Origin of the sequence: Legionella fairfieldensis ATCC 49588 (assembly GCF_000621525.1) — a bacterium.
In the GTDB taxonomy this organism is placed as follows: domain Bacteria; phylum Pseudomonadota; class Gammaproteobacteria; order Legionellales; family Legionellaceae; genus Tatlockia; species Tatlockia fairfieldensis.
Genome location: NZ_JHYC01000013.1, coordinates 1 through 57,671, shown reverse-complemented (window position 1 = coordinate 57,671; position 57,671 = coordinate 1). Strand labels below are relative to the sequence as shown.

Genomic DNA, 57,671 nt, shown 5'->3' with positions numbered 1-57,671 from the left:
TACACTGGTCCAGGCAAGTCCTGTCACCTGTCCCACCTGATCAAATTCTTCGGCAAGGCCGTACCTGAATTTTTTTACCCCCAAATATTTTTCAATATTGGCGCGTGAAATAGTAACTTTTTTGACGCGTTTACCGGTCAAAATCTCTTTTACTACCTTACGACATATATTTGCTATATCCCGTTCCAGATTACGTACGCCCGCTTCACGTGTATAATGACGTATAATTTCACGAATCGCACTTTCACTGATATTAATCTCAGTGGGTTTTAGACCGTTCAACACAAGCTGTTTTTTTACCAGATAACTCTCGGCAATATTAATTTTTTCATCTTCAGTATAGCCAGCCAGCCTAATCACTTCCATACGATCAAGAAGAGGAGCGGGTATTTCAAGTGAATTAGCGGTTGCAATAAACATCACATCGCTTAAATCATAATCTACTTCCAGATAGTGATCGCTAAAGGTATGGTTTTGCTCCGGATCAAGCACCTCCAGCAAAGCGGATGCCGGGTCGCCACGAAAATCCATAGCCATTTTGTCCACTTCATCCAGCATAATAAGCGGATTTTTAACACCAGCTTTACATAATTTTTGAATGATTTTGCCTGGCATGGAACCAATGTAAGTGCGTCTGTGACCTCTGATTTCTGCTTCATCACGCACACCGCCCAATGCAATACGAATAAAGGTCCTTCCTGTGGCATTAGCAATCGATTGACCTAATGAGGTCTTTCCTACACCAGGAGGGCCTACCAGACATAAAATGGGTCCTTTCAAACGTTTGACACGTTGCTGAACAGCCAGGTATTCGATAATACGTTCTTTGACTTTTTCTAAACCGTAATGTTCTTTATCAAGAAGACTTTCAGCTTTGCGCAGATCAAATTGAATTTTATTTTTTCTTTTCCAGGGTACACTCAGCATCCAATCAAGATAATTTCGTATAACAGTCGCTTCAGCAGACATTGGCGACATCATTTTTAATTTATGTAACTCAGCCAAGGATTTTTCTTTTGCTTCTTTAGGCATACCTGCTTTATTGATTGAGGCTTCCAACTGCTCAATTTCGCTGCCTTCTTCACCTAATTCACCAAGCTCTTTCTGAATAGCTTTCATCTGCTCATTAAGATAGTATTCTCTCTGGCTTTTTTCCATTTGGCGCTTGACACGACCTCGAACCCGTTTTTCAACGTGAAGCAAATCAATTTCATTTTCAATGGCACCCATCAGCCGTTCAAGGCGTGTACCAATATCGGTAATTTCCAGCAACTCTTGTTTGTCATCAACTTTTAAACTTAAATGAGCTGCTATAGTATCGGCTAAACGGCCAGGCTCCTCTATGCTTGCCAATGAACTTAAGACTTCCGGAGGAATTTTCTTGTTGAGTTTTATGTATTGTTCAAATTGAGACATCAACGAACGCATTAAAATTTCAATTTCCTGATCTTTTAGCAGCGCATTCACTTCCTCAATCGCTTCAAGGTCAGCCTCCAAAAAGCCCTTATCCTGGGAATAGTCTTTAACTTTTGCGCGATGCTCTCCCTCAACCAGCACTTTGACGGTGCCATCGGGAAGTTTTAATAACTGTAAAACACTTGAAACAGTACCTACGGTATAGAGATCCTGGGGACCAGGATCATCCTGAGAGGATTTTTGCTGAGCAACCAGAAATATTTGCTTGTTGTCAACCATGGATGCCTCTAATGCTTTAATGGATTTATCCCTTCCTACAAACAATGGGATCACCATATGCGGATAAACAACAACATCCCGAAGAGGTAATACAGGTAAAGAAGAGGCATCACCTTCATTTGATATTACTTCATTTTCGCTTTCGCCAGACATAATAAGCCCTTATTCAAACGACAATCCTATGAGAAATAGCACAGCTTTTCAGTTGAATTGTTTGCTCTTTTTCAAGAGCAAACAGACACCTTGGATGACCCTACTGAATTCTATTCTGTTTGCCTCAGTATAGTACTGTTACACCACCTTATTCCATCCCGCCTGCGGCAGCTTGCTTGTTTTCCTCACCTTGATAGATAAGGATAGGTGTACCCGTGTTGTTAATAACACTTTCATCAATAACTACTTTATTAATGCCTTCCATAGAAGGTAACTCATACATGGTGTCTAAAAGAATATTTTCAAGGATAGCACGCAACCCTCTTGCTCCTATTTTCCTTTCCATTGCTTTTTTAGCAATCAGCCGCAATGCTTCTTCCTTAAACTCCAACTCTACGTTTTCCATCTTAAACAGCGCATGGAATTGTTTAGTCAGTGCATTTTTAGGTTGTGTAAGAATATCAATCAAAGCCGCTTCATCAAGTTCCTGTAGAGTAGTTACGACGGGAAGACGGCCCACAAACTCAGGAATCAAGCCATATTTGACCAAATCTTCAGACTCAAGCGCATCCAGGACTTTCTGTGTATCGACATTATTCTTGCTATTTTTCAGCTGCGCGGAAAAACCTATACCTGATTTATCACTACGCTCCCGAATCACTTTATCAAGTCCCGCAAAAGCGCCGCCACAAATAAATAAAATATTGGAGGTATCTACCTGGAGAAACTCTTGTTGAGGGTGTTTACGGCCGCCTTGAGGGGGTACAGAAGCAATTGTCCCTTCAATTAATTTTAATAAGGCTTGCTGCACACCTTCTCCTGACACATCGCGTGTAATAGAAGGATTATCCGATTTGCGCGAGATTTTATCGATTTCATCAATATAAACGATTCCCTGCTGGGCTTTTTCTACATCATAATCACATTTTTGCAGCAATTTCTGGATAATATTTTCCACATCTTCACCTACGTATCCTGCTTCAGTCAACGTAGTCGCATCTGCCATGGTAAAAGGAACATTTAACAAACGGGCTAACGTTTGAGCAAGTAACGTTTTACCACTGCCTGTAGGTCCTATAAGGAGAATATTACTTTTACCCAGTTCAATGTCTTCTTCTGTTTTATTATATAAACGCTTATAATGATTATAAACTGCCACTGAAAGAACTTTTTTCGCGTGGGGTTGACCAATTACGTATTCATCAAGAAAATTAGAAATTTCTTTAGGTGTGGGTAAAGAAGGTTCTGTTTTTTCTGGCGTTTCGTGAGTTTCTTCGCGGATAATATCATTACAAAGCTCAACGCATTCATCACAAACAAAAACCGAAGGACCGGCAATCAATTTTTTTACTTCATGCTGGCTTTTTCCACAAAATGAACAGTACAAAATTTTATCACCATCACTGTTACCGCTTTTACTCATCTACAAACCCCCTTCTTAGTGCTACCAGATAAGATGATATATAGGTAGCCAAACATACCCGAATTGAAAACACGTTGATGTCTTAAATAAAGCACGAAAATTACCTTATTAATAGCAGGTGCGTAAGGCACTTTAAACGCACCCTGTTTTCAATTACGTGAGTATAGTAAATTTTAGACAATCAGAAAAATAACGGCAAATATCTGTCAGTTTGCTTTAAACAAACTGACAGTTTTTATTACTTAATTGTAGCCATAGTCTCGCGGTTGTGAAGAACCTTATCAATTAAGCCATATTCAGCTGCCTGTGTAGCGCTCATAAAATTATCACGTTCAGTATCACGCATAATTTGATCAGGCGTTTTTTTTGTATGCCTTGCCATAATACTATTCAAGCGCTCTCGCACCGCCAGGGTTTCACGGGCATGAATTTCAATATCCGTAGCCTGGCCTCGGTAACCCCCTAAAGGCTGATGAATCATTACTCTTGAATTAGGCAAACAAAAACGCTTGCCATCAGCCCCGGCGCAAAGCAGCAGCGCGGCGGCACTGGCCGCCTGTCCTATACACAGGGTACTGACATCGGGTTTAATAAATTGCATGGTATCGTAAATTGCAAGACCTGCTGTAACGACCCCGCCAGGAGAGTTGATGTACAAGGAAATATCCTTGTCTGGATTCTCAGACTCCAAAAACAGTAACTGTGCGACTACCAGATTAGCCATATGGTCTTCGACTTCTCCTAATAAAAAGATAATCCGTTCTTTCAAAAGCCGTGAGTAAATGTCATAAGAGCGCTCCCCTCGTGAAGTTTGCTCAATAACCATAGGCACCAAACCACTGGCATTTTTAATCAAGTTTTCTGGATAACCCGACATACTTATTCTCCTTTACTCTCACTATCCTTTTTAGGATTCATCACCGCCTCGTAACTCATTGTTTTTTCAATGACGGTAGCATCTTCGCTAATTTTTTCAGCGACCATTTCTTCCATGACAAGTGCTTCAACCTCAGCCAAACGCTCTTTGCTTCCATTATACCAGGAACGTAATTCCTCCGGGCTTTCATAAGCACTGGCAAATTTGTCAATCATCGCATCGACACGTGTTTTATCCGCTATAATTTCATGTTTTTTCACGTATTCAGAAAAAAGTAACCCAAGATGAACACGCCGCTTTGCCTGCTCTTCAAACAGGGCACGAGGAAAATCAGGTATTTTTTCATTATCAGAATGCTCATGGCCAAAGAGACGATGATACATATCATGTTTTAAGTGACCAATTTCCTCATCAATTAAAGCCATCGGTAACTCAAAAGGATTGGCTTCCCGTAACTTATCGAAAACTCGCTCCTTGTTCATTGAGTTAACATGGCGCTCAAGCTCACGTATCATATTTTCCTTAATATCTTTTTTCAACGCGTCAATTCCACCTTCCTTGATATTAAATTTTTCAGCGAAAGCCTCATCTAAAGCAGGCAGTTTCCCTTCCATGACTTTATGAACCGTAATTTTAAACGTAGCCTCTTTCCCTGCTAATTCCTTATGATTATAATTTTCGGGAAAAGTCACTTTAATATCAAAAGGCTTCTCGACTTCAGCACCGATTAAACCGTCTTCAAAACCGGGGATCATTGTTCCCGAACCAATGACAATTTCATAATTACTGGCACTACCGCCTTCGAAAGGTTTGTCCTCAAGAAAACCTTCAAAATCGATAATAACCTTGTCCTCTTTCGCAACAGCACGGGAAACGTCATGCCACTCTTTATTTTGTTCACGCAATTTTTCAAGCATTTCGTTAACATCACTGTCCTTGACTTCAGCACGAACTACTTCAATTTCGCCTTTATTTAACTCATTAATAGTAATTTCGGGAAGTACTTCAAAAATAGCGGTATATTTGAAATCTTTGCCTGATTCAAGCTGCTCAGGTTCAACATGGGGAGATCCTGCGGGAATAAGTTCATTCTTTTGTAACGCCTCATAGAGCGTTGACTGTACCATTTCTCTGGCAACTTCTTCACGAACACTGTTAGAGAAACGGCTCTTCACCAGGTGCATAGGCACTTTCCCGGGACGAAAGCCATCTAACTTTACTTTACGCGCAAGATTACGAAGACGAAGACTTACTTCTTCCTCTACCTTCTCGGTTGGCACCGAAACTGTTACTTTGCGTTCCAAACCTTTCAAGGTTTCAACAGAAACTTGCATCTAGTCACCTCTTGGATATTATCATGAAATGGTGCGAAAGGAGAGACTCGAACTCTCACGGGTTACCCCACTGGAACCTAAATCCAGCGCGTCTACCAGTTCCGCCACTTTCGCAAACAGGGTGGAATTATCGAACAGTAAGCTTATCTTGTAAAGACTCAGAATGAATCTCAAGCATATTATCTAATTTCAAGGGTCTGGGGTGAACGATGGGACTCGAACCCACGACAACCGGGATCACAACCCGGGGCTCTACCAACTGAGCTACGCTCACCATTTCTATACACAGGAATCTGCAAAAGGGCTGGCACGCCCGGCAGGATTCGAACCTGCTACCCTCGGCTTAGAAGGCCGATGCTCTATCCAGATGAGCTACGGACGCCTAAAAACTGGTCGGGGTGGAGAGATTCGAACTCCCGACATCCTGCTCCCAAAGCAGGCGCGCTACCAGACTGCGCTACACCCCGTTTTACCCGTCCCAAGGACAGAGCGCAAATGATACTCGGTGCGATTCTGCAGGTCAATAACCTGAGTATAATAATTTACAGGAAATTTTCCAATTCTATAAAATAAACCACCAATCGATTCAATGATAGAAGATCATTAAGTTATTGCCGTTCTTAATCTCATGAGCTAGCATCAAAATTTAGACGCCATCGGTATCCTCATGAAAACAAGAATATTACCTTTATTTGACAGTCTGGATAATCTCTCCAAAAATGCGGAAAATGTCACTCTCGATTCACGTTTTCAAAGTGACTTTTTTCATTGCCTGAACTTTCTTAAAAGTTATACGGGTAGTCTCGGAACTTTCAATAGTTATCGCCGGGAAACGGAACGCCTCCTGCATTGGTGCTGGCAAATAAAAAAAATGACCTTGCCTGAATTAAAACGTCAGGACATCGAACACTATATTCGTTTTTGTCAAAATCCGCCCCACGATTGGATAGGATTAAAAAAAGTGCCTCGTTTTCTGGAAAAAGAAGGAAAACGTCGACCTAATGAGGAATGGCGTCCTTTTATTGCCACAGTAAGCAAATTTGCCAGAAAACAAGGCGCAACAGCGTCCATTGAGCAATTTAGTTTATCACAAGGCGCAATACAGGAAATTTTTGCCATTTTAAGCACTTTATTTAATTTTCTTATCGCGGAAGAATACGTATTATCCAATCCCGTTGCGTTAATTCGTCAAAAAAGCAAGTTCGTTCGTAAACGCCAGCAAAACGCTCCCATTAGACGTTTAAGCCTGCAACAATGGAATGAAGTTCTCCAGGCCGCCGAGAAGCTTGCCGCAGAGAATCCAGCCAAGCATGAACGCACGCGCTTTATCTTATCGTTGCTTTATGGCATGTATTTGCGTATTTCAGAGCTTGCAGCCAGCGAACGATGGATTCCTGCCATGAACGACTTCGCAAAGGATAGTAATGGTGCGTGGTGGTTTACAACGGTAGGCAAAGGGAATAAGGAACGCCAGATCGCAGTCAGCGAAGCCATGTTGGCAAGTCTGGTTCGGTGGCGTCAATTTTTAGGTTTGACGCCATTACCCTCTCCTGCTGACAATTCTCCTTTAATTCCAAAAATCCGGGGTAACGGACCCATGAGCGATACCGCACCGATTCGACGTCTGGTACAACAATGCTTTGATTTAGCCGCTGAGCAGTTGCGCCTTAACAATCAAAAAGAAGAAGCCGATAATCTGATTACAGCAACCGTACATTGGTTAAGGCATACCGGTATTTCCGAAGATGTCAAAATTCGCCCTCGTGAACATGTAAGAGACGATGCCGGCCATAGTTCCAGTATAACAACTGATCGATATATCGATGTGGAAAGGCATGCGCGACACAAATCGGCTCGCTATAAAAAAATTGAACCTGTAGAATGATTTTATTTGAGAGAATTAACAGCTAAATTTCTCTATCTTGGCAAAGGCATTCAGAGTTGTAACGGTTCGCAATCAGCACATGAAATTAGACCCACATTATTTGCAACTGAAAATTCCAAAACCACCAGAAAAACGTCCGTTTCCTGGTAATTCAATTTTTCATAAAAATCTGCTTAAAGCAGACCATAACCCCCTAGATAAAATCAACATAAACTAATAGGCTAATTTTAAAGTGATATTGTCAGGATATAGAGTCATTGGGTATGCGTGTACCGAGACCCCTTTCGACAATCTTCATTTCAAGACATAATATAATCAAGTCCATGATCATGAGCTAACCGCAGCAATTTTAAATTTGCCCCCTTGGGATGCACCTCTCCCCTCTCCCACTTTTGGTAGGTAGAGGGAGTAACATTCAGAATTTTAGCCATTACCGCTTGACTAATTTTTTCTTTGACCCTCATTTTTTTTATTTCATCTGCTTCAAGCGCTTTAACTTCACTTAAATTAAGTACTTCAATTTCTTTGATTGTAATGGGATCTAAACGAAGATCTTTTGCTGTTTCTACCATAGCATCAATAATTTTTCTCATTTTTAATCTCCACTAATGAGCCATCTTTGATTAATTCATTAAGCTCCAAATCAGAATAAGTCAATAACGATTGAGCAACAATTTTAAAGGCTTTCTCTTCATTTATAGTTATATTACTTTTAGTATTTTTTTCGAATCCAAAAACGAAAAAGCAATTCTTTCCTTTTTTGAAGGCAACAATTGTTCTGGTACTTCCACTCTTTCCTCTTCCTTTATTTCCAATCCGTTTTTTAATTACTCCTCCACCATAGTTGGCTTCATAAACTTCAATTGAAATTTCTTCTGCCGCAGTGATAAGCAATTCATCCCTTACTTTATTTTTTATAGCCCATTTGTTAAACAACTTTGTTTTTATTATTCGCATGTTAATTGTCTTCTATAGTAAAAATTACTATATCAAAATTTACTATAAATCTCAAGCTGAGATACTAAGAAAACGAACGTTTTTCCGGTGGTTTTGGAAATTTTCAGTTGCACTTAATCTGGGCCAATTTCATGCACTGATTGCGGCCGTTACAGTTAGCCTGACAGCATTGCCGTAACTCAAGAGCTAATCGCATCCACTAATTCGATATCATGAGTTGCTAATGATTCACCCAAGAAAATTTCCCCCACAGTTTGAAACCGTTCAACAGAATCCGTGACCAAATAAGAGATTTTGCTAATGGGCTTTTCAGCAAATAAATTGGCTTGATCGAGGAGTTGATATAGTGCAGTTGCTGTAGCCTCTGCGGAATCCACTATGGTTACACTCGAAGATAATATTGTCTTCAAAAGTGATTTAAATACCGGAAAGTGTGTACAGCCTAGAAGAAGAGTATCTTCTGAATTTAAATCAGATAAATAATGCGTTAAAGCTTCTCGCGCCACGTTGTTTTCTATCATCCCTTCTTCAGCAAGGGCCACTAACACACTACACGCACGAACACTAATTGTAGCCTTCGGTAATTGCTCCCAAATCAAACGCTGGTAAGCTTGAGAAGCAATCGTTGTTTCAGTGGCTAATACAATAATACGTTGATTTTTAGTCGCTGCCACCACAGCTGAAGCTCCAGGAATAACCACCCCCAAAACGGGTATATCGGGAAGCATGGCCTGTAATTGAGGCAAAGCTGCTGTCGTTGCCGTATTACAAGCTATTATTAGGGCTTTAACCTGCCTTTCTATTAAAATACGTACCATCTGCTTTGCGTATTGCAACACGGTGTCAGGGCTTTTGGTTCCATAAGGCAATCGGGCAGTATCTCCCAGGTAAATAAATGATTCATCAGGCAGCGTGGCTTTTAAAGCTCTTAATACAGTTAGACCGCCCATTCCTGAATCAAACACACCGATTGGTAAATTATTTTTATTCATAAAGGCGAAAGTGCTTGAATTGAGAAAAAGTTAGTATAATTTAAATAGTATAGAAAGCTAGTGGACAGCCTCATGATCAAGCAATTTTGTTTAATTTTTCTTTTACCTGGCTTATTATTTGCCCAAGGCTGTATCATTGGTAATAAAACCGAACGACCCCGCTATGTCTGCTTTGATGGACGTACCTTGAAACCTAGTGCCAATGGGTATGTCTGGCATGCCAAACGAGGTTGTTTTATGAGCCGCGTACCCTGCTGTGCTTATGAAGCAACTCATTATAGTTATTCTGAAAATCCTCAGTATGTTTATCACTGGTTTAAACGTTGTCGTTATCAGTACCCTTTCCATCTGGGTGAGATGCAAACTCATTAACCTAATGATAAGTAAACGTTATTATTGTAAATTGACGATTAACACCGCCGCAGCTACTAACCAGATTACTGTGCTTATCAAGTAAGAATAGGAAAAAGCATGATAGGTTTTTCGCTTATACCATACGTCAATAATCCACACTGGCAAAACTGATAAACTCCACAACACTAAAACACTGGCAACATACTTAACGCCTCGATGGAAAGACAGAACATTGGCTATAGCAACGACCAACTTATCGAAAATAGTCTGGATTATTGACAAGATCCATGAAAACCATGGCTCATAATAAACAAGCAAGGCAGTAATCAAAAGTAGAGGTAAAAAAAGCGTCATGCCAGGAATGGCAAAGAGTTTTTTGAAAAAATTGACAAACTCCTGCGAAAAGAAAACTATAATAGAACATGTTAATACCACCAGAGCGACTGTTAACATATTGTCCATGCTATTAGCCCTTGTCCTCTAAAATTTCCCAACGTTCATAAAGTTGTGATAATTTTTTTTCATCATTCATTAGCTGTTGATTATGTGAGCTAATGACCTGCGCTTCCTGCTGATAAAAATCCGGTTCAGTCATTTTTATCTGTAACGCTGTAATTTTCTGTTCCAGAGTTTCGATTTCCTGCGGCAGTCGAGCTAATTCGCGCTGTTCATTAAAACTTAATTTATTCGCTTTGCTATTGGGTTTAATGGATTTACCCACGGGCAAAATGCCCTCTTGCTTTTTTTGCACGCGGTAATCATCATAACCCCCCACATACTCATTGAACCGTCCATCTCCTTCATAAACCAGTACAGAAGTCACTATATGATTAATAAAAGATCTATCATGACTGATTAAAAGGATAGTCCCTGGATAATCCACTAACAGGGTTTCCAGTAATTCGAGCGTTTCAATATCCAGATCATTGGTCGGCTCATCCATAACCAATAAATTAACTGGCTTGGCTAATAATTTTGCCAGTAATAAACGATTGCGCTCCCCCCCTGATAAGGTTGAGACAGGCTGATTAAAACGTTCCGGCGAAAATAAAAATTCCCGTAAATAAGTGGCAACATGTTTTTGTTTGCCATTTAAAGTAACATAATCAGCCCCGTCACCCACATTGGCCATTACGGTTTGTTTTTCATCTAACTGGCGTCTTAATTGATCAAAATACGCAATTTCAAGAGAGGTTCCCTGACGCACGGTACCAGTAGTCGGGGTTAACTCACCTAGTAACAAACGGATTAACGTGGTCTTGCCACAACCATTGGGGCCGATAATTCCTATTTTATCGCCCCGCGTTAGTAACAGTGAAAAATCCTTGATTAAAAGTTTATCCTGAAGTTGATAATTGACTTTGTTTGCCTCAATGACCAAATTACCTGAACGGGAAACATCAAGCGTTAAAGCCTGAACTTTCCCCAATTGTTCACGACGCGCTTTATATTGTTCACGCATGGCTTTCAATGCACGAACTCGCCCCTCATTGCGTGTACGTCGTGCTTTAATACCCGTACGTATCCACGCCTCCTCGGCAGCCAATCGCTTATCGAACAAACTATTATGTTTCTGTTCATTTAAACGCATCGCCTCTCGTCTATCCAGATAAGTATCGTAATTACAATCATAAGTATGGAGTTTCCCTCGATCAATTTCCACAATACGATTAGCAACTTGTGCCAAAAACTCTCGATCATGCGTTACAATCAACAGACTGCCTGTATACGATTTCAAATAAGCTTCTAACCATTCAATGGTGCTCACATCCAAATGGTTAGTAGGCTCATCAAGAAGCAAAAGATCTGGCGCTGCAATGAGTGCCGCTGCCAACAATACGCGGCGCTTCATTCCTCCGGATAAATTATTCATGGATGCATTGAGATCCAAATCCAAACGAGTTGCCATCATTTCAACTCGAGGTACTAAATCCCAAATATGGAGATTATCCATTTGTTGCTGGCAACGGGCCAGTGCGGCTAAATCCTCTCCCGCTGATAATTGATGGAACTGATTAAGCACTTCTCCTGTTTCACCCAGACCTCTTACCAAAAAATGATAAACGGTTTCCCTGCTATCATTTAAAGGAACTTCCTGGGTTAAACCCGCCACGCGCAGCCCATTTAATTGATTGATTTGGCCACTATCGGGTATTAACTCTCCTTGCAAAAGGCGAAGTAATGTCGATTTACCAGCACCATTCCGCCCTACCAGAGCAATTCTCTCTTGAGGCTGTATCTGCCAATCCACTGCATCAAGCAAACGATTAGAAGCCAAATTTAAAGTGACATTATGAAGAGTGATTATGCTCATACCAACTCGTTATTTTTGTAAGCGTTCATGTCCTTGAACGGATACTTATTTTTTTATAATTAGTCGCTTATCCTGTTGCGATAGATTAAATTGAGACAAAACATTCATACCTAACAGAACGACATTGTCCTCGCTCCCTGGTATTATAACCGCTTTTATATTGTGCAGAGTAAAACCTGCGAAACCAAGCTGCTTCAATCGGGTTAAAGAACCAGTGACTACGCCATTTGCAGTACCCATGCTAATAGTATAGCGCCCCTCCAGATTCATTTGAGTCGCCAGTTTTTGAGGAATTGCCACCAGGGTAGCTCCTGTGTCTATCATAAACTCAACGGGATAGTCATTAACATAACCTTCCAGACGATAATGTCCTTGTTTATCTGCCCGAATAGTTACCGTACCATGCTGAACATGATAAGAGGCTTTTTCATTTTGATTGTAATAATAAAAAAATAAAAATAACAAAATAAAAAAGATCAGCCAGGCAATGACAAACATTAAACGTCCGATTTGAAAAGATTGCTCATTACTCACAGGACGCTCAATCTACAGAAGCAGGCAATACCATAATTCCATCTACTTCTACTTGAGCGGCGCGTGGTAAAGCAGATACACCAATTGCTACCCTTGCAGGGTAAGGCTCCGTAAAATAACGACTCATCGCTTCATTGACCAAAGGAAAATGATTTAAATCAGTCAAATAGACGGTCAACTTGACAAGTGCGGCCAAACTACCCCCTGCAGCTTCACAAACTGCTGCTAAATTAGCAAAAACCTGATCAATCTGAAGACGGATTTCCTCACTGCAAAGCTGCATTGTTTCAGGGGCCAAAGGGATTTGCCCCGATAGATACACCGTATTGCCGCAGCGAACAGCTTGACTATAAGTACCAATTGCCGCCGGTGCCAGATCAGTATGAATGGTTTGCATCAGTTATCTCCCTGCTTTTTACGATAAAGACGTACGACTACTTTGTTGGCACGTAAACGACGCATTACTCGAGCCAAATGATTCCTGTCTCGTACACTAATAGAAAAAGTTACGGCATTATGTCGCCCGTCACGCGGATCAACATTGATATTGCCTATGTTTGATTCTGCTTCAGAAATTGCCGTAGCCAAAGCAGCAAGAACTCCGCGTTGGTTCGCCACTTCCACGGTGATATCCACCCAAAACTCACCTTGTACCTGTTCATCCCAGCGAAGAGAAATCAACTGCTCAAGATTATTGCGACCATGAATAATATTTGGACAATCACTCGTATGAACTATAATTCCTCGTCCCTGTTGAAAACGCCCTACAATATTATCTCCGGGAATGGGTTGGCAACAATCAGCAAAATGCACAACCATCCCTTCTGTGCCCTTGATAGCTAATGGGCGACTTTTTGTTGTTTTTTCTAATTCATTACTATCCTGACTAATGACCAAACGTTTGGCAATCACCATCGGCATCTGATTACCAATACCAATCGCATAAAGCAATTCGTCTGCAGATTTATAATTTAAATCATGCAGCAAAGCCTGCAACGATTCAGGCGGCACTTTCGTATAATCACTGGACAATTCGGTTAATGATTGCTCCAATAAACGTTTACCCAGAACAATGGACTCAGCATGTTGCTGGCTTTTCAAAAAATGGCGAATATTAGAACGAGCTTTACCAGTTACAACAAAATTTAACCAGGCCGGATTAGGATGCGCACCTGGAGCAGTAATAATTTCTACCGTTTGTCCATTGGTAAGCGGGATGCTTAAAGGTACCAAACGCCGATTTACTTTGGCTGCCACACAACTATTGCCTACGCCCGAATGGACTGTATAGGCAAAATCAACAGGTGTAGCACCTTTCGGCAACTCCATAATATGACCTTTGGGCGTAAAAACGTAAATTTCATCAGGAAAAAGATCAATTTTGACATGTTCAATAAATTCCAGTGAATTTCCTGTGCTCCGCTGCATTTCTAATAAGCGTTGCACCCATTCCCGCGCGCGTAATTGCGCTTCATTGACTTCCAAACCTGAAGATTTATAAATCCAATGCGCAGCTACACCATTGTCAGCGACTTTATCCATATCCCGGGTGCGAATTTGCACTTCGAGGGGGACGCCAAAGGGTCCAAACAACGTGGTATGTAATGATTGATAACCATTTGCCTTGGGTATTCCGATGTAATCTTTAAAACGTTGGGGCACTGGTTTATAGGTTCGGTGCAAAGCGCCCATGACCCGATAACAGGAATCAATATCTTCCGTAATAATCCGAAAAGCAAACACATCGGTGATTTCCGTAAATGATGCTTTTTTCTGACGCATTTTTCGATAAATACTATATAAATGCTTTTGTCTGCCAAAAACATGTTCATAGGGAATATTAAGTTCTTTTAGGGCATGCGCCAAGTCCTGCTCTATCTTCTGAGTTAATTCCCGGCGATTTCCTCGTGATTTTTCTACCGCCGATTTAATAGCACGATACCGCATGGGATAAAGTGCTTGAAAGCCTAAATCTTCAAGACCGGTATAAATAGCATGCATCCCTAACCGATTGGCAATGGGCGCATAAATCTCCAGCGTTTCTATCGCAATCCGTCGTCGTTTCACTGAGGGCATAGCGCCTAAGGTACGCATGTTATGAAAACGATCAGCAAGCTTGACAATAATGACGCGAATATCCTTCACCATTGCCAGCACCATCTTGCGGAAATTTTCTGCCTGCGCTTCTGCGCGGGACTCAAATTTAATTTTGGTAAGCTTGGTTACCCCATCAACAAGAGCAGTCACATCCTCGCCAAATTGTTGCACCAATTCATCTTTACTGACAGCAGTATCTTCCACCACGTCGTGGAGCAATGTAGCCATGATAGTTTGATAGTCCAGGCGCATACGGGCTAAAATCAGCGCCGCAGCAACAGGGTGAGTAATATAAGGCTCTCCGGAACGGCGCATTTGGCCTTGATGTGCTTCTTCAGCAACTTGATAAGCCTGATAACATTTCTCAATAAATGGTTGTTCAAGGTAGCATTCAAGCTCTTTTTCTAACTCCTTAAAGTAGCTCACACACTCTCCCTACATGACTGCTCAGTTTCTCAGGCTGGATTACCCGAGTAGTTTACCGCAGGTTTGATAAAATAAACGCTGATATCATAATTATTAATGATAAACCCCATTATTGCTGACTTGAACTAAAAAAGCCCTGATAATGATCAGGGCTTCCTTTACTTATGGAATAGTAGAAATACCAACTATACTAGTCTTTATTTAAAATATCCGCGCTAATCAAACCTTCAGCAATTTCTCGCAGAGCCACTACGGTAGGCTTATCATTTTCCCATTCAACCAAAGGTTGCTCTCCGCGCACAGCAATATCACGCGCACGTTTAGTAGCAACCATGACTAATTCAAAACGATTTGCTACATGCTCCAAACAATCTTCTACAGTCACACGCGCCATACTATCATCCCCCGATTAACAACACTTAACTCTCCACAGAGAGAATAATTACTCAAATAATCTATTTTACTGCGATGTCAACAGGAATGAAAGCAATTTTCTTTGTGTTATCATTTGTCGAGCGCTTCGTAAACGATTAGCCACTACAATGGTCTGTAATTCAAGAGCGGCTTTGTTAAACTCATCATTGACAATAAGATAATCAAATTCAGCGTAATGACTTAACTCAGCCTGAGCTTGCTTCATACGTTTTCCAATCACTTCCTCGTCATCCTGCCCTCTATTCATTAATCGTTGTTTCAAAACGGCTAATGAAGGTGGCAAAATAAACACCGACACAGAATCTGGAAATATTTCTCTGATTTGTTGCGCGCCTTGCCAGTCAATATCTAAAACCACGTCCATTCCTGCTTGTAATCGCGTCTTAATCTGAGTGACCGAAGTGCCATAATGGTGATTAAAAACCTGAGCATGTTCAATAAACGCATTCGCTTTTATCATTTCTAAAAACTGTGCTTCGTTGATAAAAAAATAATCAATGCCTTCTTTTTCGCCGGGTCTAATCTTGCGCGTAGTATGCGAAATGGATATTTCAATGTTAGCTAAGGAATTTACCAATTGCTTCACCAGACTGGTTTTCCCCCCCCCTGAAGGGGCAGCAACAATGATTAAATTTCCTGAAGAAGAATCTGTCATAATTTTACTCTATATTCTGAATTTGTTCTCGCATTTGCTCAATAAGCACTTTCATTTCAACAGCATGTTGAGTCAAGGTAATAGAGTCCGATTTGGAACTTAACGTATTTGCCTCACGGTTCAATTCCTGCATTAAAAAATCCAGACGTCGTCCTGCTGCTTCGGAACTCTCCATTATTCTTCCTACCTCCGCAATGTGGGTTTGCAAGCGATCCAATTCTTCATTAACATCCATCCGAGCCAAGATGAGAGCAATTTCCTGTTCAATACGAGGGTTGTCTACTTCCATTTGCAATCCATTTAAACGCATTAATAACTTATCTCGTGATTGCTCCCTATAAGAAACTACCTGTTGTTTTGCCTGAGTGACCTCCTGGCTTAATTTAATCAGACGATTTTGCACATGCAATCGCAAAGCCTGTCCTTCAACCTGTCTTGCCGCAAGAAGTTGATCTAATGCCTCTTGAAATAATTGTTCAACGGAGTGAGCCAAAACATCAATATCCGGCTCTGTTAACTGGACGACACCAGGCCATGCAAGAATAGAGGACACAGCAAGATCATTAGCGACATGCTTTGTTGCAGCCAAACTGGCTCCCGCGTCAATCAATTTATTGATCAGACTTTCATTAATTAACAATGCCTGATTATTCCCTCCCAAATCCTGAAATTTGAGATAACATTCCAATTTGCCCCGATTTAACTTGCCCCGTAATCGAGTTCGTAAATTTCCTTCAAGAAAACGAAATGCTTCCGGTAACCGAAAAGCCACATCAAGATAACGATGATTTACCGATCTGATTTCCCAACAGAATATGCCGGTATCAAATTGTTGCTGTACTCTGGCAAAAGCCGTCATGCTGTGAGTCATAATAGTACTAATCAGTGAGAATGAAGCGACTATAAAGCAAATTTATTCAAATGCAAGATTTTACCCCAAGGTGCCTGACGATTCACTAATGGACAAAAGAAAAAACAGGGGAAACAGGAGAGATTTGCTAAAGATCGCCCTGCATAGGTGCATAGTGGTTATGAAAAGTTTATACTGATCCTTTTTATCGAGGATTATCATGCGCCCCAGTAATCGTGAACCTAACCAATTGCGACCCATCAAAATAACCCGTCATTTTACTAATCATGCTGAAGGTTCTGTATTCGTTGAATTTGGAGACACCCGCGTTTTATGCAATGCTTCGGTCATCGATGGCGTACCAAGATTTCTAAAAGGCAAGAATCAAGGCTGGATTACTGCTGAATACAGTATGCTGCCACGTGCCACCCATAGTCGTACAGAGCGAGAAGCCACCAAAGGAAAACAGGGTGGAAGAACGCTTGAAATCCAACGACTTATAGGTCGTTCTCTCCGTGCTTGTATTGATTTAAAGGTTTTAGGCGAAAATACATTGACTATTGATTGTGATGTCATTCAGGCTGATGGCGGTACTCGCACCGCTGCAATTACGGGTGCTTGCGTTGCCATGAAAGACGCGCTGACCTGGATGGTATCGAGAGAAAAAATACGCAAAATGCCTGCGTTTAATTATATTGCAGCAGTTTCAGTAGGAATTTACCGGGGGCAGGCCGTATTAGATTTGGATTATGCTGAAGATGTATTGGCTGAAACGGATATGAACGTAGTAATGAATGAAGAAGGGCATTTTATTGAAGTGCAGGGAACAGCGGAAGATCAGAGCTTTAGTCGTGAACAACTCAATAACATGTTGTCATTAGCTGAAAGCGGTATCTTTGAGCTAATCCAGTTACAGAAGAATGCCGGAGAATTAACGGCCTAACACCAACACGTCAGTTAGATGTAAAAAATGACTTTCAACCAAGCTTGGATAAACGCTTCTATTTTTAAGTATCAAACAACTTGTCTGTCTTCTTACCGTGCTTAGGCACGGTACCGCAATGACTAATCCCGCTTCCAATTAGCCCAAACCCTCGAAGAACCTACGAAAAAAGAAATTGAAGAAGAAACTCATCTTTTATATTTAGAAAAATATAATACTGACATGTACACAACTTCCGCTAATTTTTTTATGAGTTCAAATCAGCAGCAAGGAACTGCTACCACTCATAAACATTTAAAGAGCCTTGCTTCGTGAAGTTTTCATAGGAGAAAATAACCTCTCTTTACGCGAATCAAGTTATCGAGTATCAGGCAAGTCAAATATCACCTTGTTCGTTGCCATCTTATAAGCCACTTGCGCCGTAATCCAACCTTTGTTCAGAAGTTGCATTAAATGCTGATCAAAGGTTTGCATTCCTTGCGCTTGTCCTGTCTGGATAACAGAGTACATCTGGGCAATTTTATCTTCGCGAATCAGATTACGTATCGCAGGATTACAAAACATTAACTCACACACAGGAATTCGCCCCCCTTCTCTTTTTTTCACTAACCGTTGTGCTATTACAGCCTGTAGGGACTCGGAGAGTAGCGAACGAATCGTTGCTTTTTCTTCGCCCGAAAACACGTCAATAATCCGATGAATTGTTTTTGTCGCTGAATTGGTATGCAAGGTTGCTAACACCAAATGTCCTGTTTCAGCAGCCGTCATAGCCAGACGAATCGTATCTTTATCGCGTAATTCGCCTATTAAAATTACATCAGGATCTTCACGTAAAGCCGATCGTAATGCCTTACTGAAACACGGACTATGCTGATAAATTTCCCGTTGCGTAATTAAACAATTTTTAGACGAATGGACAAATTCGACAGGATCTTCTATGGTGAGAATATGTTGCTGACGGTTATCATTGATATAATCAATAATTGCTGCAAGTGTTGTGCTCTTGCCTGAACCAGTAGGGCCAGTCACTAAAACCAAACCGTGCGTATAAGAAGCAATTTCCGTGATATGAGCAGGTAAATTCAATTCATTCAAGCATGGAATGTTTGGAGAGATAATCCGAAAAACTACATTTACACCACGAGTCTGCATAAACATATGGACTCTAAAACGTGCCAGATTGCTTATTTCAAAGGAAAAATCAGTTTCTAACTGCTCCTCAAAATCTTTCCACTGCTTATCAGTCATCAACTCGTGCATCATTTTAATGATATCGTCATGAGATAAAACAGCTTGTTCAAGTTTACGCAAATCACCCTCTACACGAATCATAGGCGCTAAACCAGCTGATAAATGCACATCGGAGGCTCGTCTTTCTACGGCAAAAACTAATAATTTGGCAACAATCATCTTAATTCCCTGCTTAATCCAAATCCAGATTACCTGAAAGCCTATTTTCTTTCTACCCGTTAATTGATATCTTGCACCGTTTAAATAATAAAAGAGGACATCATGACCATTGCCGCAAGGGTGTCTGCTATTGAAAAACTTATCCTGGCCACCGCAAATCGTTATCAACGTTCACCTGAGAGCATTGAGCTTATGGCAGTGAGTAAAGGACAACCCATCAGTGCAATTGAAGCGGCTTTTACCGCAGGAGTAACCCACTTTGGCGAAAATTATTGGCAAGAAGCGCAACCTAAACTGATTGCTTTAAGGCACTTGCCTCTTTCCTGGCATTTTATTGGTCTGATTCAAAGTAATAAAACACAGGAAATAGCCAAAGAATTTAATTGGGTTCATAGCGTTTCACGGGAAAAAACAGCCAGACTTCTTGCTCAATACCGACCTCCACATTTACCGCCTCTGAATATTTGCCTCCAGGTGAATCTGGATAGTGAGGAAAATAAAACAGGCGTTTCACCTGAAGAGATTAGTCCACTTGCCTTGGCAGTTAGCCAATTACCGTCTCTGAAATTAAAAGGTTTAATGGCTATTCCCAAACCCCGATCAGATGAAGAAGAACAATACAGAAGTTGGGTACGTCTGGCTAACTTACAGGATCAATTAAACAGAGAACTTCATTTATCAATGGATACTTTATCAATGGGGATGAGTAATGATTTGGTTGCAGCAATTCGTGCAGGGAGTACTATACTACGTATTGGTACAGCCATTTTTGGCGCTCGCCAAACTTGTCCAGGCATAGTACGTTAATTAAGGTTTCATGGAAATGAAAATAAGTTTTATTGGGTTTGGTAATCTGGCAAAAATTCTTGCTCAGTCTTTAGCAACTGATGATAATTATCAAATTTACGCGTCGTCTCCTTCTCTTTCTGTGGGAAAAACCAGAGAAGGAATTATTACTCATTATGACAATCTGGAAATTATTGCTGATGCCGAAATTATTATTTTAGCCGTCAAGCCTGTCAATATGTCCGCGGTATTAACACAAATTAATACAAAATTACCTGAAAATTGCTTGATTATCTCCGTTGCCGCTGGATTAACTCTGGCCTGGTTAGCTCAGCATTGTCCTAAAGAACAGGCAATCATACGTTCCATGCCCAATATTGCGATTGCTATAGGCAAAGGGGCGACCCCACTTTTTGCCAACTCCTCTGTGACACCACCTCAAAAACGATGCGCAGAACAAATTTTTAAACGCTGCGGAATTATTACCTGGGCAACACAGGAAACTGAAATGGATGTTTTTACAGCGTTATCCGGTAGCGGGCCAGCTTATATTTTTCTTTTTTTAGAGGCAATGATTGATGCGGCAAAACACTTGGGTCTTAATGAAGAAATTGCCAAAATTTTTGCCCTCCAAACGATGGATGGTGCTTTAAATCTGGCCATGAATTCCTCATTGGAATTAAGTACATTACGAAAAAAGGTGACCTCTCCTGCTGGTACAACAGCTGCGGCAATCGATATACTGCAACAACAGGGATTTGCTCAACTGATATTTAAAGCGATGAACGCTGCTACTGAACGGGCTAATCAATTAGGGCTTAGTATGTAATCATAAAAAAAACTTCAAAAATTTTGGTGAACGGTTACTTTTCATATTAACTATTAATTAAGATCCAAGAGGATATAATGTCAGGATTATTAGCAGTAAGTTATTTTTTATCCACTCTGTTTTTCAGTGTGGTCCTCTTTGTTTTATGGACACGCCTTGCCTTGCGTTACTTTAAAATAAGCGTCTTGCATCCGGTCAGTCACGCCATCTACACGTTTACAGATCCGTTGGTAAAACCTTTGGAGCGCTTCATTTCACCGCAAAAAAAACTGTCTCAGTGCTATGACTGGCCCTGTTTTGCCTTACTTATCCTGGTCGAATTATGCAAATTCGTTCTGCTAGGCTTTCTATTGTATGGAACCCTGATCCCCGTCTCTTATTTATTGTTATTCGTTTTAGCCGATCTGATTACACAACCTTGTAATTTTCTTTTTTATCTTATTTTGATTCGAGTTATCATGAGCTGGGTGAATCCACACTGGCACCATCCAGTAGCAGACGTCATAAAAATTATTACTGATCCTTTATTAATTTTGGGACGCCGCTTGATTCCTGATATTTCCGGGTTTGATTTTTCACCTTTTATCGTTATGGTTGTCTTAAAAGCCATCGCTCTTTTTATGAGTGCTTCATTGCCATTAAGGTTAGTCTGACTCGAAAGATTATTCTTCTCCTAATCGGAGCGCAGAAATCGCCTGTTTTAGCCAGGAGAATAGACACAGCAGAGGTGGTTATTTTTTACGGCAAAAGTTAGATAAAGAAGCTATACTTGGGTCAAGGCGTGATTTTTTCGAGCAAGCTTATGACTAATCGCTTGGCAGTAGCTTTAGGAATAGCTTTCATTCCTTTAAGTACCTTGGCAGGTGTGCAATCTTTTTATTGTCCCCAAAACCATGGGTATATCAACATAGGAATGACCCCGGATCAGGTCATGGCGTCTTGTGGCCAACCTTTGAGTAAACAGCTATCCAATCAGCCAGTTATGCAAAAAGTACCTGTACAGCAGCTCATCTATAATAATCAAGGTAGTCAACGTGCGTTCTACGGGGTTTGGTCAATTCCTGTGGGAGTCAGCGGTGGTGCTCAACTGGAAGTGGATGTAATCAATAATAAAGTCAGTTCGGTTCGTATTAATGGCTCCAATACCAATGCTTTTTCCATTTGCGGAGGAAACAGCATTGAGGCTGGCGACCCGGTCAGTCAAGTCTATGGTGCTTGTGGCAGCCCTTCTATAGTTAATAATACTTATATCAATCAACCTATACAAACTAATCAACGTCCCGAAGTATGGATTTATCAGCCCGGTGAGTATCAATCACCAATTAGCTTGACATTTGTTAATGGCAAATTACAATCCATCGATTAATTTAGAGAGTGGAATGCATCATGAGCGAATCAATTGATGATTTAACTATTGCTTATAGTGAAGATGGTACTGAAACAACAAAAGAGTTAGGCAAACATGTTTTATCAAAAGGAGCCTGGACTACCATTATGTTTCGCTATCAGGATTGGGATAATAGCAAGAATGATTTTGGTCCGGTAAAATATTCCATCAGACGTTATCAAAAACGAAATAATCAATATTGGATGAAATCAAAATTCAATATTTCCAGTAATGACCAGGCACAAAAAATTATTGAAGTGCTAACCCAATGGGTCGCTGAGGATAAGAATTAATGTTGAGCGTGATACAATAAGTAGCGTAAATTAAAGAATAATTTATTGCAGGCGAATTGCCCCAGGCTCTTTGAAACTTGGCTTAAAGTATTTTATACTCTTTAATTCCTTCGCTTCGGGCTAATTACTGCATGAAATACCGTTCACTGGTCCTTCTTATGGTATTTGTGATTTTTTTAGGCGGTATTTTTATTTCTCATCATAAAAAAGTCAGCACTATTTCAACAGAATCCAAAGCAATCACCGTAGAAACCGCTCCCGTGACAGAAAAAATCCTGGCAGAACAATTCGAAACACTCGGCAATCTTGCGAGTACTGATAACATTGACATCAGCTCTGAACTGGCCGGACAAATTGCAGCCATTCATTTCACCCCGGGAGCCAATGTAAAGAAAGGTACATTACTTATCCAACTTGATGATACCGTTTTGAAAAGCGAATTGGCCAGTGCGAAAGCCAATTTCATCCTCAGTGAAACCAGTTACAACCGGATGAAAGAGTTAGCCAAACGCAGCCTCGCTTCCGAGCAATCTTTAGATAGAACGCTTGCTGATTTGAAAGAAAAGCAGAATAACGTCAAGGTTAAACAGGCTCAGCTTGAAAAGTTAAGCTTACGCGCTCCCTTTTCAGGCACTTTAGGTTCAAGACATATTAGCGTCGGTCAATATGTAAAAGTAGGGCAACCCCTGGTCCGCTTGATTGCCAATCAAAAGTTGCGTGTTGAATACAATCTCCCGGAACGTTATTTGCCGCGCGTGCTGGTTAATCAAAAAGTAATCGTGCGCTCTGACGCATTTCCTCATCTGCAATTTCATGGCATTGTCAACTATATTGCTCCTGCCATTGATAAAGAAACCCGTACTATTGCTGTTGAAGCTTTAATTAATAATCCGGAACATCTATTGTCAGCAGGCTTATTCGTTCGAATAAATCATCAATTCGGAGAAAAAAAGAAACGCCTGCTTGTTCCAGAAGAAAGCCTTATTCCCACTATTAACGGGCAGAAAATTTTTGTTTTACGTGACAATAAAGCCGTCGCTGTGCGGGTTAAAACAGGCGTTCATCATGCTTCCATGACAGAAATTCGTACTGGTTTGACACGTGACGACATTGTTATCATTCGTGGCCAGCACAAACTTAAAGAAGGTAGTCGCGTTATTGATATTCATCAGGGATAGGTGCCATTGTGAATTTTCCTCAACGATGTATACAACGTCCTGTTTTCACTATTGTTCTTACCCTTATTCTGGTTATTGCAGGTCTTATTAATTTTGGCAAATTGCCACTCCGACATTTACCTAACATCGATAAACCTGCTGTTCATATCGCTACCGATTTTGATGGAGCAAGCCCGGAGTTAGTAGAAAAAGAAATTACTATTCCCATAGAAAATGTATTATCTGGTATTCCGGGACTTGATACCTTGCGTTCAACCAGCCTGCTGGGCAAGAGCCGAATTAATATTGATTTTCAATTGGGTGTTGATATTAATGAGGTCGTTAACGACATTCGCAATAAACTTTCTGCACTCCAGATAAAGTTACCTAAAGATAGCCATCCTCCTACTGTCAGTAAAAATGATGCCGATGCCAACCCTGTTGCAGTGATTGGTTTCCATGATCAATCCAGAAGCCCGTTGGAAATTACGGATTACGTGACTCGCAACATTAAACCGCTTTTACAGGAAATTAAGGGAGTGGGGGAAGTAACCTATCACGGAGGGCGAGATTACGCAGTCAAAATTGCTTTGGAACCCGTACAGATGGCAGCCCATCGCATCACCGTAGCTGAAATAAAGAAAGCACTGATCCAACAAAATATAGACATTCCAAGTGGACAAATTAAAAGCACCAATCGCTATTATACGGTAGTTACACATGCACGTTTACAAGATGCCAAACATTTTTCGGAGTTAATCGTTGCGCAACACCGTAATCGATTAATTCGTCTGGGCGAAGTTGCCCACGTTAGCGTAGGTAGCGAAAATGAAGATAATCTACTACGCATTAATGGTAAACCGGCGGTAGGACTTGCTATCCTGGCTCAATCTACAGCGAATCCGATTGAAGTAGCGGCTGCGGTTAAAAAAACACTTCTTTCGTTGGAGCAAACTTTACCACCCGGATTTCAGATTCAACTGGTTTTCGACTCAACTCGTCATATCAAACAATCCATTTCGGAAGTTTATAAGAGTTTTATTGAGGCTGTTTTATTTGTTGGTTTGGTTGTTTTCCTGTTTTTAGGAAACATCCGTGCCGCAATAATACCTATAATTACTATCCCCATTTGTCTGATAAGCACCTTTTGCCCAATGGCATGGTTTGGTTTTGAGCTTAATACGCTGACCTTGCTAGCCATGGTTCTGGCTATTGGTTTAGTGGTAGATGATGCTATCGTCGTCTTGGAAAATTGCCATCGTCATATAAAAACTGGCTTAAGTTCGAGGCAGGCCGCTATTAAAGGAACTAACGAAATTGTATTTGTTATACTGGCAATGACCATTACTCTCGCTGCTGTTTATGCACCAATGAGTTTTATCACAGGATTTACTGGCAAACTTTTTTTACAATTTGGCACCACTCTGGCCCTCAGCGTTATTATTTCTGGTTTAATTGCGTTAAGCTTATCCCCCATGATGTGCTCACGTCTGTTAAAAAACAGGGAAAATAAATACAGTCGCTGGTTAGACAAACAATTTGAAAAACTAAGTACTCAATATCAAGCCAGTCTGATAATAGCCCTGAATCATCCTCGCCATCTGGGTAGCATTCTATTCATTTTTTGTGCAATCGGTTTCTTTTGCTATTATCATCTCGGTGCAGAACTCGCGCCTGTTGAAGATCAATCCTACATTATTGGCCCTATTTCTTCGCCTACTAATTCCAGCACCGATTATACCGATCACTATGCTCGTAAACTGGAAGCTATTTATGAAAAAATTCCGGAAAAAGCGGCGTATCTAACCTCAATCAAGCCTGCTTCAGCATTTACTCTATTAAAGTTAGTTCCCTGGAATGAGCGTAAACGTACGCAAAAAGAAATAAGCAAGGAACTTTCAGAAAAGATGCAGACAATAACGGGGGTCAGTGTTTTTCCGGTAAATCCCAATCCGTTCGGGCGCCGAGGCGGAGCAAACAGTCAATTCGCCGTTTCTCTTCTGGGGAATAGTTCCTATTTACGTTTAAATGATATAAGCAGTGAAATAGTTAAGACCTTGGCAGACGATCCGCGCTTAAGGCATGTCAAAAACAATTTGGCACTTGATAGCGAGCAAATTGATATCGAAATTGACCGTCAGCTTGCCGCTGATTTGGACATCAATCTGGCCGATGTCGCCGAATTATTATCAACCATGTTAGGCGGTAGCAATCCTGTCAATTTTAATTATGACGGCCAATCCTACAAGGTAATTCTTCAATTACAACAGGCGGAACGGCGTGACATCTCGGTTTTAAATAAACTGTATGTACAAAGCAGACGAGGTCGAATGATCCCTTTATCCACTCTTATTCGGATTCATAATACTATAGGCCCGGACAGTCTGCCTCACTTAAACCGCTTACGTGCAGCGACCATTACCGCGGAACCCGTAACAGGAACTCACCTCAATGAGGTTATCAAAGATATACAAACTTTACTAAAAGAGCGATTACCGGATGACATTCAATACCAATTTATTGGGGTAGCTAAAGATTACATTGAATCATCAAATCATAGCCTCTATGCGTTCCTGTTAGCCTTGTTATTTATTTATCTGGTATTGGCAGCTCAATTTGAAAGTTTCATTGATCCCTTTATTGTCTTATTTAGTGTGCCTCTATCTTTAGTGGGTGCCGTCATAACCCTCTTTTTATTTGGAGAAAATTTATCCATTTATACTAACATTGGCATTGTTACACTCATTGGTCTTATTACAAAACACGGTATTATGATTACTGAATTTGCCAATCAACAACTTCACTATGGCAAAAGCAAACAGACTGCTATTATTGAAAGCGCAAAAATTCGTTTGCGACCAATTCTAATGACTACCCTGGCAATGATTCTCGGTTCATTACCACTGGCACTTGCTTCAGGTGCAGGCAGTGAAAGCAGACAACAGTTAGGATTAGTCATTATTGGCGGTATGTCAGTAGGTACCTTATTTTCCTTGTACATTGTACCCTTGGCCTATCTTTTAATCTCAAGACGAAAAGTTAGGGTTAATGATTTAATTCTGAAAAAAGTAGACGCTTATGATTCTGACATCACTGACCAATTTATCGAATCAAAATGATGGAGTAAGTAGCCATTAATTGATTATTTAATAATAAATTAATTAAATACTTGCTCATCAAATGTCAAACTTAATTAACCTCAGCCCGATGTAAGCAATTTAATTTGCTCGATTTTTATATGTAACCTCAAAAAAAATATGAAAAAGAAAATAAGACTGCTTTTGACAAATTCTTTTTGGCTCAGAAAAATCTAATTGAAACGGGCATTGAGCAGCTTAAATCCATTTGCCATATTGAGCATTCACGACATCATAGCCCTCTTAATTTTTTAGTCAATCTGATTGGTGGGCTTGCTGCTTATGCTATTAAGCCTCGAAAACCCTCCATAAAAACAACTAAATTAAATAGTGCGCTTATCCATAACTGACGTGTAACCCCAAATAGAAGGCTCCGATATTGGTTACTGGCATACTGAGAGCCTCGGTCAGAATGCACAATCAAACCTGCTTCTGGTCTTCTGCGCCATGTCGCCATGGTCAACGCATTGCAAACAACATCGGCTTTCATTCTGGAACTCATATCCCAGCCAACCACTTTTCGGGAAAACAAATCAATCATAACTGTCAGATATAACCAGCCCTCATGTGTCCATGATATAAGTGATATCGGAAACATAGGCACGATCAGGTTCGGTCACTTGAAACTGTCGGTTTAAAACGTTTTCAAAAACAGGTTTTTTATTGTATCCCTATTTAATTTCTACTGCAGGATACTCTTCAATGTAACTTTTACCAGTAACACCATAATAAATAACTTTTCGCCCTGAAAAATTGATATCATAACCAACGACACCAGCGTGCCATGCAGAAATTAAAAATTCTTGGAAAGTACTTCTACCCTCTTGATCATCTCGAATGGCCTTTATCAATGCATCGCGATTAAACTCTGGAAATTCAAATGACCCTGTAAATAAAGGAGTTCCTTGTTGAACTACCACACCTTCATTAAATGTATAAACTGATTGGCATGAAGGTAGTATCCAACGATTCATAATAACGCCAGATTGGCGAAGTGCTTCTGCTAGAAATGGAAAACCTTTAACTTCTGGTCGGATAGACATAGCATATTTCTGAGTTTCATTTAATTTTTCTACTAACTTTGACATAGATTTCTCCTTATTGATTATTCAGTAGGGTTCTTATTGAATTTATGGTGAGCAGTTAACTTTTTTAGTATTTTAATAAGGCAAGTTTTTTCATTCTCGGAAAGAACCCCAAAAAACAATTTGTCATTTTCATCAGCCGAATTAGCAAGACTCGGTATAAGATTAATTGCTTTAGAAGTTAATCTAATCTCTTGAAATCGACCATCATTTGAAGATTCAGTTCGAGTAACTAAATTTTTATTCAAAAGACGAACAATTAATTTAGAAACAGCACCACGAGTTAGTCCTACTATTTCTGCGATGTCACTTGGTGAAGTGGGTTTTTGCATACTATACATTTCACGCATAATGACCCACTCTGCAACAGTGACATCTAATTTACTCAGCTTTTTTGCAAACGCTTGAGAAACTTCATTTGAAACAACTCGCAGGTGATAACCGATATGGCTCTTTAAAGTGCTGACAGTTCTTTTTACCATTACTTACTTTGTTAAATTAAATTAGTTTACTAGGAAACTATTTCTTTGTAAATTATACATTGACAAGAATTAGTATCATAAAAACATTTAATGTAGAAAAAATCTTATCTTAAATTTTCATTTTTTATCCGGCACAAAGAAATATTGCTAATGGTGTTGAATCTGAGATTAAAAATGCATATCGATAGAAGATTTAAACTTATCCTCGGATGCCATTTTTTCAATGTTAGGGAATAAGGTTGATTTCAATTTAAAAAAACGATGTTCTGCTTTTTTGATTAAAATATTATCTTTATTATGATTTCCTTGCTTGACTGAGATATCACTTTTATCTTGATCCGAAAGCAAGCACGCTTCGTTTTTTGCAACATGTTCATAATAATGAGAAACTTCTTTCATTGTCATACCCTTGAAAAGATCAAAAACAGGACCGGCTAAAACTTGTGCCGTAATGATGCTTTCATAAGAAAGTGGTTCAGATGAAAGAGAGCGCATTGCATTTTGAAATTTTTCAATACTTTTATACCATATATTGCGTAAATAACCTCTCAGATGGGGATTTGTTGCATCACACAATAATGCACTATTTAATAAATGAGGTGAACCGAAATCATAATAATAGATTGGCGGGGTAGGAAAATAGTCAATTAAAGCAGGCCAGACTGAACTATTATCCTTTTTAACTTTAACCTCAATAACTGCTTTTAAAACATCAAGCAAAGTTAAATTTCCTTTAAACCAAAGAAGGCCAGTTTCTAATGCACGCGATAAGATATACCATTGAAAATAATGAGATTGGCCATGAACTAAAGCATTTCCTACTAAAAATTGCTCTTTAAATAATGCACCACTCTTTACCAGTTCATCAGCCACTTTCGAATCAACGAATCCTGCAAAATAGTACAATGTTTCTTGAGTATCAATACCAAATTTATTTAGTTGCGTTCGCATCAAATAATGCAACAGCCCTTGGCAATCAATTTTTTTTAAATCATCTTTTGGCTCAGCGGGAAAAGGAATATTAGAAGCCACAAAAAAATTGTCAGAATCTATTTTAGAAAAGTTATGATTAAAATGATGCTGATATTCTTTAATTTGGTTATCTAAATCGCTCAAAAGATTAATACAAGTTCGAGGTTGTGCTAATAATAAAGCAATTTTTAAAAAAGCATCCTTGAGAGCCATTTGCAATTCTTCCGTTGTTTCAACGGGGAAACTAAAAGAAGTAATAGCATTCCATTCAACGGATTTGACGATGCTCAGCTCAAAGCGGTTCTCTAAAGGACAAATTGATTTTTGAAATAATTTATCAATGTAAGATGAAAGCAAATTCGCTAATTTAAATCGTCTGCTGTTGATACAAAATAAAAATAAACCCTCGAACTGATTTTTAGTGAACAAACTATTATTTTTTTCCACATAACTAACTAAATCAACGTCGTTACCCGATAATATAATATCAAATAATTCTGCAGTTCCTTGATGCTTGCTGAATAATACTCTTATTAAATCAATATTTTCACAGAAATGTAATGATTTTTTTATTGGATTTACTTGGTTAAATCGGATGTAAGGATCCGCGCCATGCTCAATGAGCAATTTGGCAAAATCCAACTGATTATTAGCCACTGCATAGTACAATGCGGTTTCATTTGAATCAGTTGCCACATCAATAGCAACCCCATTTTCAATCAGAATTTCACCTATTTTCACCAATCCAAGCCCGCTGGCAAGGTGAAATGCGGTTCTTCCTTCGCTTATTTTTAAATGAAGAAGCTCTTTATCTTGATTTAAAAGTTTCCTCACTAAATTAATACGATTTAATATGACGGCATGATATAATAAAATACTCTTGTTATTTTTTGCGTTAATATTTTTTCCTGCGTCGAGAAATAGATCAATCATAGACGTATCATTAACTGCATCATCGAACCGATAAACCGCAAGGTACAGCGAGGTAAGTCCAAACTTATTTTTAGCTTCTGAAAAAGGATTTCTTTTTAAAATTGCTTGTACGGCACTTACATTCCTAAAACTAACAGCAAAATGTAACAACGTATGGCCATTCTCATCAGTAGAGTCACAAATTTTTGGAACAAGACTCATTAATGCATCAAGATCTTCTGACGAATTTCCCGAAATAATATTGAAACCCACCCTAAAAAAATAGGCTATTTCGTCCAATGTGTATTCATCTCTATTGAATTTAATTAAATTTTTATTTAAGGGAAACAAATTATTTTTACAAGACAAAATTACGTGTGCTACATTAAATTGATCATTATTAAATGCAAACAAATAAAATACTTCCAATTGAAATTGGGTAAATCGAGAAGCATTATTTTTTAAATATGATGACAGTTTGTTACGGTCATTAGCCAATACAATATCGAATAACTCCTTTGTGGCAGAATTTCCACTAAAAAGCAGCTTAAACATGTGAGTATCTTTGCAATCAAACAGAGCCACCTCTAAAGGGGAAATTTTTTTTGAAGTAGCATGAGAAGGATCTGCCCCCATTTTTATCATAGCAGCTACAGCTTCAAAATTTTTTTCACCGCATGCATAAAATAATGCTGTTTGGCCGTGCTCATCTTCATTTTCCAGATCTGGAGTAAACGTTAATAACATCCTTATGAAATTATCTGTTGTTTTCTCCGGTTTGCTTGCAGTCAGCGCCAATTGTAATGCCGTTCGCTTGTGCTCATCTAATGCGTTAATTAAAATGCCATGCTTGAGAAGAATTTCCCCTAATTCAGCACAATCGTATATGGCAGCAACATGAAGCGCAGTATATTTCTGGATATTTGTAGCATTAATGACAATATCTTTACGAGAAAGTAATAACCTAACAACATCAGTTTGCTTTCGGTATACAGCCAAATGTAACGGAGTAGTACCTGAAACATCTTTAGTATTAACATCGGCTCCAGCATCAATCAATAATTTGATGGTATCTAGGTATTTTTCGTTTTTGGTAGCAAGAATAGCTTCACAAAGCGGTGTAAAGCCTTTTTTATTTTTAATTTCTAAGGAAATTTTTTTCGTCAATAGCAAATAAATTGCTTCTAAATTATTAGAACCTGCCGCAATGTGTAAGAGATTATCCCCTAAATCATCTTGAAAACTAAAAACTTCTGGAGCTCCATTAATTAATTCTGTTAAATCTCCAGATGATACCCCACTAATAATGTCACACAATTGAACAAATATTTCTGATAGAGCTTTCATGCGTCCAAGTTTCCTGTAAAAATAAGTCGTTTATTGTACAACCGAAGAACAAGTATTGTCTAGAGTTTGATCAAAATTATCCAAGAAGCAGGGGTAAATCCAACTGCTATATCTTTATGCCAAGTTCCTGATAAGAAGTGAGTTTGAGATAATTTGTTCGAGTACTATCGATAAATGTTCTGGCGTTCTAAACCTACATTTTGTTCATCAAATGCTCAACCGCGACGCTTATAATTTTTGACATTAACGACCAATATTTAACCATGTTTTACAACAGGTCGATACATCATCTAGCTCGAAGTATACTTTAGCCTTGAATAAAATGACAAACGAACAAAAAATAACCTTTTTGACTACAAGAATTACAACCAATACTGGTCATAATGACATTAACATGATACGTTTGGTTGTTAATAACAAACTATGTAAAAGGAGTTTACATGATAGCAATTAATTCTCTCGATCAAGATTTAATTCAAGAAATTGCACGCAGACAACAGAAAATGGAAGTACTGCTCAAATTAGCCCAATTTAAAGAAGACACCCATCTATTCGTTGATGCTCTAATGTTGTATCAGAAAGCCCGCCCTTTATCTTACTATGTGGGTAAATGCCTAAAAGTTACCGTCCAGATTGAAGAGTGCGACCTGACTAAATGGCATTGGATAAACGATAAAATTGAAGGTCTGAAATTTAAAATAGGTTACTAACTCGATTAAAATAGGGGCTTACAGTAATGATTGATTCTCGATGCGCAACATGCTGCAATATTAATATGATTAAATCATTCAACCATAAAGGCTTACAATTGTTCTTCGAAAAGGGCGTGTGTTCTGACATTCAATCAAAACATCAAAATAAGTTAAGAATGCAACTTGCAGCGCTTAACACGGCTCAATGTATCGACGATATGAATTTGCCAGGATATAACTTGCATCCACTGAAAGGACAGCGGAAAGATTGTTGGTCAATTACAGTTAATGGAAATTGGAGAGTAACTTTTACATTTGAAGATGGCGATGTCTACATCGTAAACTATGAGGATTATCACTAATGAACATGCATAACCCACCCCATCCAGGGGAATTTATTAGGGAAACCTATATCGACCCACTGAAGATTAGTCTGAGAACAGCAGCAACTAAACTTGATGTATCACCCTCTACTTTTTCACGCCTGATTAAGGGTGAATCAGATGTTTCTCCTATTATGGCACTAAAACTTTCTAAAGCATTCGGGAGATCACCCGAAAGCTGGTTACTTATGCAAGCAGAATATGAATTATGGAAAGCGAAAAGCGTAGTCGATCTCAATCGGGTCTCAGTCATTTATTCAGCAAATCATGTGTGAAAAAGTCTACTGGGTTTACATCCTGCTTTGTTGCAATCAAAGTTATTACACAGGATATACAGATAATCTGGAAAAACGGTTTCAAGAGCACATGACAGGTAAAGGCAGTAAATATACGAGAAGCTTCAAACCCATTTCAATTGCACAAAGCTGGGAAATAAAGGGGGACAAAATAAAGGCCATGCGCATCGAACGCTACATCAAAACACTTTCTAAAGCTCAAAAAGAGGAACTTATCCAAAATCCAACATCTGAATTCTTATTTAATAGGCTATTAAATGAGTTTTGAATGTTTTGATTTAGAGATAAATTTGTAATAATTCAAGATTCATTTTATATAGCCTCATAAAATCTCTCTGACCAGTCTCAAAAACGGTCGTTTTTTGATGCTTTCTCTAAGCGTACATTTTCCACCATTGGACTCCAAACCCCATAAACAATTAACAAATATTATCCGGGTCGATTGGACGAAAGTACGGCAATGCCGTATCGTGAGAGCATGAATAAGAATAAGTTTAATAATAAATAAAAGATCAATATCGAAAAGCACGGTATTGATTTTGTCGATGCTGTTGCGATTTTCAGTGATATCAATCGCATTGAAAAAACGATTATGCATGATTCAGGGGAAGAACGTCATATTACTCTAGGTGTGTGTTTATACTCTAAGATATAAGTCCATAAGACTGATTTCAGCGCGGAGGACGAGTAAAAATGAAGAAAATATTACAAAGACCAAATCTAAAGGCAAAACTGACTCGGAAAAAGTAAAATCCATGAGTGAGGAAGAAATAGCCCTTAATGCAAGTGAGGATAACGATGCTCTTTTTCTGACGGATGCTGAGCTTTCTGGTTTTAAACGGGTAACTCCTACTCCTAGCATTGATGTTAAGAAAATCCGTAAAAACTTACACATGAGCCAAAAAGATTTTTCACAGTATTTTGGCTTTAACCTCAAAACATTACGTGATTGGGAGCAACACCGTAGAGAACCAAGTGGCGCAGCTAAAAACTTACTAAAATTATTGAGTTGGAGCCTAAAGTGGTTCAAAGGGTATTATCCACAAGGACGTTATTTGATTTTTGCGTCGGGGTGCAAATTTCGGAGCACTAAACCAATTAATGAATTCATCTCGCTCATCAGGGCTTATTGAATTAGCTCCTTGTGAACTGAATCACGTTATTTGTTTTTAAGCTTCGGCTGTAATTATGACGAAAAAAGCCGTTTTATAATAATTAAAAATATTCATAGAAATAATTTATTCAAGACAAATACTTTTGGGTTTTTACTAAAGTAAAAAAACCGCTTATTATGGAGCCTGTGGTTATGTGGTCGAGAAGCCAATGAGTGGGTAACGTTTTATTGTTATGCATGCCTTGTCCACACGTCCCGAAGGCAGAGGTTGGGCAGAAGGACTCGTCCACATATCCTCAGGCTTTTTCTGTGCGCCTTCACAAGGATTAGCTTTCTCATTAAATAGCCTTCCTTTGTTTCCCCTGAATACTCACATACCTAAATACTGATTGTAGCTTTTTCTGAGTTATTTTTGTAAATTAAATGACCCGGTGTATTAAATTTACCCTGTAATACTTTCTTTTGCTCGCAATTAAGGCAAATTGAAACTGTCATTGGGTATTTAAAACATTATTATCAGGTTTGGCACTCAAGACATCGTTCAATATTCAAGGAGAGCATATATACTCTAATTAAGCCAGCCGATATTTTCACGGCTCGACTTGGCATTGTTGCTTATTTACTAAATTGGCGACAATGCCGGGCAAGCCACGGAACATAGACACAATCCTTAAGTTGAAGCCATCATTGCATGAACACTTACAAGCTCTTTTGACCAATAAATTAATATCTATAGTGCTCCGGTTTGTAAGGACCATCTATTGCAACACCCAGATAATCAGCTTGTTCTTTAGTGAGTTGCGTTAATTTTGCACCAATTCGGGCCAAATGCAGACGGGCGACTTTTTCATCCAGCTGTTTAGGAAGAACATAAACCTGATTTTCATAAATCCGGGTCGATTGAAACAGTTCAATTTGTGCCAACACTTGATTAGTGAAAGAAGCAGACATAACAAAGCTTGGGTGACCTGTTGCACACCCGAGATTAACCAATCGCCCTTCGGCCAGAATAATAATTCGTTTGCCGTTAGGTAAAATAACATGATCAACCTGAGGTTTAATAGTTTCCCAGGAATACTGACGCAAGCTTTGAATATCAATTTCTGAATCAAAATGACCAATATTGCATAAAATCGCTTGATTACGCATGCGTAAAATATGCTCGTGAGTAACTACGTGATAATTGCCTGTTGCAGTGACAAGAATATCAACCTGTTCAGCGACATCATCCAAAGTGACTACACGATATCCTTCCATCGCAGCTTGCAAAGCACAGATAGGATCTACTTCACTGATCCACACTGTGGCTCCTTGACCACGTAATGCTTGTGCGCAGCCTTTACCGACATCACCATAACCTAGAATAAGAGCTATTTTACCAGCAATCATCACATCGGTAGCACGCTTTAAGCCATCCAATAAAGATTCCCGACAACCGTATAAATTATCAAATTTGGATTTCGTCACAGAATCGTTAACATTGATAGCAGGGATTTTTAATTGGCCCTGTTTAGCCATCTCATAAAGCCGTGCCACACCTGTTGTTGTCTCTTCGGATACTCCTCTGATATCGGCAAGCATGTGAGGGTATTTTTCATGAATAAGCTGGGTTAAATCTCCACCATCATCGAGTAATAAATCAGGCGTCCAGCCCCCAGGACCGCGGAGAGTTTGTTCAACACACCACCAGTATTCTTCTTCAGTCTCACCTTTCCAGGCAAAAACGGGTACGCCGGCCTTGGCAATAGCAGCAGCAGCGTGATCCTGGGTAGAAAAAATATTACAGGAGGACCATCTGACTTCAGCACCCAAAGCCAACAATGTCTCAATTAAAACCGCTGTTTGAATAGTCATATGCAAACAACCTGCAATACGAGCACCTTGCAATGGCTTTTGGCCTGCAAATTCTTCACGCAAAGCCATTAAACCAGGCATTTCCGTTTCGGCAATAGCAATTTCTTTCCTGCCCCAGGCGGCAAGCGACAAATCAGCGACCTTATAGTCCTGCACCTTAAAGTCGTTTGTTATAGCACTATCTATTTCTTTCATGAATTCCTCCTGTTAAAGTGCTTTGGACAACGCATCGACCTTATCCAAACGCTCCCAGGGTAAATTTTCCCGGCCATAATGCCCATACGCAGCGGTTTGCCTGTAGATAGGTCGTAATAAATCATGATGATCAATAATACCCTGGGGGGTTAAATCAAAATGGGTGGTAATTAAATCAATAATGACATGATTCGGTAATCGACCTGTACCAAATGTTTCAATGTTAATAGAAGTAGGTTCTGCCACCCCTATCGCATAAGAAACCTGAATTTCACATTTATCTGCAATACCTGCGGCCACAAGGTTTTTAGCCACATGACGAGCGGCATAAGCTGCAGAACGGTCCACTTTGGAAGGATCTTTTCCTGAAAAACACCCTCCTCCATGACGTGCCATGCCTCCATAAGTATCGACAATGATTTTTCGACCTGTTAAACCACAATCTCCCAGAGGGCCACCAATGACAAAACGACCTGTCGGATTAATAAAATAACGCGTTTCTGCTAAAAGCCATTCAGCGGGTAATATGGGTTTAATAATTTCTTCACGGACTGCTTCAGTTAAATCCTTATGACTGATATCCGGTGAATGTTGCGTAGAAAAGACGATAGTATCGACAGATACTGGCTTACCTTGTTCATAGTTAAGAGTAAGCTGGCATTTCGCATCGGGGCGGAGCCAGGTTAATTTATTTTCTTTTCTTAAAGCAGCTTGCCTCGCCATAAGGCGGTGTGCATAAGCTATAGGAGCAGGCATCAATACATCCGTCTCACGACTGGCGTAACCAAACATAAGTCCTTGATCACCCGCACCAAGAATATTAGTTTCTTTATTGTCCACACCTTGGGCAATATCAGGTGATTGCTTGCCAATTGCCGACAACACCGCACAGGAAGCCCAATCAAAGCCCATTTCAGAACTATTGTAGCCTATGTCTTTAATGACATCCCGAGTAATGGCTTCCACATCAACCCAGGCCGAGGTGGTTATTTCGCCACCTACCAGAACCATGCCCGTTTTAACAAACGTTTCACAAGCCACACGTGCTTTAGGATCTTTAGCTAAAATAGCATCTAAAATAGCATCAGAAATTTGATCCGCTATTTTATCGGGATGCCCTTCCGACACAGACTCTGATGTAAAAACATGCAAATCGCTCACTCTATATCCTCTTAAAATTGACTGTTACCCGTTCACCTAATGGCGTCATGCCAGTAGCTTAAGGGCAATTCTTTATTACCAGCGTTTCGCGGCTTTGGCCGTGGAACCCAGAGTTGGCATTTCGCGGTCACACCGCGAAACGTAGAGATTGTCCTTAAGTTGACCTCATTACTCGTTCATCTGGCGATATAAAATTTGAACTGTCATCAGGGGTAAGTAAATTGTTTCAGGCTTATACCTGTTTTTTACTATTCCTCATTAAATCAACAAATTCATTAAATATTACTTCTATATCATGCGGTCCAGGTCCCGCTTCAGGATGACCTTGAAAACCCAGCGCCGGTTTATTCTTATGTCGAATTCCCTGCAAGCTTTGATCGAATAAAGAACGGTGCGTTACCTGCAAACTATCTGGTAAAGAGGCTTCATCAATCGTGAAACCGTGATTCTGGCTGGTAATAAACAGGCGTTGGGGTTCACTAACTGCTGCAACAGGGTGGTTGCTGCCATGATGACCAAATTTCATTTTGAGCGAACGGGCACCACAAGCTAATGCAAGAATTTGAAATCCCAGACAAATACCAAAAAGAGGAACTTTAGCCTCCAGAAACGCTTGTGTTGCTTTAATTGCGTAATCACAAGCCATCGGATCGCCAGGCCCATTTGATAAAAAAACACCGTCAGGATTGAGTGCAAGAACTTCCGCTGCTGAGGTTTTTGCCGGAACCAGAGTGACGTGGCAGCCTTTATCGTAAAGAATCCGCAGGATAGTATGCTTTATACCAAAATCATAAGCCACAACGTGAAATTCCAGTGGAGCAGAGCCTTCACCCCACTGACCACGCCCCTCATGCCAGCGTTCTACCGCTTGCCGGGATACCTCATCGGCTAAATCAGTTCCTTCCATTCCTGCAAAAGAACGTGCCTTTGCCAGAGCAAGCTCCGGTTGATCCACATGAGTACTAATACAGGCTGAAATTGCGCCTTGCTCTCGTAAGCGAAGAGTTAACTGGCGAGTATCAATTCCGGCAATAGCAACAATACCCTGTTTTTTTAACCAGTTTGGAAGTGAATGCCGTGAACGATAATTACTGGGTTGTAAAGTACAATTACGCATTACTAAACCCGCAGCCCAAATACGGGAAGACTCCATATCTTCCGGATTACAACCTGTATTACCCACATGCGGAGCCGTTAAAGTAATGATCTGCCGTGCATAAGAGGGATCAGTCAACATTTCCTGATATCCTGTCATTGCCGTATTAAAAACCAGCTCCCCTACACCATCACCCTCTGCTCCCATTGAAAGACCTGGTAGAATGGTACCGTCGACAAGGACTAATATTGCTGGTTTATTGAACATACAAGGCTCTTTCAAGCTGTAGTGTAAAGCGCCATAATAAGGACTTTTTCAGACAATTTATAGCCATTTTAACTTATTTATCCTATTTGGCATGTCTGTACACTGAAATAAAGTGGCTAATTATACCGTATACTCATCAAAATTTCATGTCCTCAAAAAATTTTTTTACTCCATCGAACCAGGAGCTGGAACGTGGTGAATGATTTTTACCCGCATTTAAACTGTCTTGCAATTGTGTCAATAATTCTTTTTGTTCGCGCGATAAATTAATCGGTGTCTCTACCACAACTTTACAAAGTAAATCGCCCGTTGCATGTCCCCGTACTGATTTCATGCCTTTACCGCGTAACCGAAAGGTCTTCCCTGTCTGGGTTTCAGCAGGTATTTTCAAGGTCACTCTACCTTCTAATGTAGGGACTTCGATTGTTCCTCCCAAGGCAGCGATAATAAAACTGATAGGCACTTCACAATGTAAGTCGCTATCATGACGCTCAAAAATAGCATGTGTCTTTACATTAATCTGCACGTATAAATCCCCTGCGGGACCGCCATGCATTCCGGCTTCTCCTTCTCCGCTTAAACGAACACGATCACCATTGTCAACACCGGCAGGGATTTTAACCGTCAGTTTTTTACTTTCTCTGACTCTGCCTTGTCCATGACAATTTGAACACGGGTCGCTAATAACATTTCCCTCACCATGACAGTTAGGACAGGTTTGCTGAATCGAGAAAAAGCCTTGTTGTATACGTACTTGTCCGATGCCATTGCAGGTTTCGCAAGTTTTAGGGGTGGTGCCTTTCTTTGCTCCAGACCCTTCACAAACTTGACAGGCAGCCAGTCTTGGAACAGTGATTTCAATTTGCTTGCCAAGTGCTGCTTCTTCCAGAGTAAGACTCACATTAAATTGTAAATCAGCCCCTCGTTGGCCTCGAGATTGGCGTCCCTGACCACGTCCACCTGAAAAAATATTTTCAAAAATATCTTCGAAGACATCGCCGAAACCACCAAAACCACCACTAAAACCCCCAGCGCCCCCTCCCATGGAAGGATCAACACCCGCATGGCCAAAACGATCATACGCAGCGCGCTTTTGCTTGTCCGATAGCACACCATACGCTTTTTGTATTTCTTTAAATTTCTCTTCTGCGGCCTTATCATTAGAGTTACGATCAGGATGATACTTCATTGCTAACTTGCGATACGCTTTTTTAATTTCACCATCCTCAGCTGTACGACTAACACCGAGAATTTCGTAATAATCCTTCTGTTCCATAACTCTAATACCACTTTCAAAATTATTAGCTAGTTAATGCAAGATTCAAATCCCGCAGATAGCTCAAAAAGAACGGAGTGCTCAAGCACCCCGCCACCAAATCTTTCATCCGAAGACATTTTCGTGCCTCCGTCTCTTCAATTACTTATTTTTTATCCTCTTTGACTTCTTCAAATTCAGCATCAACAACACCTTCATCTGATTTTGCTGACGTTTCCTGAGCAGATGCATCAGAGGTTTCCTGAGCAGGTTGACCTTCAGCCGCTTTTTTAGCATAAATACGCTCAGCCATTTTACCGGAAGCTTCGTTTAAAACTTTTAACTTCTCTTCAATCATGGCTTTATCGTTACTCTTGGTGGCTTCTTTCAGCTCGGCAATAGCCGTTTCAATCCCTTTCTTCTCATCCTCAGACAATTCATTTTCCAAATCTTTCAAGGATTTTTCACTGCTATGGATAAGGCTATCGGCCTGATTGCGAATGTCAGCCATCTCTTTGAATTTTTTATCTTCATCGGCATGAGTTTGCGCATCTTTGATCATGGCGTCAACTTCTGCGTCACTCAATCCACTGGACGCTTTAATCACAATCGATTGAGCTTTACCTGTGGCTTTATCTTTGGCAGATACATTCAAAATACCATTGGCATCAATATCAAAAGTAACTTCAATCTGAGGCACACCGCGTGGCGCAGGAGGAATATCAGTCAGGTCAAAGCGGCCTAAAGACTTATTGGCAGATGCCTGCTCACGTTCACCTTGTAACACATGCACAGTGACCGCCGTCTGTCTGTCATCTGCTGTGGAAAATACCTGATTAGCCTTTGTTGGAATTGTGGTATTTTTCTCAATTAACTTGGTCATCACACCGCCTAAGGTTTCAATTCCTAACGAAAGTGGAGTGACATCGAGTAATAAAATATCTTTGACATCACCTGACAACACGGCCGCTTGAATCGCAGCACCCACCGCTACTGCTTCATCAGGGTTGACGTCTTTACGAGGCTCTTTCCCAAAGAAATCCTGCACCGTTTTTTGCACCATTGGCATACGGGTCTGACCGCCGACAAGAATCACTTCATTAATTTGCGATACATTCAAACCAGCGTCTTTCAAGGCAATTTTGCAAGGCTCAATAGTACGTTCAACCAGTTTTTCTACCAATGACTCGAGTTTTGCTCGCGTAAGTTTGATGTTCAAATGTTTTGGCCCTGAAGCATCGGCAGTAATATAAGGAAGATTAACGTCCGTTTGTTGGGCAGAAGATAATTCAATTTTGGCTTTTTCTGCCGCTTCTTTTAACCGTTGTAAAGCCAGTGGATCATTATGCAAATCAATCCCTGTATCTTTTTTAAATTCAGCAGCAAGGTATTCAATGAGAGTCAAATCAAAATCTTCACCACCCAGGAAAGTATCGCCATTGGTAGCTAATACTTCAAACTGATGTTCACCATCTACTTCGGCAATTTCAATAATGGAAATATCAAAAGTACCGCCGCCCAAGTCATAGACAGCGATAACAGAGTCGCCTCGTTTTTTGTCCATACCATAAGCCAGAGCGGCTGCGGTAGGCTCGTTAATGATACGTTTGACTTCCAGACCTGCAATTCGTCCAGCATCTTTAGTAGCCTGACGCTGCGAGTCATTAAAGTAAGCGGGAACAGTAATAACCGCTTCGGTCACTGTTTCACCTAAATAATCTTCAGCAGTTTTTTTCATTTTACGCAAAACTTCTGCTGAAATCTGTGGAGGAGCCTTGTCCTGACCTTTAACACGTACCCAGGCATCCCCGTTATCTGCCTTAGTAATTTTATAAGGCACCATTTTAATATCTTTTTGTACAACGGGATCATCGAACCGACGGCCGATTAAACGCTTAACGGCATACAGGGTATTATCCGGATTGGTTACCGCCTGACGCTTCGCTGGCTGGCCAACAAGAATTTCATCATCATTGGTAAAAGCAACAATTGAAGGTGTTGTGCGATGTCCCTCATTGTTTTCAATAACACGAGCTGTAGGACCTTCCATTACTGCTACGCAGGAGTTGGTCGTACCTAAGTCAATACCGATAATTTTTGCCATTTTATTCTTGCTCCAATTCTCTATTTATTATGCAATAGTTGTCATATGGGGGATAATTTGTTAATTTCAAGCTTTTTCATTAATAGGTTTTGGCTTCGCCACAATCACTCGCGCGGGCCGAATTACCCTGTCATTCAACTTATAGCCCTTTTGAAACACTGTCAGGACCGTATTAGGTTCAACACCTGGTACATCCTGCATGGACATTGCTTCATGTTCCTGAGGATTAAACACTTCGCCTTGGGGATCGATCTGTTCCACATCCAGTTTTTTTAAAGCATCTATAAATAATTTTAACGTTAACTCCAAGCCTTCCCGCATACCTTGCTGACTTTCTTTTCCAGCTAACTGCAACGCTTGTTCAAGGCTATCAATAACCGGTAAAAAAGAATGAATCAATTTTTCCTGGCCATAACGATGAGCATTGGTGATATCACGTTCTGCACGGCGACGAATATTTTCCAGTTCAGCCGTTGCACGAACAGCCTTTTCCCAGTTTTCATGCGCTTTTTGTTCAGCAAGGGTCAGTTTTTCTTCAAGCTCAGCATAACTCAAATGCTCCAGGGCAGCTTCATTATGTTCTGTTTCCTCTTCTTCGTTTAACTGTTGCTCTTCTGCCTGCTCGCTTTCTTTTTTGATTTTATGCCAATCTTTGCTTTTATTTTTATTCATAAAAAACCCTCTCACATAAGTTGATGCCCTTAACTGGGGGTCATTCAAAAAAATTCAAGTCCAGTACCCCGATTATTTGTAATTGCTTGCACACATTGTTCATCCATCGCATACTATGGCACCATCACCAGGTTTTAAGCAGATGCGAGCGAGGCCCATGAATGTATAGAAGGGCGCCTGGCTGACCTGAGCGAGCTTGCCACAAGTATAGCCCCTGGCGGGTTATGTTATAGTATAGACATTAAGTAAGAGGTTTATTATGCAACAATGGTCTCCTCTTTCCTGGCAACAGTTTCCCTACGAACAAGCAGCAATTTACCCCGATAAAAATCAGCTGGACAAGGTTGTTGAGCAATTAAGTCTGTTGCCTCCTCTGGTCACCAGTGGGGAAATAAAAAACTTAAAGCGTGCCATAGCAAAAGCAGGACGCAGGGAAGCATTTATTCTGCAAGGTGGTGATTGCGCCGAATCATTTAAGGACTGTCGTTCCGACATAATAAGCAGCAAACTCAAAATTTTATTGCAAATGAGTCTGATTATGATTCATGGCATCCGTAAGCCTATTGTCCGAATAGGACGCATAGCGGGTCAATATGCAAAACCCCGCTCTTCGGATTATGAAACAATGGATGGTATTACGTTGCCAAGTTACCGCGGTGATTTGGTCAATTCGCAACAATTTAATGCCTCGGCCCGTATCCCTAATCCCAAATTAATGTTACAAGGCTACAGTTGCGCCGCGATGACGCTCAATTTTATTCGTGCTTTACTTGACGGTGGATTTGCTGATTTAAATAATCCGCAACAATGGGATTTGGATTTTGTAGAACATTCTCCTCAAGCCGATGAATATCATGCTATTGTCCACTCGCTCAGTGAGTCGCTTGATTTTATCGAAGCGATTGATGGTTTGCGTGCAAGTAATTTGAATAAAGTTGATTTTTATACCTCCCATGAAGCCTTACATCTTCATTATGAGCAAGCCCTTACACGCCGCCTGCATGATGGCTTATGGTATAATCTCTCTACCCATTTACCCTGGACAGGTATGCGCACGGCAAAACCACATAGCGCCCATCTGGAGTTTTTACGGGGTATACAAAATCCGGTGGGAATCAAAGTAGGGCCTGATGCAACCACAGAATGGCTGACGGAAATAATAAACCTGATTAATCCTCACCATGAAGAAGGACGTCTGCTTCTCATTACCCGATTCGGCGCACAAAATATCTCTCGGCTACTACCCCCACTCATTGAGGCGGTCCATAAAACGAAAAGTCCTGTCACCTGGTCCTGTGATCCAATGCACGGGAATACTGAAATTACCTCTGACGGGATTAAAACTCGCCATTTTGATACTATTCTCTCGGAATTACAGCAAGCCATGCAAATTCATCATGAAATGAATAGCTATTTAGGAGGGGTTCATTTTGAGCTAACGGGAGATAACGTCACCGAATGTATTGGCGGTGCGCGTGGATTAAATAAGGACGATCTAAAACGTGCTTACCGCAGTTTAGTCGATCCTCGCCTGAATTATGAACAATCTCTGGAAATGGCCATCCAATTGACACGACAGGTTAAAGAAAAATTTGCTGTAAATAAGCAGGAATCCGCTGTTCTAACCAGTAAATCGGTCTGCCAGGCAAGTTGCCTGCAATGAATCCCACATGCCCACCTTTGGCGCTCACCTCCAGACAAATTGCTGAAGATAGCTCATTCGCAGAAGGAATAACTGCTGGCGTCATAAAGGGATCATCGAGCGCATGAATGATTAACGTTGGGGTTGCGATACAAGACAAATATCGACGAGAACTTGCTTCATTATAATAAGCATGCACATGAGGAAAACCATGTAGTGGCGCGGTCACCCGATCGTCAAATGTCCAAAAGCATCGCCATTTATGAACATCGTTTAGAGGCTGAGGCATATTTTCAGACGTGTATCTTGCTTTTTTCTGTGCAAATACTTGTCTTAGACGACGCAATAAATAGTCTTGGTAAAGGCGTGAAAAACCTTTCCCAATACGCTCGGCAACGATACGCAATTGAAAAGGTACCGACACTGCCACCGCCGCGTCAATTAACGATTGCGAACCTTGTTCACCTAACCATTTAAGCAATACGTTTCCGCCTAATGACACACCTACTACTGCTTTTTTGCTCTGAGGTTCACGTTGAGCTAAAAGATGAAGCAGGTAATTAATATCCCCGGTATCACCTGAATGATAAGCGCGTGGTAAACGATTAGGCTCCTGGCTTGCCCCTCTAAAATGCATTAATACTGCACGCCAGCCGAAGCGATTAAACGCATGCATCAAACCTGCCGCATAAGCAGAATGCATGGAACCACCCAAGCCATGCAATAAAACGATTAAGGGTGCATCGGGAGATAAACCATTATTTGCCCATGCCAAATCAATAAAATCACCATCGGGTAATTCAATCCGCTCCATTTCATCAACTGGTGTTTTAATTCGTCTGACCAGAGTCGGATACATGGTTTGGCTATGGGAGCCTGGTAACCACCAGGCCGGTTTAAAATCACTATCGATTATCATGACAGGCCGGACTAAATTCATGAACGGCATCAAGCATTACAGTCACATGTTCGGGCGGTACATCAGGAGTGATACCATGCCCCAGGTTAAACACATGGCCAGCACCTTTTCCAAAGGCTTGCAAGACTTGCTTGACCTGCTGCCTGATACAATCAGGATTGGTAAGTAACACGGCTGGATCAAGATTACCTTGCAGAGCTACCTTGTCACCGACTTGTGAACGAGCAAAACCGAGATCACAAGTCCAGTCCAGACCCAGAGCATCACAGCCCGTTTTGGCCATTTGCTTTAACCACTGCCCGCCCCCTTTAGTAAAAAGAATGACAGGAATCTGCGGATATCGTTGCTTTATAGAAGAAACGATCTGCTCCATATAATAAAGAGAAAAAACCTGATAGGACTGAGGCGTTAAAATACCTCCCCAGGTATCAAAAATCATTAAGGCATTCACTCCGGCTTCAATTTGCGCTTCAAGGTATACAGTCACAGCCTGAGCAAGTTTAGCCAGCAAGCAATGAGCAGCTTGTGGCTCTGTATAAAGAAGGTGCAAAATCGATTTAAAATCGCGACTGGCTCGTCCTTCCACCATATAACAAGCCAAAGTCCAGGGACTACCTGCAAAACCCAGTAAAGGTAAATGATTGGGCATTTCACGCCGAATAAGGCGCACAGCCTCCACCACGTAGGTTAATTCATCGTGTGGTTGAGGAATAGTCAGCGCATCAATCCTGCTTAAACTGCGAATTGGTCGTTCAAAACAAGGTCCCTCTCCTTCACTAAAATAGAGGCCCAGCCCCATAGCGTCAGGAATAGTTAAAATATCTGAAAATAAGATTGCCGCATCCAAAGAAAAACGGCGAAGAGGTTGCAACGTTACTTCACAAGCCAGTTCTGGATTTTTACAAAGGCTGAGAAAATCACCCGCTTTTTGTCGTACTTCCCGATATTCTGGCAGATAACGACCCGCCTGACGCATAATCCAGACAGGAGTACGAGGTACGGGCTTTCGCTGTAAGGCACGAATAAATAGGGATTCACTGATATCGTTCATAACTACCTGACAAATAACTAAAGCCAAAATCTTATCATTTTTTCCTTGTTGCTGCTCTAAAATAATTTTTCGAAGGTATTATAATCCTTTTCGCCCCTAAGAGAATGGGCTTGCTTGCCTGTAACAGAAAACTCCTCCCTGGATGCCGACTTTCGTCCGGCACAAAGCGACCACTAACCAAACTATAGGCTATTTAATATAATCTTATCTTCTCAAAACAGTCTTTCGTAAAAAGAAATAGAATTATTTCCCAAGCGATTTTTAAAGTTGCTCTTCTATTTTCTGATTGTTATGCTAGGCCAACGCTGTTTTGGAGCAAAGAAGTGGATAGTCTTCATATAAAGGGTTTAAGTATAGCGACACGTATAGGTGTTTACGCCTGGGAACAACAAATTACCCAACCTCTCCTGTTGGACATCACAATCCCTGCTGATTTTTCCACCTGTCAGGATAAATTGGCCCATACTATTGATTACGCTGCGCTGTGTAATCGGGTAACCGATTATATTGAATCCAATGCTTTTTGTTTAATTGAAACGGTGGCTGAACAGGTGGCTGCTTTAATTAAAAATGAATTTAATATCAACCAGATTACCATCGCTGTCAGCAAACCGCATGCAGTTAAGAATGCGGCGAATGTACAAGTTACGGTAACTCGTTAACAATACATTTTAGTCTTTTTTCTCTATTAGCAACATTGTCCAGCAATGATTCAACTTCTTTGCTTGTTGTATCTACAAGATACGCGATGCATGCTCATCAGCCAAGCAGGGATTATTCATGACAAAGTTACATGGGTGTAATTTTGTGCCACATTTTCCTCCAGGATATCTGGAGAAGTGAAGCCATTCTCTTTTTTATTGCGTGGGTGAAATAAATTATTAATCCCCTGATTTTTTTCCTCTTCGACAAATTTTGAAGGTAGGTCAGTGATTACTTCGACTGGTTGCCTTGCAGAAACTTGAGCAATTTTCGTTTGCCTGTCCGTAGTATTAAACATAGCCCCCAAAAAATAACTAATAACACATAAAGCAAATGATCCTACTGTAACACCGGCAGCCAATATACACGCACTGCCTAATGCCGTTACTATCCCGGCTGTAAAAGCAATGACGGGAAAAGCTAGCCCGCCGGTTGCTATCGTTGTAATGAGCAAAGCACCTATGAGCAGGACACTTGTACTAATCAGCAAGCCCAGCGATAAATCGGAAGCTAACGGTTTCTTTAACCATGACGCTTTTTCATCCAGAATATTATCCACAGCACATTTCGCACGGTAAGAATTAAATAAAATAAACAGAGTGGTTGAGGTCATGACGACTAGCGGAATTAAGGGTGAAACAGCCACACCCGCCACAGAGAAACCAAGAATAAATGCTAAAAAGGCGATGGCGCCGTAAGCCAAAATCCATTGATTTTGTGCAATATTTTTTTTCACGAATTGGTTAAGCGTAGTATGATCAAATAAGTAATTTATAGAACCGTTTAACATAATGTCGGAAAAAAATGCCACTTTATCCGTAGAAGTCATTGAGCAGCTGACGCCACCTTCTTCGGAGACAACTCTGGCACAAAGTGCATCATTTAAACCATCACCAACAAACCAGACTCCTGCTGCGATATCTTTTGACTTTTCTTTACCTTTTGATTCCTTTTTATTTTTTGATTTTACCGATGCCATTAAATCACGCAGAAAGGCTTCTTTTTTTTGAGGTGTTTGCTTCGCATGAATATTTTCAGGTTCAAAAATGAGGCCATTTTGTTTATTAAATCCCTCCGCAGAGAGAGGTTCGTCACCCGTAAGCATTATTAATGTTATTTTTTTCTCCGGGTCTTTTGGATTCTTTAAGCGATTCAGTAGGGGAATAATACCTTCCCGTACTTCATGCTTTATCAGAATTACGCCTTTATAAATCTTGTTTTCTGCCACATAGACTGGCGAATAACCTTGTGACAGCTTTTCCTGTACGGAACGAGAGAATTCTTTTGGCAGATACGCTATATCTTCATCCTGAAGATAGTCTATATTACCCACGTGAATTATATTACCTTGGACTATAGCAGATAATCCTCTATTTTTTTTATCAATCGATTCATCGCTAATATCTCTAATCACAATAGATTGTAGAGCATAGGTTGTTTCATAGTAGGTATTAATGGCTCTCGCGAGAGGGTGTTCTGCCCCATAAGCTTTTTCAAGTAGATAAATTCTTTGCCATAGAGGGTCTTCAATCCCTTCTGATGAATCAACTTGACTGTTTCCTGTTGTCAGGGTTCCTGTTTTATCAAAAACAATAGTATGTATGGAGTCAGATTGGCTAGCGAGAGCCTCATTGCAGCATTTGATACCTTTCTTATTACGCTGATACAGACTCAATAAGCGCGGTAACTGGTGACCAATAGCAACCGTACAAGGGCATACTGCAAACAGAATACCCATCGTATTTTGTAATAATAAAGGAAGCGTAAAAAAACCCAAGGCAACAGGTATTGCAATAGATACCATGATGCTTATTAAAATTAATGCCGTGTAAAGGTAGGTAAATTTACGGTGAGAAACAGGCGGGGCTTTTCGCTCTCGATTAGCTCTAAATAATATTTTATTGATCGTACTGTCATAGGAATCGTTAGCAACCCAGGCTTTCACAGTTTGACTTAAATTAACAGCACCTGCATGAACAAAATCAAAACGTTCCTTTGCATGCCGCGGTTCACCCGTCAAGTGAGATTCATCGACCCATATACCTCCCTGTAAAAGCTTGCAGTCTACCGGGAAACACGCTCCGGGCTTAACGGTAATTAACATTCCTTTTTTTAAGGCAGATTCTTCCAAAGAGAGAATTTGTCGCTCTGTTTCCATCAATTTTTGTAAGTGAGAAAGATTGTCTTCAGATTGAATATCAGCGTCCATTATTTTCAATAAATCCTGATCTTCAGAAGATAATTGATAGCAATCGTATTCTTTTGCCATTTGAGGAAATAAACTTCGATACATGGATCTTGATTTGGCCAAAATCAAACGCTTTATTTCATCCATTACATTAACAAGAGTGACTAATGTAGCTGGCATAACAAAGTTCATAAATGCCATGGAAAAGCCGGTGGACACAGGCATTTTAATAACATGATAGATTGTATGAGCCAACGATAATAACCAACCCGAAGTAATCGCAGTTGGCATATAATTCAACTCTTTCTCGCGTAAGTGGTAATAGAACTGTTTAAAATAGCTACGTGCAGTGAAAGCCGTACTTAAAAAAGAAATGGCCGTTAGACCCAGGGTGAGCAATAGAGACGGTGGGAAAACAACATTTAAAATAATAATGGCAGTGATAGCACCTAAATTAACAGCAATATTTATCCAGTTCGCCCACGTGGGACTTACCAGAGGAAAACCTGCATTAGTCAACCTTTCTTCAAAATCCTTAAGCATTTCATGGGCGTGAGCATTATCCAGGTTAAATTCTTCTTCGCTTTCAATTTTTACCTCGAAGCAGTAAGTTCCGAATTCGGATGGCCGTGGGCAAATTACGGTTTCGGCACTGGCCGGTAGCCACTGCCGCTGCTTAAATGTATTCAAATCACTCAGCAAATTACGAATGGAAGTACCACAGCCCTCATGACACATCACATTAGAAATTGAAAATGTGGTTTTAACGATTTCTTTTTTCACAAGTAAACTCCGGATGCTCAATGCGGGATTGCTGATAAGGCATTAAGCTGCCATTTTACGAATCATTCCCTTAACGTGCTCACTCTGGGCCAATGTAAATTGCACTTTTTCAGCGTCTTCTTTGGTGGCAAAAGGCCCCACAATAACACGATACCAGTCCATCTGATGCTGGATTGTAGCAGATACGCTTACATCAAATCCTTTTAAGGTCAACAGCGCTTTCATGTGTTCAGCATCTTGTCGGTTTCTGAAAGAAGCAACCTGGACCAAATAAGTTTCTTTGTTAGTCGAGGCAGATACTGCTACAGGCTTATTTTCAATTTTTTCAGTTAACGTTGCTCCAAGGGGTGATTGCGGTGACCTTGGTGCCATAGACTGCGATTCCGTTATGTTGGCCTGCGGGTGCGGACGAGATAAAGAAGTCGCTGAATTCACTTTATCTTTTGCTAACAAAGTATAAAACTCAAACTTTGGCTTGGGTAATTCGACTTGCCTGGGGGAAGCTAATACCGGTTTTTCTTCATTTTTTTGACTGGCAATGTTTGCTTTAATCCAGCCGCTTAGACTATTAAAATCAAACACCATTGCCGTCAGGTAGCCGCAAAAAAAAGAAATCAGAATCCAGAATAGTTGCTGAGGGGCACTACTTTTTTGTTTTACTGGCCTTCGTCTTCCGTAATCCTTCGCCATCACATGCTCTCGGGGCTTGATACACCTAATAATTGCAAACCGTTACGTAATATTTGACGCACGGCCTTTAACAAACATAAACGCGCAGATCGCAGGTTTTCATCTTTACATAACAATTGTACTGCATTGTAATAACTGTGCAATCCTGTTGCTAATTCCCGCAAATAATAAGCCAATTGGTGGGGTTCACAAGTTTTGGCACTGGTCATTATTACTTCAGAATAACGGCAAAGCAAGGAAATTAATGCCACTTCCTGCGGGGTGTTTAATTGCTCAATTACTGTAAGACCCTTTGCCTCGTCCCATTCTAACCCTCGCTCTTGTAACTGGCGAAATACAGAGCTTATACGAGCATGAGCATACTGAATATAGTAAACAGGATTGTCACTTGATTGTGATTTAGCGAGGTCAAGATCAAAGTCCATATGCTGTTCAGGCTTACGCATTACATAAAAGAAACGCGCTGCATCATTTCCTACCTCCTCACGCAACTCTCGTAAGGTAACAAAAGAACCACTACGTGTGGACATTTGTACACGCTCTCCACCACGATAAAGAATGGCAAACTGAACCAATAACACATCCAATTCTTTCTCAGCATGGCCTAATGCACTAACAGCGGCTCTTACGCGAGTCACATACCCATGATGATCGGCTCCAAAAATATCAATGACCCGATCAAAACCCCGATCATATTTATTCCAATGATAAGCAACATCTGAAGCAAAGTAAGTGGTTTGTCCATTTGCACGCACCAGTACCCTATCTTTTTCATCGGCAAAATCTGTGGCCCGAAACCACAAAGCACCTTCTTTTTCATAAGTATGCCCCGCACTCTTCAATGCGTTAATCCCCTTGTGAATAGCGCCATTATCAAACAAGGATTGCTCGGAAAACCAACAGTCAAACTGAACACCAAACCCGGTCAAATCATCTTTAATGTCATCCAACACTGAATTTAATGCCTGTTTGTGAAATAAATTAAAACCTTCATTCCCAAGCAGGATACGTGCTCGTTCAATCAAGGCATCGATATAGATTTCCTTATCGCCACCTTGTGGTTCATCGGCTGGCAGGCCCTCCTGAACAGATGACCATGAATGCAGAAACCGTTGACCATACTGATCAAGCACTTCCCTGGCAATTGCCGTCACATACTCACCGCGATAACCATTAGCAGGAAAAACTATCGTTTCTCCCGCCAGACTCAGATAACGGAGCCACACGCTTGCAGCAAGAATATTCATTTGCCGGCCAGCATCGTTGACATAATATTCACAACTGACAGTAAACCCTGCGGCCGTTAATAAATTGGCCAAAGTTGCGCCAAAAGCAGCACCGCGCCCATGTCCGACATGTAACGGACCGGTGGGATTAGCGGAAACAAACTCCAAAATTACCTTTTGACCACTTCCCAGATCGTTATGACCAAAGCATTCGCCTTTTTTTATTATTTCAGCGATAATTTGAGAACGGGCTTCCTCGCGCATAAAAAAATTAATAAAGCCAGGGCCAGCGATTTCGATACGCTCAACTGTTGGATGAGAAACCAAATGATTTATTATTAACTCCGCCATCTGACGCGGAGGCTGGCCACAAGGTTTAGCAAGCATCAAAGCCAGATTGGTAGCAAAGTCCCCATGATGAGTATCTTTGGCGCGCTCTACCTTAATTTCAACCGTAATGTCCTGCGGAATAACAGAAGAAAGCTTGAGAGCATCAACAGCTTGCGCGAGTAATTGTTCGACCGTTTGTTTCATAGGGCTTTTTCACTTATCAAAAGCCAGTTATTATGCTCTTTTTCGTACCAGTTGCAAAGTATCCTGATTGTGAAACTAACAACCGCCCCTCTTGATTTGCGGTGTTATTCAATTAACTTCGTCCGCTCCCTTCTCTCCTTGAGGGGACGGGTTAGGATAAGTGATGTTATTCAGTTAACCGGTCAGCTCCCTTCTCCCTTGAGGGGACGGGGTTAGGACAGCGATGTTATTCAGTTAACCGTTCAGCTCCCTTCTCCCTTGAGGGTACGGGGTTAGGACAGCGATGTTATTCAGTTAACCGTTCAGCTCCCTTCTCCCTTGAGGGAGAAGGGTTGGGGATGAGGGTGGCTGGTTTGTCTCGGTCTTCAAGTAAATGCAAAATGCTATCCATTACACCTTGTATATTTTTAAAAACTTCATCGTTCCAAATGCGTAACACTCGATAGCCACGGCTTTCCAAGTATTTAGTGCGATTAGCGTCATAGTTCTTTGCATTGATATGTTGTCCACCGTCAATTTCCACGATCAATTTTTTCTCACGACAAACAAAATCAGCAATATAATTACCAATCACTTGTTCCCGAACAAATTTATAATTGCATAAGCGCCTGTTACGTAAATAATACCACATCCGATTTCCCGCATCAGTCATGTTTCGTCTTAGTTTTTGGGCGCGTTCTCTCATGATGTTTGTAAACATTTGATTCACTATTAAATGCTGCTTTCATGATAATGATAATATCATCATTCATCGGTAGTTATCCAAATCAGGCACCCTCATCCCCAACCCTTCTCCCTCAAGGGAGAAGGGAGCTGAACGGTTAACTGAATAACATCACTTATCCTAACCCGTCCCCTCAAGAGAGAAGGGAGCTGAACGGTTAACTGAATAACATCACTTATCCTAACCCGTCCCCTTAAGAGAGAAGGGAGCTGAACGGTTAACTGAATAACATCACTTATCCTAACCTGTCCCCTCAAGGGAGAAGGGGAGCTGAAAAGTTATCTGAATAACATCGGTGCTAACTATTAAAATTGCTCTCTGATTTTCATAATCTTATCGAGATTATTTTTAAACAACTCACGCAAGGATTCCAGATTTTCCTTATCCATCAATTCGCTCTGTTCAAACTCATCGGTGACTACCAGATTCACTAATTCTTTTATTCCTTCTATTGCCAGGCTAACTTCCTCCGCCAAAGCAATTAATTGTTTTTTTCGCTCTTCTGCAATTTCATTCTGCTCATAATCTATCGCTTGTATTTTTACCTCAATTTCAGCTTGCAATCCTTTAAGCTTTTGCTCCAGACGACGAATACTATCTTGCAAATCTTTGTCTACGGACTGTATAAATGTAGACGGTTTTTCTGCGGATGCATTAACCATTATTACTCACTCCAATCAGACGTTGTCTTTACTCAATATAACTACCTACTATAAGCCTAGTGCCATCTTTTACTTTTCGCCACTGGCACGGAGGCCAGCGGGTTAAGGTATTAAATCTCACGAACCTCCTGAATTATCACCTCTTCGACGGGTACATCGCTATGTCCCATACGTTGTCCAGTTTGAACCCTGGCAATTTCATCGACCACGTCCATTCCCTCTACAACTTCGCCAAAAACGCAGTAACCGTAACCCTGAACAGTTTCGCCACTAAAATTAAGGAAGGAATTATCAACCAAATTGATAAAAAATTGTGCTGTTGCTGAATGAGGGTCCATTGTTCTTGCCATTGCAATGGTGCCTCGCTTATTGGGTTTTGCTGATTTTGCTTCATTTTCTACTCCAGTTTCCGTACTTTTCTGTTCCATGTCTGCGGTTAACCCACCACCTTGAATCATAAAACCATCAATGACTCGATGAAAAATAGTGTCAGAATAAAAACCACTGCGCACATAATGCAGAAAATTTTCAGCCGTTTTAGGTGTATTTTCTTCATCCAACTGTACCTTGATATCCCCTTTTGATGTACTGATTACGATCATTAAAACTCTCCAATTAAATTATGACGCAAGAATAAGAGTCCGCATTTTAGCACAAACATCATGCATGACATGAACGTTATGTATACTTGCTAAAGCTGTAAATAAATTTGCTTTTTGTTTAAATAAATGATGTAAAAACGCCCGGGAATGGTTTTGACAGGTATAGCAGGTACAATCTGGCATAATAGGCAAAGGATCGTTAGCGAAACAGGCTTTCTTAATCTGAATACGCTCGTTTTCATAATGACTTGCAAAGCGTAACCACTGTCCATCACGTACCACTTCACCGGAATACAGAGCGCCATGACGTGCGTTACGCGTCGGAGCTACACAATCAAACATATCAATCCCTTCCGCAACGACATCAATCAAATCCTGGGGAGACATACCCACTCCCATCGTATATCGTGGTTTGTTTACCGGTAAACAAGATCGTACCCAGCGAATAACTTCCACTGTCATTTCCATGTCAAAACCCACTGTTTCGCCCCCAATGGCAATACCATCCGTATTCATTGAAGCAATAAAATCGGCACTTTCACGGCGTAAATCATTATAGATCCCCCCTTGAACAATACCAAACAAGGCTTGCGGGGCACCATAACGAGAGGCGGGATATTGCTGATGATAGGTTATAGATTGCTTAAGCCAGCGATGCGTCCGTGCCATAATTCGTTGTACTTCATCCCGAGAACAACGATCAGGCGTACATTGATCAAAAGCCATAATAATATCAGCACCAATAATTTTTTGGGTGGCAAGAGACATTTCGGGTGTCATATGAATCAGGCGTCCCGTAACGGGAAGTTTGAAATGCGCGCCTTCCTCATCAATTGTACAAATTTCTTTATTTTTTGAGAGGCTAAAAATCTGAAAACCACCACTATCCGTTAACATAGGACCATGCCACCCCATGAAACGATGCATGCCTTGAGCCTCTTCAATAATGTCCATTCCCGGGGCGCAAAGCATATGATAGGTATTGCCGCCCAGAATAATCTGACTGCCCGCAGCGAGCAATTCCTGAGGGGTCATATTGTTCACGCCAGCACGAGTGCCAACGGGCATAAATACAGGGGTTAAAAAATCGCCATGAGGTGTAGTAATCCGCGTAACCCGTGCATTCGTGAAAGGATGGTTTTTAATAATTTCTGAGCCAAATTGATTCATTCTAATCGATTAATTCACTGTGATGACTGGTGATGATAGCCAAGTGGTTTCTTATTTACCAGCATGGCCTAAAGAATTTACTTATTCTTCACAACGAATAAATCGCGCAAAAAGACTAACGTGGCAAACAGCATACCTAGAAAATAGAGCGTTGACCAGGCCGGCATTGACAGGCCAAGCCACTGCCAGGATATTTCCGCACAATCTTCTGTACCCCAAAGTAGCGTGCGCAACACATCCTGCCACGGAAAATATTGAATTAATACCTCAAGTCCTGGCATACACGCAGGTGTTTGATTGGCAGGCAATGATTGCAACCACATCTGGCGAGTGGCGAAAAATACACCTCCTAAAGCAATAATGCCTTGGGAAACAATTATTATCTTACGAGATCTCAAATTGTTAACATATGCACCCAGCAAATAAAAAACAAGTAGTAAAAATACCATTAAACGCTGCATCAAACATAAAGGACAAGGCTGCATATGTTGAACATATTGAAAATACAAAGAGCATAAAAAAACGATGCAGCTTACAAAAGCAAGAAAAATCTGTCCGTATTTATAAGTTAATTTAGTCATGCTGGGGCAACATATATTGAATAGCATTTTTAAGATCTGCCTCACTACATTCTGTACAGGTTCCTTTTGCAGGCATTGCATTCATCCCTTTCATTGCAGAAGCGACCAGTTCATCGAGTGTCTTATCATCAAGACGCTGCTGCCAATCAGTAGCTACCTGAAATCTGGGAGCGCCCGCCAACCCGTCACGATGACACACAGAACAATGTTGTTCATAAATAATTTGTCCTGATTTCTCTTCTACGGGTTCAGAGCTTACTTCTTCAGCCAGACGCACTTTACCTATCGGTTGGATACGCTCTTTAATCTGCTGAATAGCGGAGTCATTTGCCGCCTCAGTATTCACGCTCATAATGCCAAGTAAGAGAATAAAAACAAAACGCATCCTTTATAACCTTAGTTATTCCAAACACTCAATGATACCGATAAGCAAAAGGTATTTCCAGTTTGTACTTAATATCCAAAAAGATTTTTTTTTGAACAACAAAGCCTGCTTAAGGTTTTCTTAACAGAAATTAGGTATAATAACTAATCAATATGACTAAACTAAATGAAATTTCAATGACTTATTTTATTACAGAAAATGGTTCTCTTTTAAAAAAAGAAAATGGTATATGGTATATTTATTCCAAAAACTCATCGGCGCCCTCTCCCTGGCATGAAATTCAAACAAAACCATATAGATGTCCCGCTGATTATATGGATATTAAAGATTTTTGTGATAGTGTACATAGCGTAGATGACAGTCACTATCCTTACGTTAAGGTCATTAGACATGATATGAGTTCTGGAACGTTAGAGCTGGATAATAATGAATTTGTTTTTTTTGTTAAATTAGAAATTGATAATAGTAATCTCGAATTACTGGCAAACGATATCAAGCAGAGAGCAACGTATGCAGAAGAAGTCAGATTAAGATCCTTGGATTTTCGTATTAAGAGAAGACTGGAAGATCTTGAGGGACAACTTAATAGAGGCTCGGATAAGAGTGTTAGAACATATACCAGACCGCCAATCGTCCGGGAACCAGCAAAAATTGATTCCTATAAAAAACCCCAGTAATGGGTTTTAAACTTTAATAAAGCATTATAGATCAAAAGGTTAATTTGTTTTGAAATAGAAAAAGGTAGCTGGAACATTGTAATATCGCAATTTTTTCCCGACGAAAGGAATTTGTGATATGGACATGCACCAGCTGGTTAATATTTTCTGCGAAATAGACGATTTCTGCAACGAGTTAGATAAACATTGTGAACATTATATGCTAACAGGCCCGACAAAAAGCAAGCGCGGTCCGGCTTGCAGCTTATCGATTAGCGAGATTATGACTATCTTGGTTATGTTTCAAATGTCCAGATTTAGAGATTTTAAAAATTTTTACACGGGT

At 40.5% G+C, this 57,671-nt stretch carries 54 protein-coding genes, 4 tRNA genes and 3 pseudogenes (1 of these 61 running past the window's edge); 20 read left to right on the top strand and 41 right to left on the bottom strand.

What is annotated here, in order from left to right; all coding sequences use genetic code 11:
• The 8 genes from lon to T345_RS0104460 form a co-directional block, all read right to left on the bottom strand.
• Positions 1-1,848, bottom strand: partial view of an endopeptidase La gene (gene lon, locus T345_RS0104495; RefSeq protein WP_028388288.1) — the 5' portion only. 597 nt of this gene lie to the left of the window's left edge; 1,848 of the gene's 2,445 nt are visible here — the first part of the coding sequence; the start codon lies at positions 1,846-1,848; its stop codon lies off the left edge, out of view.
• A 148-nt stretch (positions 1,849-1,996) separates the two neighbouring features.
• Positions 1,997-3,271 carry an ATP-dependent Clp protease ATP-binding subunit ClpX gene (clpX, locus tag T345_RS0104490; protein ID WP_028388287.1) on the bottom strand — a complete coding sequence of 425 codons (1,275 nt, stop codon included), beginning with the start codon at positions 3,269-3,271 and terminating at the stop codon, positions 1,997-1,999.
• A 238-nt stretch (positions 3,272-3,509) separates the two neighbouring features.
• Positions 3,510-4,148, bottom strand: a complete 639-nt coding sequence (gene clpP, locus T345_RS0104485) for an ATP-dependent Clp endopeptidase proteolytic subunit ClpP (protein ID WP_028388286.1) — start codon at positions 4,146-4,148, stop codon at positions 3,510-3,512.
• Positions 4,149-4,150: 2 nt separating this feature from the next.
• On the bottom strand, positions 4,151-5,482 hold the full coding sequence (tig, locus tag T345_RS0104480) for a trigger factor (protein WP_028388285.1): 1,332 nt from the start codon (positions 5,480-5,482) through the stop codon (positions 4,151-4,153).
• 29 nt (positions 5,483-5,511) lie between these two features.
• A tRNA-Leu gene (locus T345_RS0104475) sits at positions 5,512-5,596 on the bottom strand.
• A gap of 84 nt (positions 5,597-5,680) precedes the next feature.
• A tRNA-His gene (locus tag T345_RS0104470) sits at positions 5,681-5,756 on the bottom strand.
• A 31-nt stretch (positions 5,757-5,787) separates the two neighbouring features.
• A tRNA-Arg gene (locus T345_RS0104465) sits at positions 5,788-5,864 on the bottom strand.
• An 8-nt stretch (positions 5,865-5,872) separates the two neighbouring features.
• A tRNA-Pro gene (locus T345_RS0104460) sits at positions 5,873-5,949 on the bottom strand.
• Between the two features lie 194 nt (positions 5,950-6,143).
• Between T345_RS0104460 and T345_RS0104455 the strand changes: the two genes are divergently transcribed.
• Entirely contained in the window at positions 6,144-7,367 is a 1,224-nt protein-coding gene (locus tag T345_RS0104455) for a tyrosine-type recombinase/integrase (protein ID WP_028388284.1), read from the top strand.
• A gap of 299 nt (positions 7,368-7,666) precedes the next feature.
• Here T345_RS0104455 and T345_RS0104445 read toward each other — a convergent pair whose 3' ends face one another.
• The 3 genes from T345_RS0104445 to murI all read right to left on the bottom strand — a co-directional run bounded on the left by T345_RS0104445 (position 7,667) and on the right by murI (position 9,316).
• Positions 7,667-7,960: a helix-turn-helix domain-containing protein gene (locus tag T345_RS0104445; protein WP_028388283.1), complete on the bottom strand. Its 294-nt coding sequence runs from the start codon at positions 7,958-7,960 to the stop codon at positions 7,667-7,669.
• Positions 7,944-8,324, bottom strand: a complete 381-nt coding sequence (locus tag T345_RS0104440; RefSeq protein WP_028388282.1) for a type II toxin-antitoxin system RelE/ParE family toxin — start codon at positions 8,322-8,324, stop codon at positions 7,944-7,946. The genes T345_RS0104445 and T345_RS0104440 overlap by 17 nt, the downstream gene beginning before the upstream one ends.
• A gap of 179 nt (positions 8,325-8,503) precedes the next feature.
• A complete protein-coding gene (gene murI, locus T345_RS0104435; protein WP_028388281.1) occupies positions 8,504-9,316 on the bottom strand; it encodes a glutamate racemase in 813 nt (270 codons plus the stop codon).
• A gap of 72 nt (positions 9,317-9,388) precedes the next feature.
• Here murI and T345_RS0104430 point away from each other — a divergent pair, with 72 nt between their 5' ends.
• Positions 9,389-9,688 (top strand): hypothetical protein, encoded by a 300-nt coding sequence (locus T345_RS0104430; RefSeq protein WP_028388280.1) that lies wholly within the window; start codon positions 9,389-9,391, stop codon positions 9,686-9,688.
• Positions 9,689-9,709: 21 nt separating this feature from the next.
• On the opposite strand, the gene T345_RS0104425 is transcribed toward T345_RS0104430, so the two are convergent.
• The 8 genes from T345_RS0104425 to T345_RS0104390 form a co-directional block, all read right to left on the bottom strand.
• Positions 9,710-10,132 carry a hypothetical protein gene (locus tag T345_RS0104425; protein WP_028388279.1) on the bottom strand — a complete coding sequence of 141 codons (423 nt, stop codon included), beginning with the start codon at positions 10,130-10,132 and terminating at the stop codon, positions 9,710-9,712.
• A gap of 4 nt (positions 10,133-10,136) precedes the next feature.
• Positions 10,137-11,984: a ribosomal protection-like ABC-F family protein gene (abc-f, locus tag T345_RS0104420; RefSeq protein WP_028388278.1), complete on the bottom strand. Its 1,848-nt coding sequence runs from the start codon at positions 11,982-11,984 to the stop codon at positions 10,137-10,139.
• 45 nt (positions 11,985-12,029) lie between these two features.
• Positions 12,030-12,518, bottom strand: a complete 489-nt coding sequence (locus T345_RS0104415) for a retropepsin-like aspartic protease family protein (protein WP_028388277.1) — start codon at positions 12,516-12,518, stop codon at positions 12,030-12,032.
• Positions 12,519-12,525: 7 nt separating this feature from the next.
• Positions 12,526-12,915, bottom strand: coding sequence for a Rid family detoxifying hydrolase (locus T345_RS0104410; RefSeq protein ID WP_028388276.1), 390 nt, complete (start codon positions 12,913-12,915; stop codon positions 12,526-12,528).
• The gene (spoT, locus tag T345_RS0104405) at positions 12,915-15,041 is read right to left on the bottom strand and encodes a bifunctional GTP diphosphokinase/guanosine-3',5'-bis pyrophosphate 3'-pyrophosphohydrolase (RefSeq protein ID WP_028388275.1); all 2,127 of its coding nucleotides are present in this window, start codon (positions 15,039-15,041) and stop codon (positions 12,915-12,917) included. Before spoT ends, T345_RS0104410 begins: the two co-directional genes overlap by 1 nt.
• Before the next feature lie 190 nt (positions 15,042-15,231).
• The gene (gene rpoZ / locus T345_RS0104400; RefSeq protein WP_028388274.1) at positions 15,232-15,435 is read right to left on the bottom strand and encodes a DNA-directed RNA polymerase subunit omega; all 204 of its coding nucleotides are present in this window, start codon (positions 15,433-15,435) and stop codon (positions 15,232-15,234) included.
• Positions 15,436-15,501: 66 nt separating this feature from the next.
• Complete coding sequence (gene gmk / locus T345_RS0104395; protein ID WP_028388273.1) at positions 15,502-16,131, bottom strand: guanylate kinase; 630 nt, start codon at positions 16,129-16,131, stop codon at positions 15,502-15,504.
• 4 nt (positions 16,132-16,135) lie between these two features.
• Entirely contained in the window at positions 16,136-17,002 is an 867-nt protein-coding gene (locus T345_RS0104390) for a YicC/YloC family endoribonuclease (RefSeq protein WP_028388272.1), read from the bottom strand.
• Positions 17,003-17,201: 199 nt separating this feature from the next.
• On the opposite strand from T345_RS0104390, the gene rph reads away from it, so the two are divergent.
• On the top strand, positions 17,202-17,924 hold the full coding sequence (gene rph / locus T345_RS0104385) for a ribonuclease PH (RefSeq protein ID WP_028388271.1): 723 nt from the start codon (positions 17,202-17,204) through the stop codon (positions 17,922-17,924).
• Positions 17,925-18,281: 357 nt separating this feature from the next.
• Here the strand turns inward: rph and T345_RS0104380 are convergent, their stop codons facing one another.
• The gene (locus T345_RS0104380) at positions 18,282-19,334 is read right to left on the bottom strand and encodes a type IV pilus twitching motility protein PilT (protein WP_028388270.1); all 1,053 of its coding nucleotides are present in this window, start codon (positions 19,332-19,334) and stop codon (positions 18,282-18,284) included.
• A 102-nt stretch (positions 19,335-19,436) separates the two neighbouring features.
• Here T345_RS0104380 and T345_RS0104375 point away from each other — a divergent pair, with 102 nt between their 5' ends.
• The 8 genes and pseudogenes from T345_RS0104375 to T345_RS15570 all read left to right on the top strand — a co-directional run.
• Positions 19,437-20,141: a YggS family pyridoxal phosphate-dependent enzyme gene (locus T345_RS0104375; RefSeq protein WP_028388269.1), complete on the top strand. Its 705-nt coding sequence runs from the start codon at positions 19,437-19,439 to the stop codon at positions 20,139-20,141.
• 16 nt (positions 20,142-20,157) lie between these two features.
• A complete protein-coding gene (gene proC, locus T345_RS0104370; protein WP_028388268.1) occupies positions 20,158-20,949 on the top strand; it encodes a pyrroline-5-carboxylate reductase in 792 nt (263 codons plus the stop codon).
• Between the two features lie 77 nt (positions 20,950-21,026).
• Positions 21,027-21,602, top strand: a complete 576-nt coding sequence (locus T345_RS0104365) for a YggT family protein (RefSeq protein ID WP_028388267.1) — start codon at positions 21,027-21,029, stop codon at positions 21,600-21,602.
• A 149-nt stretch (positions 21,603-21,751) separates the two neighbouring features.
• Complete coding sequence (locus T345_RS0104360; RefSeq protein ID WP_028388266.1) at positions 21,752-22,315, top strand: DUF2845 domain-containing protein; 564 nt, start codon at positions 21,752-21,754, stop codon at positions 22,313-22,315.
• A gap of 20 nt (positions 22,316-22,335) precedes the next feature.
• On the top strand, positions 22,336-22,629 hold the full coding sequence (locus T345_RS0104355) for a hypothetical protein (protein WP_028388265.1): 294 nt from the start codon (positions 22,336-22,338) through the stop codon (positions 22,627-22,629).
• 131 nt (positions 22,630-22,760) lie between these two features.
• Positions 22,761-23,807 carry an efflux RND transporter periplasmic adaptor subunit gene (locus T345_RS0104350; protein ID WP_028388264.1) on the top strand — a complete coding sequence of 349 codons (1,047 nt, stop codon included), beginning with the start codon at positions 22,761-22,763 and terminating at the stop codon, positions 23,805-23,807.
• 8 nt (positions 23,808-23,815) lie between these two features.
• Positions 23,816-26,905 (top strand): efflux RND transporter permease subunit, encoded by a 3,090-nt coding sequence (locus tag T345_RS13565; protein ID WP_051555131.1) that lies wholly within the window; start codon positions 23,816-23,818, stop codon positions 26,903-26,905.
• A 143-nt stretch (positions 26,906-27,048) separates the two neighbouring features.
• A pseudogene (locus T345_RS15570) lies at positions 27,049-27,273 on the top strand (transposase); the annotation flags it as partial.
• Positions 27,274-27,287: 14 nt separating this feature from the next.
• On the opposite strand, the pseudogene T345_RS14745 reads toward T345_RS15570, so the two are convergent.
• The 4 genes and pseudogenes from T345_RS14745 to T345_RS0104325 form a co-directional block, all read right to left on the bottom strand.
• Positions 27,288-27,588: pseudogene (locus T345_RS14745) on the bottom strand (DDE-type integrase/transposase/recombinase); the annotation flags it as partial.
• Positions 27,589-27,594: 6 nt separating this feature from the next.
• Positions 27,595-28,011 carry a DUF1398 family protein gene (locus T345_RS0104335; protein WP_028388262.1) on the bottom strand — a complete coding sequence of 139 codons (417 nt, stop codon included), beginning with the start codon at positions 28,009-28,011 and terminating at the stop codon, positions 27,595-27,597.
• Between the two features lie 17 nt (positions 28,012-28,028).
• Positions 28,029-28,490: a MarR family winged helix-turn-helix transcriptional regulator gene (locus T345_RS0104330; protein WP_028388261.1), complete on the bottom strand. Its 462-nt coding sequence runs from the start codon at positions 28,488-28,490 to the stop codon at positions 28,029-28,031.
• Positions 28,491-28,658: 168 nt separating this feature from the next.
• Positions 28,659-31,721, bottom strand: a complete 3,063-nt coding sequence (locus T345_RS0104325; protein ID WP_028388260.1) for an ankyrin repeat domain-containing protein — start codon at positions 31,719-31,721, stop codon at positions 28,659-28,661.
• Between the two features lie 440 nt (positions 31,722-32,161).
• On the opposite strand from T345_RS0104325, the gene T345_RS0104320 reads away from it, so the two are divergent.
• The 5 genes from T345_RS0104320 (at position 32,162) to T345_RS15300 (ending at position 34,225) form a co-directional block, all read left to right on the top strand.
• Positions 32,162-32,431 carry a hypothetical protein gene (locus T345_RS0104320; protein WP_028388259.1) on the top strand — a complete coding sequence of 90 codons (270 nt, stop codon included), beginning with the start codon at positions 32,162-32,164 and terminating at the stop codon, positions 32,429-32,431.
• Between the two features lie 26 nt (positions 32,432-32,457).
• Positions 32,458-32,775, top strand: a complete 318-nt coding sequence (locus T345_RS0104315; protein ID WP_345940156.1) for a type II toxin-antitoxin system RelE/ParE family toxin — start codon at positions 32,458-32,460, stop codon at positions 32,773-32,775.
• Positions 32,775-33,071, top strand: coding sequence for a HigA family addiction module antitoxin (locus T345_RS0104310; RefSeq protein WP_028388257.1), 297 nt, complete (start codon positions 32,775-32,777; stop codon positions 33,069-33,071). The genes T345_RS0104315 and T345_RS0104310 overlap by 1 nt, the downstream gene beginning before the upstream one ends.
• Positions 33,064-33,360: a GIY-YIG nuclease family protein gene (locus T345_RS0104305; protein ID WP_028388256.1), complete on the top strand. Its 297-nt coding sequence runs from the start codon at positions 33,064-33,066 to the stop codon at positions 33,358-33,360. Before T345_RS0104310 ends, T345_RS0104305 begins: the two co-directional genes overlap by 8 nt.
• A 487-nt stretch (positions 33,361-33,847) precedes the next feature.
• Positions 33,848-34,225: a helix-turn-helix domain-containing protein gene (locus T345_RS15300; protein WP_207385047.1), complete on the top strand. Its 378-nt coding sequence runs from the start codon at positions 33,848-33,850 to the stop codon at positions 34,223-34,225.
• Between the two features lie 704 nt (positions 34,226-34,929).
• Here the strand turns inward: T345_RS15300 and ahcY are convergent.
• The 6 genes from ahcY to grpE form a co-directional block, all read right to left on the bottom strand.
• Positions 34,930-36,255: an adenosylhomocysteinase gene (gene ahcY, locus T345_RS0104290; protein WP_028388254.1), complete on the bottom strand. Its 1,326-nt coding sequence runs from the start codon at positions 36,253-36,255 to the stop codon at positions 34,930-34,932.
• Positions 36,256-36,267: 12 nt separating this feature from the next.
• A complete protein-coding gene (gene metK / locus T345_RS0104285; protein ID WP_028388253.1) occupies positions 36,268-37,416 on the bottom strand; it encodes a methionine adenosyltransferase in 1,149 nt (382 codons plus the stop codon).
• A 232-nt stretch (positions 37,417-37,648) separates the two neighbouring features.
• Positions 37,649-38,779, bottom strand: a complete 1,131-nt coding sequence (gene carA / locus T345_RS0104280) for a glutamine-hydrolyzing carbamoyl-phosphate synthase small subunit (protein WP_028388252.1) — start codon at positions 38,777-38,779, stop codon at positions 37,649-37,651.
• A gap of 136 nt (positions 38,780-38,915) precedes the next feature.
• Entirely contained in the window at positions 38,916-40,055 is a 1,140-nt protein-coding gene (gene dnaJ / locus T345_RS0104275) for a molecular chaperone DnaJ (RefSeq protein WP_028388251.1), read from the bottom strand.
• Between the two features lie 145 nt (positions 40,056-40,200).
• Positions 40,201-42,138, bottom strand: coding sequence for a molecular chaperone DnaK (gene dnaK, locus T345_RS0104270; RefSeq protein ID WP_028388250.1), 1,938 nt, complete (start codon positions 42,136-42,138; stop codon positions 40,201-40,203).
• 66 nt (positions 42,139-42,204) lie between these two features.
• Positions 42,205-42,810 (bottom strand): nucleotide exchange factor GrpE, encoded by a 606-nt coding sequence (gene grpE, locus T345_RS0104265; RefSeq protein ID WP_028388249.1) that lies wholly within the window; start codon positions 42,808-42,810, stop codon positions 42,205-42,207.
• Positions 42,811-43,069: 259 nt separating this feature from the next.
• Between grpE and T345_RS13550 the strand changes: the two genes are divergently transcribed.
• Positions 43,070-44,473: a 3-deoxy-7-phosphoheptulonate synthase class II gene (locus T345_RS13550; protein ID WP_084273729.1), complete on the top strand. Its 1,404-nt coding sequence runs from the start codon at positions 43,070-43,072 to the stop codon at positions 44,471-44,473.
• Here T345_RS13550 and T345_RS0104255 read toward each other — a convergent pair.
• Together T345_RS0104255 and hemE are read right to left on the bottom strand one after the other, a co-directional pair.
• Complete coding sequence (locus T345_RS0104255; protein ID WP_028388248.1) at positions 44,391-45,371, bottom strand: hydrolase; 981 nt, start codon at positions 45,369-45,371, stop codon at positions 44,391-44,393. The two genes, T345_RS13550 and T345_RS0104255, sit on opposite strands and share 83 nt — an antisense overlap.
• Positions 45,358-46,422, bottom strand: coding sequence for a uroporphyrinogen decarboxylase (gene hemE / locus T345_RS0104250; RefSeq protein ID WP_028388247.1), 1,065 nt, complete (start codon positions 46,420-46,422; stop codon positions 45,358-45,360). The genes T345_RS0104255 and hemE overlap by 14 nt, the downstream gene beginning before the upstream one ends.
• Positions 46,423-46,745: 323 nt before the next feature.
• Here hemE and folB point away from each other — a divergent pair, with 323 nt between their 5' ends.
• Complete coding sequence (gene folB / locus T345_RS0104245) at positions 46,746-47,084, top strand: dihydroneopterin aldolase (RefSeq protein WP_028388246.1); 339 nt, start codon at positions 46,746-46,748, stop codon at positions 47,082-47,084.
• 116 nt (positions 47,085-47,200) lie between these two features.
• Here the strand turns inward: folB and T345_RS13545 are convergent, their stop codons facing one another.
• The 9 genes from T345_RS13545 to T345_RS0104200 all read right to left on the bottom strand — a co-directional run bounded on the left by T345_RS13545 (position 47,201) and on the right by T345_RS0104200 (position 56,669).
• The gene (locus T345_RS13545; RefSeq protein ID WP_051555128.1) at positions 47,201-50,095 is read right to left on the bottom strand and encodes an HAD-IC family P-type ATPase; all 2,895 of its coding nucleotides are present in this window, start codon (positions 50,093-50,095) and stop codon (positions 47,201-47,203) included.
• A 42-nt stretch (positions 50,096-50,137) separates the two neighbouring features.
• Positions 50,138-50,785 (bottom strand): SPOR domain-containing protein, encoded by a 648-nt coding sequence (locus T345_RS0104235; protein ID WP_028388245.1) that lies wholly within the window; start codon positions 50,783-50,785, stop codon positions 50,138-50,140.
• Entirely contained in the window at positions 50,785-52,545 is a 1,761-nt protein-coding gene (gene argS, locus T345_RS0104230) for an arginine--tRNA ligase (protein ID WP_028388244.1), read from the bottom strand. Before argS ends, T345_RS0104235 begins: the two co-directional genes overlap by 1 nt.
• A gap of 286 nt (positions 52,546-52,831) precedes the next feature.
• Positions 52,832-53,245, bottom strand: coding sequence for an endonuclease domain-containing protein (locus T345_RS13540; RefSeq protein ID WP_207385048.1), 414 nt, complete (start codon positions 53,243-53,245; stop codon positions 52,832-52,834).
• Between the two features lie 329 nt (positions 53,246-53,574).
• Positions 53,575-53,931: a hypothetical protein gene (locus T345_RS0104220; protein WP_028388243.1), complete on the bottom strand. Its 357-nt coding sequence runs from the start codon at positions 53,929-53,931 to the stop codon at positions 53,575-53,577.
• A gap of 110 nt (positions 53,932-54,041) precedes the next feature.
• On the bottom strand, positions 54,042-54,533 hold the full coding sequence (locus T345_RS0104215; RefSeq protein ID WP_028388242.1) for a peptidylprolyl isomerase: 492 nt from the start codon (positions 54,531-54,533) through the stop codon (positions 54,042-54,044).
• A gap of 18 nt (positions 54,534-54,551) precedes the next feature.
• A complete protein-coding gene (gene tgt, locus T345_RS0104210) occupies positions 54,552-55,703 on the bottom strand; it encodes a tRNA guanosine(34) transglycosylase Tgt (RefSeq protein WP_028388241.1) in 1,152 nt (383 codons plus the stop codon).
• A 77-nt stretch (positions 55,704-55,780) separates the two neighbouring features.
• Complete coding sequence (locus tag T345_RS0104205; RefSeq protein ID WP_028388240.1) at positions 55,781-56,284, bottom strand: disulfide bond formation protein B; 504 nt, start codon at positions 56,282-56,284, stop codon at positions 55,781-55,783.
• On the bottom strand, positions 56,277-56,669 hold the full coding sequence (locus tag T345_RS0104200; RefSeq protein ID WP_028388239.1) for a c-type cytochrome: 393 nt from the start codon (positions 56,667-56,669) through the stop codon (positions 56,277-56,279). The genes T345_RS0104205 and T345_RS0104200 overlap by 8 nt, the downstream gene beginning before the upstream one ends.
• Positions 56,670-56,845: 176 nt before the next feature.
• Here T345_RS0104200 and T345_RS0104195 point away from each other — a divergent pair, with 176 nt between their 5' ends.
• Both T345_RS0104195 and T345_RS15295 read left to right on the top strand, forming a co-directional pair.
• The gene (locus T345_RS0104195; RefSeq protein ID WP_028388238.1) at positions 56,846-57,346 is read left to right on the top strand and encodes a hypothetical protein; all 501 of its coding nucleotides are present in this window, start codon (positions 56,846-56,848) and stop codon (positions 57,344-57,346) included.
• A 118-nt stretch (positions 57,347-57,464) separates the two neighbouring features.
• Positions 57,465-57,671, top strand: a pseudogene (locus T345_RS15295) (IS982 family transposase); the annotation flags it as partial.

What these genes read in the sequence shown, in the direction of transcription:
- clpX (WP_028388287.1), bottom strand. Translation starts at nt 3,271, where the DNA reads ATGAGTAAAAGCGGTAACAGTGATGGTGATAAAATTTTGTACTGTTCA.
- clpP (WP_028388286.1), bottom strand. Translation starts at nt 4,148, where the DNA reads ATGTCGGGTTATCCAGAAAACTTGATTAAAAATGCCAGTGGTTTGGTG.
- tig (WP_028388285.1), bottom strand. Translation starts at nt 5,482, where the DNA reads ATGCAAGTTTCTGTTGAAACCTTGAAAGGTTTGGAACGCAAAGTAACA.
- T345_RS0104445 (WP_028388283.1), bottom strand. Translation starts at nt 7,960, where the DNA reads ATGAGAAAAATTATTGATGCTATGGTAGAAACAGCAAAAGATCTTCGT.
- T345_RS0104440 (WP_028388282.1), bottom strand. Translation starts at nt 8,324, where the DNA reads ATGCGAATAATAAAAACAAAGTTGTTTAACAAATGGGCTATAAAAAAT.
- murI (WP_028388281.1), bottom strand. Translation starts at nt 9,316, where the DNA reads ATGAATAAAAATAATTTACCAATCGGTGTGTTTGATTCAGGAATGGGC.
- T345_RS0104430 (WP_028388280.1), top strand. Translation starts at nt 9,389, where the DNA reads ATGATCAAGCAATTTTGTTTAATTTTTCTTTTACCTGGCTTATTATTT.
- T345_RS0104425 (WP_028388279.1), bottom strand. Translation starts at nt 10,132, where the DNA reads ATGGACAATATGTTAACAGTCGCTCTGGTGGTATTAACATGTTCTATT.
- abc-f (WP_028388278.1), bottom strand. Translation starts at nt 11,984, where the DNA reads ATGAGCATAATCACTCTTCATAATGTCACTTTAAATTTGGCTTCTAAT.
- T345_RS0104410 (WP_028388276.1), bottom strand. Translation starts at nt 12,915, where the DNA reads ATGCAAACCATTCATACTGATCTGGCACCGGCGGCAATTGGTACTTAT.
- rpoZ (WP_028388274.1), bottom strand. Translation starts at nt 15,435, where the DNA reads ATGGCGCGTGTGACTGTAGAAGATTGTTTGGAGCATGTAGCAAATCGT.
- gmk (WP_028388273.1), bottom strand. Translation starts at nt 16,131, where the DNA reads ATGACAGATTCTTCTTCAGGAAATTTAATCATTGTTGCTGCCCCTTCA.
- T345_RS0104390 (WP_028388272.1), bottom strand. Translation starts at nt 17,002, where the DNA reads ATGACTCACAGCATGACGGCTTTTGCCAGAGTACAGCAACAATTTGAT.
- rph (WP_028388271.1), top strand. Translation starts at nt 17,202, where the DNA reads ATGCGCCCCAGTAATCGTGAACCTAACCAATTGCGACCCATCAAAATA.
- T345_RS0104380 (WP_028388270.1), bottom strand. Translation starts at nt 19,334, where the DNA reads ATGATTGTTGCCAAATTATTAGTTTTTGCCGTAGAAAGACGAGCCTCC.
- T345_RS0104375 (WP_028388269.1), top strand. Translation starts at nt 19,437, where the DNA reads ATGACCATTGCCGCAAGGGTGTCTGCTATTGAAAAACTTATCCTGGCC.
- proC (WP_028388268.1), top strand. Translation starts at nt 20,158, where the DNA reads ATGAAAATAAGTTTTATTGGGTTTGGTAATCTGGCAAAAATTCTTGCT.
- T345_RS0104365 (WP_028388267.1), top strand. Translation starts at nt 21,027, where the DNA reads ATGTCAGGATTATTAGCAGTAAGTTATTTTTTATCCACTCTGTTTTTC.
- T345_RS0104360 (WP_028388266.1), top strand. Translation starts at nt 21,752, where the DNA reads ATGACTAATCGCTTGGCAGTAGCTTTAGGAATAGCTTTCATTCCTTTA.
- T345_RS0104355 (WP_028388265.1), top strand. Translation starts at nt 22,336, where the DNA reads ATGAGCGAATCAATTGATGATTTAACTATTGCTTATAGTGAAGATGGT.
- T345_RS0104350 (WP_028388264.1), top strand. Translation starts at nt 22,761, where the DNA reads ATGAAATACCGTTCACTGGTCCTTCTTATGGTATTTGTGATTTTTTTA.
- T345_RS0104335 (WP_028388262.1), bottom strand. Translation starts at nt 28,011, where the DNA reads ATGTCAAAGTTAGTAGAAAAATTAAATGAAACTCAGAAATATGCTATG.
- T345_RS0104330 (WP_028388261.1), bottom strand. Translation starts at nt 28,490, where the DNA reads ATGGTAAAAAGAACTGTCAGCACTTTAAAGAGCCATATCGGTTATCAC.
- T345_RS0104325 (WP_028388260.1), bottom strand. Translation starts at nt 31,721, where the DNA reads ATGAAAGCTCTATCAGAAATATTTGTTCAATTGTGTGACATTATTAGT.
- T345_RS0104320 (WP_028388259.1), top strand. Translation starts at nt 32,162, where the DNA reads ATGATAGCAATTAATTCTCTCGATCAAGATTTAATTCAAGAAATTGCA.
- T345_RS0104315 (WP_345940156.1), top strand. Translation starts at nt 32,458, where the DNA reads ATGATTGATTCTCGATGCGCAACATGCTGCAATATTAATATGATTAAA.
- T345_RS0104310 (WP_028388257.1), top strand. Translation starts at nt 32,775, where the DNA reads ATGAACATGCATAACCCACCCCATCCAGGGGAATTTATTAGGGAAACC.
- T345_RS0104305 (WP_028388256.1), top strand. Translation starts at nt 33,064, where the DNA reads ATGTGTGAAAAAGTCTACTGGGTTTACATCCTGCTTTGTTGCAATCAA.
- T345_RS15300 (WP_207385047.1), top strand. Translation starts at nt 33,848, where the DNA reads ATGAGTGAGGAAGAAATAGCCCTTAATGCAAGTGAGGATAACGATGCT.
- ahcY (WP_028388254.1), bottom strand. Translation starts at nt 36,255, where the DNA reads ATGAAAGAAATAGATAGTGCTATAACAAACGACTTTAAGGTGCAGGAC.
- carA (WP_028388252.1), bottom strand. Translation starts at nt 38,779, where the DNA reads ATGTTCAATAAACCAGCAATATTAGTCCTTGTCGACGGTACCATTCTA.
- dnaJ (WP_028388251.1), bottom strand. Translation starts at nt 40,055, where the DNA reads ATGGAACAGAAGGATTATTACGAAATTCTCGGTGTTAGTCGTACAGCT.
- dnaK (WP_028388250.1), bottom strand. Translation starts at nt 42,138, where the DNA reads ATGGCAAAAATTATCGGTATTGACTTAGGTACGACCAACTCCTGCGTA.
- grpE (WP_028388249.1), bottom strand. Translation starts at nt 42,810, where the DNA reads ATGAATAAAAATAAAAGCAAAGATTGGCATAAAATCAAAAAAGAAAGC.
- T345_RS13550 (WP_084273729.1), top strand. Translation starts at nt 43,070, where the DNA reads ATGCAACAATGGTCTCCTCTTTCCTGGCAACAGTTTCCCTACGAACAA.
- T345_RS0104255 (WP_028388248.1), bottom strand. Translation starts at nt 45,371, where the DNA reads ATGATAATCGATAGTGATTTTAAACCGGCCTGGTGGTTACCAGGCTCC.
- hemE (WP_028388247.1), bottom strand. Translation starts at nt 46,422, where the DNA reads ATGAACGATATCAGTGAATCCCTATTTATTCGTGCCTTACAGCGAAAG.
- T345_RS0104235 (WP_028388245.1), bottom strand. Translation starts at nt 50,785, where the DNA reads ATGGCGAAGGATTACGGAAGACGAAGGCCAGTAAAACAAAAAAGTAGT.
- argS (WP_028388244.1), bottom strand. Translation starts at nt 52,545, where the DNA reads ATGAAACAAACGGTCGAACAATTACTCGCGCAAGCTGTTGATGCTCTC.
- T345_RS13540 (WP_207385048.1), bottom strand. Translation starts at nt 53,245, where the DNA reads ATGTTTACAAACATCATGAGAGAACGCGCCCAAAAACTAAGACGAAAC.
- T345_RS0104220 (WP_028388243.1), bottom strand. Translation starts at nt 53,931, where the DNA reads ATGGTTAATGCATCCGCAGAAAAACCGTCTACATTTATACAGTCCGTA.
- T345_RS0104215 (WP_028388242.1), bottom strand. Translation starts at nt 54,533, where the DNA reads ATGATCGTAATCAGTACATCAAAAGGGGATATCAAGGTACAGTTGGAT.
- tgt (WP_028388241.1), bottom strand. Translation starts at nt 55,703, where the DNA reads ATGAATCAATTTGGCTCAGAAATTATTAAAAACCATCCTTTCACGAAT.
- T345_RS0104205 (WP_028388240.1), bottom strand. Translation starts at nt 56,284, where the DNA reads ATGACTAAATTAACTTATAAATACGGACAGATTTTTCTTGCTTTTGTA.
- T345_RS0104200 (WP_028388239.1), bottom strand. Translation starts at nt 56,669, where the DNA reads ATGCGTTTTGTTTTTATTCTCTTACTTGGCATTATGAGCGTGAATACT.
- T345_RS0104195 (WP_028388238.1), top strand. Translation starts at nt 56,846, where the DNA reads ATGACTTATTTTATTACAGAAAATGGTTCTCTTTTAAAAAAAGAAAAT.